54 protein-coding genes and 3 pseudogenes (1 of these 57 running past the window's edge) are annotated in these 55,346 nt (G+C 58.7%); 34 read left to right on the forward strand and 23 right to left on the reverse strand.

Going from position 1 to position 55,346, the window contains the following annotated elements; genetic code table 11:
- From GHO32_RS13695 to GHO32_RS26875, 5 genes and pseudogenes are all read right to left on the reverse strand, one after another.
- A pseudogene (locus GHO32_RS13695) lies at positions 1-595 on the reverse strand (hypothetical protein); the annotation flags it as partial.
- Positions 592-1,467 (reverse strand): endonuclease/exonuclease/phosphatase family protein, encoded by an 876-nt coding sequence (locus tag GHO32_RS13700; RefSeq protein WP_048372482.1) that lies wholly within the window; start codon positions 1,465-1,467, stop codon positions 592-594. The gene GHO32_RS13700 and the pseudogene GHO32_RS13695, both read right to left, overlap by 4 nt.
- A gap of 15 nt (positions 1,468-1,482) precedes the next feature.
- Positions 1,483-2,145, reverse strand: coding sequence for a thiol:disulfide interchange protein DsbA/DsbL (locus GHO32_RS13705; RefSeq protein ID WP_048372480.1), 663 nt, complete (start codon positions 2,143-2,145; stop codon positions 1,483-1,485).
- Between the two features lie 199 nt (positions 2,146-2,344).
- Complete coding sequence (locus tag GHO32_RS13710) at positions 2,345-2,965, reverse strand: cytochrome c (RefSeq protein ID WP_123750696.1); 621 nt, start codon at positions 2,963-2,965, stop codon at positions 2,345-2,347.
- Positions 2,966-2,990: 25 nt separating this feature from the next.
- Positions 2,991-3,251, reverse strand: a pseudogene (locus GHO32_RS26875) (cytochrome c5 family protein).
- Positions 3,252-3,458: 207 nt separating this feature from the next.
- On the opposite strand from GHO32_RS26875, the gene yihA reads away from it, so the two are divergent.
- Positions 3,459-4,103, forward strand: coding sequence for a ribosome biogenesis GTP-binding protein YihA/YsxC (gene yihA / locus GHO32_RS13715; RefSeq protein ID WP_153334465.1), 645 nt, complete (start codon positions 3,459-3,461; stop codon positions 4,101-4,103).
- A gap of 233 nt (positions 4,104-4,336) precedes the next feature.
- Here the strand turns inward: yihA and polA are convergent, their stop codons facing one another.
- Complete coding sequence (polA, locus tag GHO32_RS13720; protein WP_153334463.1) at positions 4,337-7,102, reverse strand: DNA polymerase I; 2,766 nt, start codon at positions 7,100-7,102, stop codon at positions 4,337-4,339.
- Between the two features lie 74 nt (positions 7,103-7,176).
- Here polA and GHO32_RS13725 point away from each other — a divergent pair, with 74 nt between their 5' ends.
- Positions 7,177-7,467, forward strand: a complete 291-nt coding sequence (locus tag GHO32_RS13725; protein WP_048372475.1) for a DUF2782 domain-containing protein — start codon at positions 7,177-7,179, stop codon at positions 7,465-7,467.
- Between the two features lie 55 nt (positions 7,468-7,522).
- On the forward strand, positions 7,523-8,473 hold the full coding sequence (locus tag GHO32_RS13730; RefSeq protein WP_153334461.1) for a homoserine kinase: 951 nt from the start codon (positions 7,523-7,525) through the stop codon (positions 8,471-8,473).
- A gap of 106 nt (positions 8,474-8,579) precedes the next feature.
- On the opposite strand, the gene znuA is transcribed toward GHO32_RS13730, so the two are convergent.
- Entirely contained in the window at positions 8,580-9,503 is a 924-nt protein-coding gene (znuA, locus tag GHO32_RS13735; protein ID WP_368668320.1) for a zinc ABC transporter substrate-binding protein ZnuA, read from the reverse strand.
- A gap of 66 nt (positions 9,504-9,569) precedes the next feature.
- Between znuA and GHO32_RS13740 the strand changes: the two genes are divergently transcribed.
- From GHO32_RS13740 to GHO32_RS13755, 4 genes are read left to right on the forward strand one after another with little or no spacing between them, the layout of a single operon-like run.
- Positions 9,570-10,052, forward strand: coding sequence for a Fur family transcriptional regulator (locus tag GHO32_RS13740; RefSeq protein ID WP_048372469.1), 483 nt, complete (start codon positions 9,570-9,572; stop codon positions 10,050-10,052).
- Positions 10,052-10,840, forward strand: a complete 789-nt coding sequence (gene znuC, locus GHO32_RS13745) for a zinc ABC transporter ATP-binding protein ZnuC (protein WP_048372467.1) — start codon at positions 10,052-10,054, stop codon at positions 10,838-10,840. The genes GHO32_RS13740 and znuC overlap by 1 nt, the downstream gene beginning before the upstream one ends.
- A complete protein-coding gene (gene znuB, locus GHO32_RS13750) occupies positions 10,833-11,621 on the forward strand; it encodes a zinc ABC transporter permease subunit ZnuB (RefSeq protein ID WP_153334459.1) in 789 nt (262 codons plus the stop codon). Before znuC ends, znuB begins: the two co-directional genes overlap by 8 nt.
- A gap of 37 nt (positions 11,622-11,658) precedes the next feature.
- Complete coding sequence (locus GHO32_RS13755) at positions 11,659-12,378, forward strand: PA5502 family lipoprotein (protein ID WP_153334457.1); 720 nt, start codon at positions 11,659-11,661, stop codon at positions 12,376-12,378.
- A gap of 59 nt (positions 12,379-12,437) precedes the next feature.
- Here GHO32_RS13755 and katE read toward each other — a convergent pair whose 3' ends face one another.
- Positions 12,438-14,630 carry a catalase HPII gene (katE, locus tag GHO32_RS13760; protein ID WP_368668326.1) on the reverse strand — a complete coding sequence of 731 codons (2,193 nt, stop codon included), beginning with the start codon at positions 14,628-14,630 and terminating at the stop codon, positions 12,438-12,440.
- Positions 14,631-14,831: 201 nt separating this feature from the next.
- Between katE and GHO32_RS13765 the strand changes: the two genes are divergently transcribed.
- The 3 genes from GHO32_RS13765 to GHO32_RS13775 all read left to right on the forward strand — a co-directional run bounded on the left by GHO32_RS13765 (position 14,832) and on the right by GHO32_RS13775 (position 17,361).
- A complete protein-coding gene (locus GHO32_RS13765; protein WP_048387105.1) occupies positions 14,832-15,839 on the forward strand; it encodes a methionine ABC transporter ATP-binding protein in 1,008 nt (335 codons plus the stop codon).
- Positions 15,839-16,513, forward strand: coding sequence for a methionine ABC transporter permease (locus GHO32_RS13770; RefSeq protein ID WP_123750702.1), 675 nt, complete (start codon positions 15,839-15,841; stop codon positions 16,511-16,513). Before GHO32_RS13765 ends, GHO32_RS13770 begins: the two co-directional genes overlap by 1 nt.
- Positions 16,514-16,590: 77 nt before the next feature.
- A complete protein-coding gene (locus tag GHO32_RS13775) occupies positions 16,591-17,361 on the forward strand; it encodes a MetQ/NlpA family ABC transporter substrate-binding protein (protein ID WP_123750703.1) in 771 nt (256 codons plus the stop codon).
- A 135-nt stretch (positions 17,362-17,496) separates the two neighbouring features.
- Here the strand turns inward: GHO32_RS13775 and GHO32_RS13780 are convergent, their stop codons facing one another.
- On the reverse strand, positions 17,497-18,132 hold the full coding sequence (locus tag GHO32_RS13780; RefSeq protein ID WP_153334454.1) for an SCO family protein: 636 nt from the start codon (positions 18,130-18,132) through the stop codon (positions 17,497-17,499).
- 266 nt (positions 18,133-18,398) lie between these two features.
- Here GHO32_RS13780 and GHO32_RS13785 point away from each other — a divergent pair, with 266 nt between their 5' ends.
- Complete coding sequence (locus tag GHO32_RS13785; RefSeq protein ID WP_153334453.1) at positions 18,399-19,034, forward strand: hypothetical protein; 636 nt, start codon at positions 18,399-18,401, stop codon at positions 19,032-19,034.
- Positions 19,035-19,101: 67 nt separating this feature from the next.
- Here the strand turns inward: GHO32_RS13785 and GHO32_RS13790 are convergent, their stop codons facing one another.
- From GHO32_RS13790 to GHO32_RS13800, 3 genes are all read right to left on the reverse strand, one after another.
- Positions 19,102-19,833, reverse strand: coding sequence for a carbonic anhydrase (locus tag GHO32_RS13790; protein WP_153334452.1), 732 nt, complete (start codon positions 19,831-19,833; stop codon positions 19,102-19,104).
- A gap of 65 nt (positions 19,834-19,898) precedes the next feature.
- Positions 19,899-20,393 (reverse strand): DUF523 domain-containing protein, encoded by a 495-nt coding sequence (locus tag GHO32_RS13795; RefSeq protein WP_153334451.1) that lies wholly within the window; start codon positions 20,391-20,393, stop codon positions 19,899-19,901.
- Positions 20,390-21,025: a 2OG-Fe(II) oxygenase gene (locus GHO32_RS13800; protein ID WP_153334450.1), complete on the reverse strand. Its 636-nt coding sequence runs from the start codon at positions 21,023-21,025 to the stop codon at positions 20,390-20,392. Before GHO32_RS13800 ends, GHO32_RS13795 begins: the two co-directional genes overlap by 4 nt.
- Positions 21,026-21,176: 151 nt before the next feature.
- Here GHO32_RS13800 and GHO32_RS13805 point away from each other — a divergent pair, with 151 nt between their 5' ends.
- The gene (locus GHO32_RS13805) at positions 21,177-21,929 is read left to right on the forward strand and encodes a hypothetical protein (protein ID WP_153334449.1); all 753 of its coding nucleotides are present in this window, start codon (positions 21,177-21,179) and stop codon (positions 21,927-21,929) included.
- A 7-nt stretch (positions 21,930-21,936) separates the two neighbouring features.
- On the opposite strand, the gene GHO32_RS13810 is transcribed toward GHO32_RS13805, so the two are convergent.
- Positions 21,937-22,290, reverse strand: a complete 354-nt coding sequence (locus GHO32_RS13810; RefSeq protein WP_048372442.1) for a YkgJ family cysteine cluster protein — start codon at positions 22,288-22,290, stop codon at positions 21,937-21,939.
- 147 nt (positions 22,291-22,437) lie between these two features.
- On the opposite strand from GHO32_RS13810, the gene GHO32_RS13815 reads away from it, so the two are divergent.
- On the forward strand, positions 22,438-23,739 hold the full coding sequence (locus GHO32_RS13815) for an FAD-binding oxidoreductase (RefSeq protein WP_153334447.1): 1,302 nt from the start codon (positions 22,438-22,440) through the stop codon (positions 23,737-23,739).
- Between the two features lie 79 nt (positions 23,740-23,818).
- Here the strand turns inward: GHO32_RS13815 and GHO32_RS13820 are convergent, their stop codons facing one another.
- A complete protein-coding gene (locus tag GHO32_RS13820) occupies positions 23,819-24,010 on the reverse strand; it encodes a DUF1127 domain-containing protein (protein ID WP_256665422.1) in 192 nt (63 codons plus the stop codon).
- A gap of 169 nt (positions 24,011-24,179) precedes the next feature.
- Here GHO32_RS13820 and GHO32_RS13825 point away from each other — a divergent pair, with 169 nt between their 5' ends.
- Positions 24,180-25,616, forward strand: a complete 1,437-nt coding sequence (locus GHO32_RS13825; protein ID WP_153334443.1) for a PLP-dependent aminotransferase family protein — start codon at positions 24,180-24,182, stop codon at positions 25,614-25,616.
- Positions 25,616-27,181: a phospholipase D family protein gene (locus GHO32_RS13830; protein ID WP_153334441.1), complete on the forward strand. Its 1,566-nt coding sequence runs from the start codon at positions 25,616-25,618 to the stop codon at positions 27,179-27,181. Before GHO32_RS13825 ends, GHO32_RS13830 begins: the two co-directional genes overlap by 1 nt.
- A 2-nt stretch (positions 27,182-27,183) precedes the next feature.
- On the opposite strand, the gene GHO32_RS13835 is transcribed toward GHO32_RS13830, so the two are convergent.
- Positions 27,184-28,329: an MFS transporter gene (locus GHO32_RS13835; RefSeq protein WP_153334439.1), complete on the reverse strand. Its 1,146-nt coding sequence runs from the start codon at positions 28,327-28,329 to the stop codon at positions 27,184-27,186.
- A 117-nt stretch (positions 28,330-28,446) separates the two neighbouring features.
- Positions 28,447-29,940, reverse strand: a complete 1,494-nt coding sequence (locus tag GHO32_RS13840) for an aldehyde dehydrogenase (RefSeq protein WP_048372429.1) — start codon at positions 29,938-29,940, stop codon at positions 28,447-28,449.
- 240 nt (positions 29,941-30,180) lie between these two features.
- Between GHO32_RS13840 and GHO32_RS13845 the strand changes: the two genes are divergently transcribed.
- Both GHO32_RS13845 and GHO32_RS13850 read left to right on the forward strand, forming a co-directional pair.
- The gene (locus GHO32_RS13845; protein WP_123750714.1) at positions 30,181-30,543 is read left to right on the forward strand and encodes a cupin domain-containing protein; all 363 of its coding nucleotides are present in this window, start codon (positions 30,181-30,183) and stop codon (positions 30,541-30,543) included.
- A 216-nt stretch (positions 30,544-30,759) separates the two neighbouring features.
- Positions 30,760-31,056 carry an I78 family peptidase inhibitor gene (locus tag GHO32_RS13850; protein WP_153334437.1) on the forward strand — a complete coding sequence of 99 codons (297 nt, stop codon included), beginning with the start codon at positions 30,760-30,762 and terminating at the stop codon, positions 31,054-31,056.
- 79 nt (positions 31,057-31,135) lie between these two features.
- Here the strand turns inward: GHO32_RS13850 and rpmG are convergent, their stop codons facing one another.
- Positions 31,136-31,291 carry a 50S ribosomal protein L33 gene (gene rpmG, locus GHO32_RS13855; protein ID WP_003437824.1) on the reverse strand — a complete coding sequence of 52 codons (156 nt, stop codon included), beginning with the start codon at positions 31,289-31,291 and terminating at the stop codon, positions 31,136-31,138.
- An 11-nt stretch (positions 31,292-31,302) separates the two neighbouring features.
- Positions 31,303-31,536, reverse strand: coding sequence for a 50S ribosomal protein L28 (rpmB, locus tag GHO32_RS13860; protein WP_019410280.1), 234 nt, complete (start codon positions 31,534-31,536; stop codon positions 31,303-31,305).
- A 460-nt stretch (positions 31,537-31,996) separates the two neighbouring features.
- Here rpmB and GHO32_RS13865 point away from each other — a divergent pair, with 460 nt between their 5' ends.
- Positions 31,997-33,583: an ABC transporter substrate-binding protein gene (locus tag GHO32_RS13865; RefSeq protein WP_153334427.1), complete on the forward strand. Its 1,587-nt coding sequence runs from the start codon at positions 31,997-31,999 to the stop codon at positions 33,581-33,583.
- Between the two features lie 3 nt (positions 33,584-33,586).
- Here GHO32_RS13865 and radC read toward each other — a convergent pair whose 3' ends face one another.
- Entirely contained in the window at positions 33,587-34,261 is a 675-nt protein-coding gene (radC, locus tag GHO32_RS13870; RefSeq protein WP_153334425.1) for a DNA repair protein RadC, read from the reverse strand.
- A gap of 122 nt (positions 34,262-34,383) precedes the next feature.
- Here radC and coaBC point away from each other — a divergent pair, with 122 nt between their 5' ends.
- The 8 genes and pseudogenes from coaBC (at position 34,384) to GHO32_RS13910 (ending at position 45,773) form a co-directional block, all read left to right on the forward strand.
- Positions 34,384-35,592, forward strand: coding sequence for a bifunctional phosphopantothenoylcysteine decarboxylase/phosphopantothenate--cysteine ligase CoaBC (gene coaBC, locus GHO32_RS13875; RefSeq protein WP_153334423.1), 1,209 nt, complete (start codon positions 34,384-34,386; stop codon positions 35,590-35,592).
- 5 nt (positions 35,593-35,597) lie between these two features.
- Complete coding sequence (gene dut / locus GHO32_RS13880) at positions 35,598-36,053, forward strand: dUTP diphosphatase (protein WP_153334421.1); 456 nt, start codon at positions 35,598-35,600, stop codon at positions 36,051-36,053.
- 69 nt (positions 36,054-36,122) lie between these two features.
- Positions 36,123-37,499 (forward strand): annotated as a pseudogene (locus tag GHO32_RS13885) (phosphomannomutase/phosphoglucomutase); the annotation flags it as partial.
- 26 nt (positions 37,500-37,525) lie between these two features.
- Complete coding sequence (gene argB, locus GHO32_RS13890; protein WP_048387078.1) at positions 37,526-38,434, forward strand: acetylglutamate kinase; 909 nt, start codon at positions 37,526-37,528, stop codon at positions 38,432-38,434.
- Positions 38,435-38,645: 211 nt separating this feature from the next.
- On the forward strand, positions 38,646-40,676 hold the full coding sequence (locus GHO32_RS13895) for a type VI secretion system tip protein VgrG (RefSeq protein WP_153334417.1): 2,031 nt from the start codon (positions 38,646-38,648) through the stop codon (positions 40,674-40,676).
- The gene (locus GHO32_RS13900; RefSeq protein ID WP_153334415.1) at positions 40,673-41,509 is read left to right on the forward strand and encodes a DUF4123 domain-containing protein; all 837 of its coding nucleotides are present in this window, start codon (positions 40,673-40,675) and stop codon (positions 41,507-41,509) included. Before GHO32_RS13895 ends, GHO32_RS13900 begins: the two co-directional genes overlap by 4 nt.
- Positions 41,506-44,841: a toxin VasX gene (locus GHO32_RS26880; RefSeq protein WP_256665423.1), complete on the forward strand. Its 3,336-nt coding sequence runs from the start codon at positions 41,506-41,508 to the stop codon at positions 44,839-44,841. Before GHO32_RS13900 ends, GHO32_RS26880 begins: the two co-directional genes overlap by 4 nt.
- Positions 44,838-45,773, forward strand: coding sequence for a hypothetical protein (locus GHO32_RS13910; RefSeq protein WP_368668321.1), 936 nt, complete (start codon positions 44,838-44,840; stop codon positions 45,771-45,773). The genes GHO32_RS26880 and GHO32_RS13910 overlap by 4 nt, the downstream gene beginning before the upstream one ends.
- Before the next feature lie 68 nt (positions 45,774-45,841).
- Here GHO32_RS13910 and pyrE read toward each other — a convergent pair whose 3' ends face one another.
- The gene (gene pyrE, locus GHO32_RS13915; RefSeq protein WP_153334413.1) at positions 45,842-46,483 is read right to left on the reverse strand and encodes an orotate phosphoribosyltransferase; all 642 of its coding nucleotides are present in this window, start codon (positions 46,481-46,483) and stop codon (positions 45,842-45,844) included.
- Between the two features lie 82 nt (positions 46,484-46,565).
- Between pyrE and GHO32_RS13920 the strand changes: the two genes are divergently transcribed.
- Entirely contained in the window at positions 46,566-47,345 is a 780-nt protein-coding gene (locus GHO32_RS13920) for an exodeoxyribonuclease III (RefSeq protein ID WP_048372400.1), read from the forward strand.
- A gap of 62 nt (positions 47,346-47,407) precedes the next feature.
- Here GHO32_RS13920 and GHO32_RS13925 read toward each other — a convergent pair whose 3' ends face one another.
- Complete coding sequence (locus GHO32_RS13925; RefSeq protein WP_153334411.1) at positions 47,408-48,346, reverse strand: GlxA family transcriptional regulator; 939 nt, start codon at positions 48,344-48,346, stop codon at positions 47,408-47,410.
- A 109-nt stretch (positions 48,347-48,455) separates the two neighbouring features.
- Between GHO32_RS13925 and GHO32_RS13930 the strand changes: the two genes are divergently transcribed.
- Positions 48,456-49,256: an SDR family oxidoreductase gene (locus GHO32_RS13930; RefSeq protein WP_153334409.1), complete on the forward strand. Its 801-nt coding sequence runs from the start codon at positions 48,456-48,458 to the stop codon at positions 49,254-49,256.
- A gap of 68 nt (positions 49,257-49,324) precedes the next feature.
- Here GHO32_RS13930 and GHO32_RS13935 read toward each other — a convergent pair whose 3' ends face one another.
- Both GHO32_RS13935 and rph read right to left on the reverse strand, forming a co-directional pair.
- On the reverse strand, positions 49,325-49,693 hold the full coding sequence (locus GHO32_RS13935) for a DUF4870 domain-containing protein (protein WP_048372394.1): 369 nt from the start codon (positions 49,691-49,693) through the stop codon (positions 49,325-49,327).
- Between the two features lie 35 nt (positions 49,694-49,728).
- On the reverse strand, positions 49,729-50,451 hold the full coding sequence (gene rph, locus GHO32_RS13940) for a ribonuclease PH (RefSeq protein WP_048389122.1): 723 nt from the start codon (positions 50,449-50,451) through the stop codon (positions 49,729-49,731).
- Positions 50,452-50,644: 193 nt separating this feature from the next.
- Between rph and GHO32_RS13945 the strand changes: the two genes are divergently transcribed.
- The 6 genes from GHO32_RS13945 to GHO32_RS13970 form a co-directional block, all read left to right on the forward strand.
- Entirely contained in the window at positions 50,645-51,508 is an 864-nt protein-coding gene (locus GHO32_RS13945) for a YicC/YloC family endoribonuclease (protein ID WP_153334407.1), read from the forward strand.
- 13 nt (positions 51,509-51,521) lie between these two features.
- Positions 51,522-52,142, forward strand: coding sequence for a guanylate kinase (gene gmk / locus GHO32_RS13950; RefSeq protein WP_048372389.1), 621 nt, complete (start codon positions 51,522-51,524; stop codon positions 52,140-52,142).
- A 168-nt stretch (positions 52,143-52,310) separates the two neighbouring features.
- Complete coding sequence (rpoZ, locus tag GHO32_RS13955; RefSeq protein WP_016782707.1) at positions 52,311-52,574, forward strand: DNA-directed RNA polymerase subunit omega; 264 nt, start codon at positions 52,311-52,313, stop codon at positions 52,572-52,574.
- A 60-nt stretch (positions 52,575-52,634) separates the two neighbouring features.
- Positions 52,635-54,740 (forward strand): bifunctional GTP diphosphokinase/guanosine-3',5'-bis pyrophosphate 3'-pyrophosphohydrolase, encoded by a 2,106-nt coding sequence (gene spoT / locus GHO32_RS13960; RefSeq protein ID WP_048372386.1) that lies wholly within the window; start codon positions 52,635-52,637, stop codon positions 54,738-54,740.
- A 24-nt stretch (positions 54,741-54,764) separates the two neighbouring features.
- Positions 54,765-55,145 carry a RidA family protein gene (locus tag GHO32_RS13965; RefSeq protein ID WP_019410296.1) on the forward strand — a complete coding sequence of 127 codons (381 nt, stop codon included), beginning with the start codon at positions 54,765-54,767 and terminating at the stop codon, positions 55,143-55,145.
- Positions 55,146-55,216: 71 nt separating this feature from the next.
- A protein-coding gene (locus tag GHO32_RS13970; protein WP_153334405.1) for a hypothetical protein crosses the window boundary here: on the forward strand, positions 55,217-55,346 show its 5' portion. It continues 620 nt past the right edge of the window; the window shows 130 of its 750 coding nt (coding positions 1-130); it begins with the start codon at positions 55,217-55,219; the stop codon falls past the right edge of the window.

Raw genomic sequence — 55,346 nt, forward strand, 5'->3', positions numbered from 1 at the left:
CGGGCGCGGGCGCGGGCGCGGGCATTGGAGCGGGTGCCGGACTCTCGGGCGGGTCGGCCTTGTCAGCTTCTTGAGTGCCGAACAAGCGCTGCAACAGGCCCGGCTTGGCCGGTTCAGCAGTGTGCTGCTGTGGCGCCAGCGCGCGGCCCTGCAAGGTGCTCAGTTCACTCAGCAGTAACGGGATTTCACGCGCCTGGGTGACCCGGTTGTCGAGTTGCTTGGCGAAGGCTTTTAGGGGTTTGCTGACGTCACGGGGCAAGGGCAGGGCTTGCAACTGGGTGACCAGAGCGTTGAGCGCGACGCTCATTTGGTCGATGCGGGTTTCACGGCGCTGCTCGGAGTCGAGCACGGCTTTTTCAAGGCGCGGGAGCAGTGCCGCCAACGGGGCGTCCATGTCATCGGTGCGCACGGCTTCGCGCATTTCTTTCATGCACTGGTCAACGGTGCGGTCGGTGCCTTCGGCCGCCAGCGTGCTGCGCACCAGGCCGCGGCGCAACAGGTCAAGGCGCGCGTTCCAGCGCCGTTCGAGTTTGTCTTGTTGCTCGACGCTCTTCAGGTATTTTTCTTTCCAGCGTGAGGCGTCATCGGCGCTCATGCCAGTGGCTCATGAGGCGGGCTCAGCACTGGCAACAAGTCGCCGCCCACAGAGCCGGGCAGACGGATATCAACCGCCACCGGCAAGTGGTCGGAAATAGGCTGGTCGAGCACCTGCACGCGCTCGAGGGTGAGGCTTGGGCTGAGCAAAATATGATCGAGGCAACGTTGCGGCCGCCAACTGGGGAAGGTGGCCTGCATTTGCGGCGCCAGCAAGCCGAGATCGCGCAGCGGCGAGGTGTCCAGCAAGTCACTGGCGTGTGTGTTCATGTCGCCCATCAGCACTTGGTGCTGGTAGCCGCTAATCAGTTCGCGAACGTACGCCAGCTGCCGGGTGCGGGTTTTGGTGCCCAGCGCCAGGTGCATCACGACGACGATCAGCGCATCGGGGCCATCCCCAAAGCGCACTAAAATGGCGCCACGCCCTGCGGGGCCTGGCAAAGGGTGATCTTCAATGGCAGAGGGGCGCAAACGGCTGAGCACGCCATTGCTGTGCTGCGCCAGGCGACCCAGGTTGCGATTGAGTTGTTGATACCAGTAGGGGAATTCGCCCTGTTGGGCCAGGTACTTGACCTGATTGATGTAGCCAGAGCGATGGCTGCCACCATCGGCTTCTTGCAGCGCGACCAGATCGAAGTCGCTCAACAGGTCGCCTATTTTCTCCAGGTTACCTGCCCGCCCTTTGTGTGGCAGCAGGTGCTGCCAGCTGCGGGTCAGGTAATGGCGGTAACTGTGGGTGCTGTTACCGACCTGGATATTGAAGCTGAGCAAACGCAAGCGTCGATCATCTGCCAGGCCACTGCCCGGCACATGATCTTCGTTGACCTGCGGTTCGTGCAGGCCAACGATTCGTTCGCTCTTCCAGCGCCGCACGGGAGAGGGCGCCGCTTAGTTTTTGGCCGCTTGTGGCGCCGCTTTCTCAGCTGCGCGCTCTTTGGCGATCAGTTGGTCTGCCACGTTCAGCGCTTGTTCCGGTCCGCCTGCGGTGCCGAGGTCGAAGCGGTACTTACCGTTGACGATCAGGGTAGGGACGCCAGAAACCTCGTACTTCTTGGCCAGTTCTTTAGCCTGGGCAATTTTGCCTTTGATGGCGAAAGAGTCGAAGGTTTGCAGGAATTTGTCTTTATCGACGCCTTGAGTGGCCACGAAATCAGCCATGTCGTTTTTGTCGGTCAGACGTTTGCCTTCCTTCTGGATGGCATTGAAGATCGCCGCGTGCACTTTGTTCTCTACGCCCATGGCGTCCAGGGTCAGGAACAGTTGGCCGTGTGCGTCCCATGGGCCGCCAAACATGGCCGGGATACGAACGAAATGTACGTCAGCCGGCAGCTTTGCCGCCCAAGGATTGATGGTCGGCTCAAATGCATAGCAGTGCGGGCAGCCATACCAGAACAGTTCAACCACTTCGATTTTGCCAGGCTCAGCAACCGGAACGGGATTCGCCAACTCAACGTAGGTCTTGCCGGCTTCAAGCGGGACATCGGCAGCTTGAGCAGTCATGCCAAACAGGGAGGCGCTGACGAGAACGGCGCTGAGAATCAGATTACGCATGCTTTACTCCTGGACAAATAAGGTCGCCTGACGTGGCCTGTTTTAAGACAGGTCTGTTCTGGCTTGAGTTCGGTAGTGTAGCGGCAGATAGCAGGAAAAAGGGCAGCCTGGGCTGCCCTGACACGCTTACATTCAAAGATTAAACGACCGTTAACGTCAATAAATGCATTGCGGGTTGGCTGCATCCTGCCTACACAAATCAGTGCAGACCTTGAATGTAGCTGGCCAACGCCTTGATGTCCTTGTTGCTCAGCTTGGCTGCAATAGCGCGCATGATCATCGAATCACCGTCGTTGGTACGATCGCCTTCGCGGAAGTCAGTGAGCTGTTTCTCGATGTAACTGGCGTGTTGGCCGCCCACATGGGGGAAGCCGGCAGGTGCGTTGCCCTGGCCGTCCGGTGCATGGCAGCCGGTGCAGGCGGGCAGGCCTTTTTGCAGGTCACCGCCACGGAACAGCTCCTCTCCGCGTGCAACCAGGGCCGGGTCAGCAGCGCCGACAGAACTTTTTTGGCTGGCGTAGTAGGCGGCGATGTCCGCGAGGTCCTGATCGTTCAGGTTATTCAACTGGCCGGTCATTTCAAGGACCTGGCGTTTGCCGTCCTTGATTTCATGCAGTTGCTTGAGCAGGTAGCGATCGCCTTGCCCGGCCAGTTTGGGGAAGTTGGGGGCCATGCTATTGCCGTCGGGGCCGTGACACGCGCCACAGACAGCGGTTTTTGCCTGACCAGCGGCGGCATCACCCACAAGGGCGGTGCTTGCGGCCTGGGCGATACCACTAACGCCCATGGTCAACAGCAGACTCACGAAAAATTTGTTCATCAGCTAATCCAACTACGGCTAAGGGTTAAGAGTTATGGCCGGGCTTACTCATTCATCCACTGGATGATTGGCTGGTAATCCTCGACACTGCAGTCCGTGCACACACCACGCGGCGGCATCGCCTTTTCACCCTGGGGCACGTGTTGCACCAACGTCTGCTTAACTTACCCTCGGCCTTTACACCCGGTTTCGGTGTTATGAATCGCTGACCTTCATGGCAGGCAATACAAACGCGGTTGTACACGGCTTCCGGATCCTGTGTAGCCTGAACGCTGTCAGGCGGCATCAAAACACCGGCAGCAGCCAATTCGTTTAAACGATTTTTTCAGGGTTGGGAGCGTGATGCGTTCTAATGCGCACCCTGGCTCTTGTTCTTCGTCCTACGCCGGGACAAAGCACACACAAAATCTGCGGCATTATATACTGGCGCCACTGAAACGGAAACGACACGCACGCCGCGTCCATTCCTGACGCCGCTCACATCGGAAATCCCATGCAACTCAAGAACCCCATTCTCGGTCTGTGCCAACAGGCTACCTTCATGCTCAGCGCTGCCAAGGTTGATCAATGCCCCGATGACGAAGGCTTTGAAGTCGCCTTTGCAGGGCGTTCCAACGCCGGCAAGTCCAGTGCGCTCAACACGTTGACCCACGCCAGCCTGGCGCGTACCTCGAAAACCCCGGGCCGTACGCAGCTGCTGAACTTCTTCAAGCTGGACGAAGACCGTCGCCTGGTCGACTTGCCGGGTTACGGCTACGCGAAAGTGCCCATCCCGTTGAAAATGCACTGGCAGCGTCACCTTGAGGCGTATTTCGGCAGCCGCGAGAGCCTCAAAGGCGTGGTCTTGATGATGGATGTTCGTCATCCAATGACCGATTTCGACCTGTTGATGCTCGACTGGACTGTCTCCAGCGGCATGCCGATGCATATTTTGCTGACCAAAGCCGACAAACTGACGTACGGCGCTGCTAAAAACACGCTGCTCAAAATTCAGTCAGACATCCGCAAGAAGTGGGGCGACAGCGTGACCATCCAGCTGTTCTCCTCGCCAAAGCGCATGGGCCTGGAAGAGGCGTACACCGTGCTGGCTAATTGGCTGGAACTGCCGAACAAAGGCGAAGAAGAAAGCGCCGAGTAAAAATGGCAGGCAAAAAAAACCCCGGACTTCGTATGGGGGAGGGAAGTTCGGGGTTCAAGTACTGGACCGCTAGGGGCGGGGTCCAGAATCTGCCAACACTTAACACAACATTAGGAGCATTGAAGGGCTTCACCAGCCATTCAAATAATCTGAGTTGTGTTAAGCAGGTTTAGTTCCTGTGGCTTAAAAACTAATTTTGATGCCAGGGCAAAACGCGAACGTTGTAGCCGCTTTTAGTGCGCCTCGTCCCAGTTATCGCCAACCCCCACTTCGACCACCAGCGGAACCGCCAGCGTGGCCGCTTCGCTCATGTGCAGGCGGATTTCATCGCGCACTTGGTCCACCAGGTCTTCACGCACTTCAAGCACCAGTTCGTCGTGTACCTGCAAGATCACGCGGGCATCGAGGCCGGAGGCTGTCAGCCAGTTATCCACAGCCACCATAGCTTTCTTGATGATGTCTGCCGCGGTGCCCTGCATCGGGGCGTTGATCGCGGTGCGCTCAGCGCCTTTGCGCAGCGCCGGGTTTTTCGCGTTGATCTCGGGCAGGTACAGGCGACGACCAAAAATCGTCTCGACATAGCCTTGCTCGGCCGCCTGGGTGCGCGTGCGCTCCATGTACTCCAGCACGCCCGGATAGCGCGCAAAGTAGCGGTCGATGTAGGCCTGCGACTGTTTGCGGTCAACGCCGATCTGCTTGGCCAGACCAAAGGCGCTCATACCGTAGATCAAACCGAAGTTGATCGCCTTGGCGCTGCGGCGCTGGTCGGTGGTGACATCGCTCAGATCGACGCCAAATACCTCGGCCGCCGTGGCACTGTGCACGTCCAGGTTGTTGCGGAAGGCGTGCAGCAGCCCCTCGTCCTTTGCCAGGTGGGCCATGATCCGCAGTTCGATCTGTGAATAGTCCGCTGCCAGCAGTTTGTAGCCTTTGGGTGCGACGAACGCCTGACGGATCCGGCGGCCTTCGGCCGTACGAATCGGGATGTTCTGCAGGTTCGGGTCGCTGGACGACAAACGCCCGGTGGCCGTTACCGCCTGGTGATACGAGGTGTGAATGCGCCCGGTACGCGGATTGATCTGCTCGGGCAGACGGTCGGTGTACGTGCTTTTCAGCTTGCTCATCGAGCGGTACTGCATCAGCACCTTGGGCAGCGGGAAGTCTTGCTCGGCAAGCTCTGCCAGCACCGCTTCGGCCGTCGATGGCTGGCCTTTGGCGGTTTTGCTGAGGATCGGCAGGCCGAGTTTTTCGTACAGGATCACGCCCAGTTGCTTGGGCGAACCGAGGTTGAATTCTTCACCGGCAATCTCGAACGCCTCACGTTCAAGCGCCACCATCTTGTCGCCCAGCTCAACGCTCTGCACGCCCAACAGCTTGGCGTCCACCAGCGCGCCTTGGCGCTCAATGCGGGCCAGAACCGGCACCAGCGGCATTTCAATGTCGGTCAGCACGCTGTTCAGGCTCGGGATCGCTTGCAGTTTTTCGTGCAGCACGTGGTGCAGGCGCAGGGTCACGTCAGCATCTTCTGCGGCATACGGCCCGGTCAGTTCCAGCGAGATCTGGTCAAATGTCAGCTGTTTGACGCCTTTGCCGGCAATGTCCTGAAAACTGGTCGTGGTGTGGCCCAGGTATTTCAGCGCCAGGCTGTCCATGTCATGGCGGGTGGCCGTGGAGTCGAGCACGTAGGACTCCAGCATGGTATCGAAGGCCACGCCTTGCACCGCGATGCCGTTGGCTTGATCACCGCCAATGGCGCAGTTGGCCAGGATGTTGATATCGAATTTGGCGTGCTGGCCGACCTTGGCCTTGTTCGGGTCTTCGAGCAGCGGCTTGAGCGCGCGCAGCACGGTATCGCGGTCCAGTTGATCCGGCACGCCCATGTAGGAGTGGGTCAATGGGATGTAGGCCGCTTCGCCCGGCTTGACCGCAAACGACACGCCCACCAGTTGCGCTTGCTGCGCGTCCAGCCCGGTGGTTTCGGTGTCAAAGGCAATCAACTGGGCGTCGTTGAGCTTTTTCAGCCACACGTCGAAACGGGCCTGATCGAGGATGGTTTCGTATTGCAGCTCTTCGGTCGGCGCCGCAGGGGCTTCGTGGGTGATCACTTGGCCCGCGCGCTTGGCATCGCGTTCGACTTCGGCGATCCAGCTTTTGAATTCCAGCTCGGTGTACAGCTCGATCAGCTTGTCGCAATCGGGCGCTTTGAGGTGCAGGTCGTCAAGGCCGATGTCCAGCGGCACGTCGATCTTGATCGTGGCCAGTTGGTACGACAAGAACGCCATTTCGCGGTGTTCTTCGAGTTTCGCGGGCAGGTTTTTCGCGCCGCGAATCGGCAGCGTCGGCACGATATCGAGCTGTTCGTACAGTTCGACCAGGCCGCCGTTTACGCCCACCAGCAGGCCCGACGCGGTTTTCGGGCCGATGCCCGGAACGCCAGGGATGTTGTCGGACGAATCGCCCATCAACGCCAGGTAGTCGATGATCTGCTCGGGCGAGACGCCGAACTTCTCTTTGACGCCCTCAACGTCCAGCGTGCTGCCGGTCATGGTGTTGACCAGGGTGATGTGGCCATCCACCAGTTGCGCCATGTCCTTATCGCCGGTGGAGATGACCACTGGTCGGTCTGCGGCGGCGCTGCTGCGGGCCAGGGTGCCGATCACGTCGTCCGCTTCAACGCCTTCGACGCACAGCAACGGGAAGCCCAGAGCGATCACGCTGGCGTGCAAGGGCTCGATCTGGACCCGCATGTCATCGGGCATGCTCGGGCGATTGGCCTTGTATTCGGCGTACATGTCATCGCGAAATGTCCCGCCCTTGGCATCGAAAACCACGGCAAACGGGCTGTCCGGGTACTGCTTGCGCAGACTCTTCAACATGTTTAGCACGCCCTTTACGGCGCCGGTCGGCAAGCCTTTGGACGTAGTCAGCGGCGGAAGCGCGTGGAAGGCGCGGTACAAATATGAAGAACCGTCCACCAGGACGAGGGGTGCTTGGCTCATGAGCAGGATCAACCTTTTCGGCGAGTCCGGCGCTAGAATGTCCGGACCAATGACGACAAAGGGACAAGGTTATCATGCGCACACTTAATCGCCTGTTGTTGACCGGCTTGTTTGCATTCTCACCGCTGGTAACCTTTGCGGCTGATAGTGCACCCACCGGTGACCCAGAAGTAACCATTCGCACGGAAGGCGATAAAACCATTCAGGAATACCGTCAAAACGGGTTCCTTTATGCCATCAAGGTGACCCCAAAAGGAGCGCCGCCGTACTTTTTGGTACGCGCTGATGGTACTGATGCCAACTTCATCCGTTCCGACCAGCCGGATATGCTGATTCCTTCGTGGAAAATCTTCGAATGGAAATAGCGTCTTAACTTTAATTGGCGCCGCCCACGCGGCGCCCGCACTGGCAATTTAAACCATGTCTGTATTCACCCCACTGACTCGCCCGGAGCTGGAGATTTTTCTTGCGCCTTATGAACTCGGCCGTTTGCTCGATTTCCAGGGGATTGCCGCGGGTAGCGAAAACACCAACTATTTCATCAGCCTGGAGCAGGGCGAATTTGTCCTGACCCTGGTTGAGCGTGGCCCGATCAAAGAGATGCCGTTCTTTATCGAGCTGCTGGACGTGCTCCACGACGCTGATCTGCCGGTGCCTTTTGCCCTGCGCACCAAAGACGGCGAGGCCTTGCGCGAGCTCAAAGGCAAGCCGGCACTGCTGCAACCGCGCCTGGCCGGCAAGCACATCCGCGAGGCTAACGCGCAACATTGCGCCCAAGTGGGCGAGCTGTTGGGTCATTTGCATGTGGCCACGCGTAACAACGTGCTGGAACGCAAAACCGACCGTGGCCTGGACTGGATGCTGGCGGAAGGGCCCGCATTGATGGCTGATTTGTCGCCAAGTGCGGCCGATTTGCTGCAAAAGGCGCTGGCTGAGATTACCGAACGCAAGGCGCAGATTTTGGCCTTGCCAAGGGCAAACCTGCATGGCGACCTGTTTCGCGATAACGCGATGTTCGAAGGGACGCACCTGACCGGCCTGATCGACTTTTACAACGCCTGCTCGGGGCCGATGCTCTACGACGTGGCGATTGCCCTGAACGACTGGTGTGCTGACGAAGACGGCCAACTCGACGCTCCGCGTGCCCGTGCACTGCTGGGTGCGTATGCCGCGCTGCGTCCGTTCACGGCCAGCGAAGCCGAATTGTGGCCGACGATGTTGCGTGTGGCCTGCGTGCGTTTTTGGTTGTCACGTTTGATTGCGGCCCACTCGTTTGCGGGGCAGGACGTGTTGATCCACGACCCGCAAGAGTTCGAGCGCCGTTTGGCCTTGCGCCAAACCGTGACCGTGCCGCTACCGTTCGCGTTGTAACCCGCTAACCCCCTGTAGGAGCGAGCTTGCCTCGCGATCTTTTGATCTTTAAAAGATCGCGAGGCAATCGAGCGTCGACCGGCTGCTCCTACAGGTCGGGGTTGGGTTACAGGCTGTTCAGGCAGCCTGCCAGGTCGTTGCCAAGTTTTTCCAGCAGTTGCTCATAACCTTGCGCGGTGGCCGGGGTAAAGCCGCCCAGCGGGTCCAGTTCGGCCAGTTTGACCGGCAAGCCAGCGGTCAGGGTGTCGGCCAGGCGCGGGCGCAGCGGCGGGTCACTGAAGACGCAGGTCTTGCCCACTTCTTGCAAACGCTGGCGCATGGCAGCGACGTGCTGGGCACCCGGCTGTACTTCAGACGCCACGCTGAACACACCGGTGTGCTTCAGGCCGTAAGCGCTTTCGAAGTAGTCGTAGCCTTCATGGAAAACAAAGAACGGTTTGTCCGCAATCGCGGCCATGCTCGTCTTCAAGCGTGCATCCAGCGCATCCAGACGCTCATTGAAGGCCTTGAGGTTGCTTTGGTATTGCGGCGCATGGGCCGGGTCTTTTTCGCTCAGGTCGGCGGTCATTTTGGCTGCAATCACCCGGGCGTTGTCCGGCGCCAGCCACAAGTGCGCGTCGAGGGTGCCAGGGCGGTGGTCGTGATCATGCTCCGCCGCATCACCTTCGTTATGGGAATGGCTGTCCTGGGAGAAATGGCGCAGCTTCAAACCCGGCAAATTTTGCACGGCCACTGAGGGCAGGGTGCGGGTTTGGATCACGCGGGGCATAAAGCCTTCCATGTCCGGGCCGATCCAGTACAGCAAGTCAGCCGACTGAACACGCCGTACGTCGGAGGGGCGCAATGCATAGTTATGCGGCGACGCATTGGGTGGCAACAGCACCTCGGGCTTGCCCACGCCGTCCTGCACTGCTGCGGCAATCAGCTGCAACGGCTTGATGCTGGTCAGTACATTGACCTCGGCCTGAGCCGGGTTAATCACCAACAAACTGGCAGACAAAGCAATAAAAATCGCAAAAATACGGGACACGATGGGCACTCATGGCGGCTGAAACGGGTAACATAATAACGTCTCTCTCGGAAATCGTCGCCGCCCATGTCTATTGCACCGCTTGCCAGCCGTCCCCACGACCACTCTCATTGCGTCCACAGCGCGCTCTCTGAAGCGGACGTTCTGTGCGCGCAAAAGGGCCTGCGCCTGACGGCGTTGCGTCGCCGGGTGCTGGAGCTGGTGTGGCAGAGCCACAAGCCGCTGGGCGCGTACGACATCCTGGCCGTGCTCAGCGAGCAAGACGGCCGCCGCGCTGCGCCGCCCACCGTGTATCGCGCGCTGGACTTCCTCCTGGAAAATGGCCTGGTGCACCGTATTTCGTCGCTCAACGCCTTTATCGGCTGCAGCCACCCCGAGCACGCGCACCAAGGCCAGTTCCTGATCTGCCGCACGTGCCACGCGGCCATCGAGCTTGAACAAAAAACCATCAGTGACGCGATTATCAGCAGCGCACGCGATGTCGGCTTTACTGTCGAAGGGCAAACCGTAGAAGTGCTCGGTTTGTGTTCGGGTTGCCGGGAGGCTTGATGAGCGCTGCGCTGATACGTCTTGAAGGGGTCTGCGTGACCTTTGCCGGGCAAAACGTGCTCGACATGATTGAGTTGAGCGTTGAGCCGGGCCAGATTGTGACCCTGATCGGCCCCAACGGCGCCGGTAAAACCACGCTGGTCAAAGCGGTGCTGGGCTTGCTCAAGCCCACCAGCGGCAGCGTCTGGCGCAAACCCAAATTGCGCATCGGCTACATGCCGCAAAAACTGCACGTTGACCCCACGTTGCCGCTCTCGGTGCTGCGCTTTTTGCGCCTGGTGCCGGGTGTGGACCGCGCCCAGGCCCTTGCCGCCCTCAAAGAAGTCGGCGCCGAAAAGGTCATCGACAGCCCGGTGCAAAGCGTCTCGGGGGGCGAAATGCAGCGTGTGCTGCTGGCCCGTGCGCTGCTGCGCAAACCCGAGTTGCTGGTGCTCGACGAGCCGGTGCAGGGCGTCGACGTCGCCGGGCAGGCCGAGCTTTACAGCTTGATCACCCGCCTGCGCGACCGTCATGGCTGCGGCGTGCTGATGGTGTCCCACGATTTGCATCTGGTCATGAGCACCACCGATCAGGTGGTGTGCCTCAACCGCCACGTGTGCTGCTCGGGCCACCCGGAGCAGGTGAGTGGCGACCCGGCCTTCGTTGAACTGTTCGGCAAAAACGCACAAAGCCTGGCGATTTATCACCACCATCACGACCACGCCCATGATCTGCATGGCTCGGTGGTCACTGAAGGCGCCGCCCCGGCGCATGCCCACGTTCATGGAGAAGGCTGCAAGCATGGCTGATTTTCTGCTTTACGCCCTGCTGGCAGGTTTGTCTTTGGCGGTGGTGGCGGGCCCTTTGGGCTCGTTTGTGGTGTGGCGCCGCATGGCCTATTTCGGCGATACCTTGTCCCACGCCGCCTTGTTGGGCGTGGCATTGGGCTTTTTGCTGGATGTTAGCCCGGCGATTGCCGTGACTGTTGGTTGCCTGTTGCTGGCGGTGTTGCTGGTGACGTTGCAGCAGCGTCAGCCACTGGCTTCCGACACGCTGCTCGGAATTCTCGCCCCCAGCACCTTGTCCCTTGGGCTGGTGGTACTAAGCTTCATGCATGAAGTGCGGATCGACCTGATGGCTTACCTGTTTGGTGACCTGCTGGCGATCAGTCCGACTGACTTGATGTGGATCATGGGCGGCAGCGGGGTGGTGCTGGCGTTGCTGGTGGCGCTGTGGCGGCCTTTACTGGCCATTACCGTGCACGAAGAGCTGGCGACGGTTGAGGGTTTACCCGTTGCAACGCTGCGCATGGCCCTGATGTTGTTGATTGCGGTGGTGATCGCGGTAGCGATGAAGATTGTCGGTGTGCTACTGATTACGTCGTTGTTGATTATCCCTGCTGCTGCCGCCCAACGGCATGCCCGCTCTCCGGAGCAAATGGCGTTTGGCGCGACGTTGCTGGGAATGCTGGCAGTGTGTGGTGGCCTGGCCCTGTCGTGGTTCAAAGACACGCCTGCCGGGCCTTCCATTGTGGTCTGTGCTGCCGCGCTGTTTTTGCTGAGTTTTGTTCTGCCCCGTCGAGGGGTGTAGACTTGCTCGTTTTTTGCGCACTTAGAGAGCCGCAGGAATGAAGCTGTTTAACTCACGTTATGTGCTCCTGGCCGCATTTTCCTTGCTGCTGGGCGCCTGCCAAAGCACGCCACCGGCCGTCAATCAGGTCGAGCAAGCGCGTGCCGGAGCCATCGCACAGCTGGAGCAAAACCTGGCCAGCAGCGAACTCGCGACCGCCGAAGACCAGTTGGCCGCCTTGCAGGCCCAAACCCCGGATGACCCGCAGTTGGTGCAGTACCAGCGCCAATTGGCTGAGGCTTACCTGCAACGCAGCCAGATCGTGCTGCAAAAAGGTGATGTCAACTCCGCTGCGACGGCCTTGAGCCGTGCACGGGCATTAATGCCTAAAGCCCCGGCCCTTACAGGTGGCGTCAACAGCGCCATCACCCAGGCGCGCAAGGCCGAGCTGGACAAAGCCGAAGCCGCGCTCAAGGCGGCGGAAGCGCGGCCAGCGGCCAAGGTCATTGACCCGGCGGCGCCGTTCACCACCGTTACCTTGAACATCACCGATATGGGCAAACTTCGTCATCAACTGGATTTGATCGCGCAAGACATTGTCAATTATCAGTGCGCCGTCAGCCTGCAGGTGCCACGCACCGCTGATTACCCGTGGCTGGCCACGCTGATCAGCAAGCGCGTGAAAAAGCTCGACCCCGGCTTTGACCTGAGCCTTGAGCGTCAGATCATCCGCCATGTGCCTGCGCAAGTAGTGCTAACGCCCAGCAAGCCCGAATAAAGAGCGTGGCTGTAGCCCAGGCGCTAATAGCGTTTGGGCAACAGCCAGGCGTCCACCCCTTAAGCCGGAATAGCCTTGGCTTTGGGCTCCCGTGCCCATACGCGATGCTGCGCAATGGCTGCAAAAAATGCCTTCAGATCCTGAGCGTCCTTGATCGCCAACAACCCATCATCCACCTGCAAATGCAGCACATCCAGCAGCTGTCTGGCGTCGCCGTGCACGGCGATGGGCTTGAGGTGCTTGTAGGCTTCCAGCAGGTAATGCAGCGCCACCCCGTCGCCACTCAGTGCCTTGACCGACTCTGCGCCTCCCGGCACAAACACGGCGTCAAAGGCCACTGACGGCAAACCTTCCATCGAGCCGTCCACGTTCAGCAGCGTGCCCTCTGCCGTTTTGACCGGAGCAGACGTAGGCCCGAGCAATTTGGCGTGGGCGCCTTGCGCGGTCAGTGCCTTTTTCAGCGCTTCAATGGCTTTGCCCTCGACACCGTTGGCGGCCAGCACGGCCACTTTGCGGGTTTTGATATTGCCCGGCAGCAAATTGGCCTGACTCAGCGCGGGCGAAGCGCTGACGCTGGTTTTGCGCGCAAGCACAGTGCCGGCCTTGGGGGCGGGCAACCCCAGGTTTTCAGCGACGCGCCGGGCCAGCTCAAGGTCGATGTTGGCCAGGATCTCATCCACCTGGCGTGCGCGGATGTGTTCGCGCTCAACCTTGCCCAATTCAAAGCTGTAGGCCGCGATGATGTGCTCTTGTTCATGCTTGCTCATGCTGTTGAAAAACAGCCGAGCCTGGGAAAAGTGATCGCTGAACGAGTCGCTGCGCTGACGTATTTTGTTGGCGTCGATGCGTTCCGGGTACGATTCAAAGCCACCGTCTTGCGCAGCGGGCGGGGTTTCTTTCGGCCAGCCGCCATCAATGGAGTTGGGCTCGTAAGACGCACGGCCTTTATTGATCGTGCTGCGGTGCTGAGCGTCGCGCTGGTTGTTGGAAAAAGGGCAGACAGGGCGGTTGATCGGAATCTCGTGGAAGTTCGGCCCGCCCAAGCGGCTGATTTGTGTGTCGGTGTACGAAAACAGGCGGCCTTGCAGCAGCGGGTCGTTAGAGAAGTCGATGCCCGGCACGATATGCCCAGGGCAGAACGCCACCTGCTCGGTCTCCGCAAAGAAGTTATCGGGGTTGCGGTTAAGCACCATCTTGCCCAGCGGTGTAATCGGCACCTGCTCTTCGGGGATCAGCTTGGTCGGGTCAAGAATGTCGAAGTCGAATGTATGTTCGTCTTCTTCAGCAATGATCTGTACGCCGAATTCCCATTCCGGATAATCGCCGGTTTCAATCGACTCCCACAGATCGCGCCGATGGTAATCGGTGTCTTTACCGGCGAGTTTTTGCGCTTCATCCCACACCAGAGAGCAAGTCCCTACGCTAGGGCGCCAGTGGAATTTAACAAAATGTGATTTCCCTTCGGCGTTGATGAAGCGGAAGGTGTGTACGCCAAAGCCTTGCATGCTGCGCAGGCTTTTCGGGATCGCCCGGTCGGACATCGCCCAGATGACCATGTGCGCAGACTCCGGCACCAGCGAGACAAAATCCCAAAAGGTGTCATGCGCCGAACCGCCGGTGGGCATTTCATTGTGGGGTTCGGGTTTGACCGCGTGCACGAAGTCAGGAAACTTGATCGCGTCCTGAATAAAGAACACCGGCATGTTGTTGCCGACCAGGTCGAAGTTGCCTTCATCGGTAAAGAACTTGACTGCAAACCCACGCACGTCACGCACGGTATCGCCCGAGCCGCGGGGGCCCTGGACGGTAGAAAAACGCACGAATACCGGCGTTTTTTTATCCGGATCTTGCAGAAAACCGGCTTTGGTCAGGGCGCTGTGGGCTTTATAGGTCTGGAAATAGCCGTGAGCACCGGTGCCACGCGCGTGGACGATGCGCTCCGGGATTCGCTCGTGGTCAAAATGCGTGATTTTTTCACGCATGATGAAATCTTCCAGCAGTGACGGGCCCCGCGCGCCAGCTTTGAGGGTGTTTTGGTTGTCCGCAATCTTCACGCCTTGATTGGTTCTGAGCGCCTGTTGGGTCGCATCGTCGCGGAAGGCTTCGAGGTTTTCCAATTTGACGTTCGTGTTGCCACGATCCAAGGTGTCGGTGCCGGCCATCTGGCTCTTGGGTGAAGACGGTTTTTTGCTACTCATCAGACTAAGCTCCTTGTTGATGAAAGCCCCACGGGTTGGGCTTCTTGGACATATATCCCGTTGCGGGATGTGAGGTGCTGTTAGTACTGACTGGCGCCTGTTGTGGTCGTTCCTTATTTCTGACCATCAGTCGTCTTATCGCCAAATCAAAGGTCTTCGCTCAAATAAATGCTAAGAACCTCTATAAGGACAGGCTAAAATGCGCGCCCGGCTAACCGCTGATCTTCTATTTACGCGCCCCACAAGGTTCGCTACGTGATTGAGTTTCATAACGTTCATAAAACTTACCGGGTCGCCGGTAAGGACATTCCCGCCCTGCACTCCACGAGTTTGCGTGTTGAGAGCGGTCAGGTATTTGGCCTGATTGGCCATTCCGGCGCGGGTAAAAGTACATTGCTGCGCCTGATCAACCGCCTCGAAACACCGAGCGGCGGGCAGATCATCGTCGACAACGAAGACGTGACCGCCATGGATGCCAATGGCCTGCGGCGTTTCCGTCAGCAAGTCGGGATGATCTTCCAGCACTTCAACCTGCTGGCGTCCAAGACCGTTGCTGACAACGTGGCGATGCCGCTGACGCTGGCGGGCGAATTGTCCCGCAGTGAAATCGACCAACGGGTGGCCGAGTTGCTGGCGCGGGTGGGTCTGTCAGACCACGCCAAGAAATACCCGGCGCAGCTGTCAGGCGGTCAAAAACAACGTGTGGGCATCGCCCGCGCCTTGTCCACCAAGCCAAAAGTCTTGCTGTGTGACGAAGCCACCAGCGCGCTCGACCCGCAAACCACGGCGTCGGTGCTGCAATTGCTGGCCGAAATTAACCGCGAGCTGAAGCTGACCATCGTGCTGATCACCCACGAGATGGATGTGATCCGCCGTGTGTGTGACGAAGTGGCGGTGATGGACGCTGGCGTGATCGTCGAGCAAGGCCCGGTGGCCGAGGTGTTCTTGCACCCCAAGCACCCGACCACCAAGCGATTTGTGCAGGAAGACGAGCAGATCGACGAAGGCGAGCAGCGCGATGATTTCGCCCATGTGCCGGGGCGCATTGTGCGCCTGACGTTCCAGGGCCAGGCCACCTACGCGCCGCTGCTGGGCACCATCGCCCGCGAAACGGGTGTGGACTACAGCATCCTGGCGGGCCGGATCGACCGCATCAAAGACACCCCCTACGGGCAACTGACCCTCGCCATCACCGGTGGCGACATGGACGCGGCTTTCGCCCGCTTTACTGCGGCTGACGTTCATATGGAGGTGCTGCGCTAATGGACTCTCTCCTGAGCTTTTTCACCAATATCGACTGGTTCGAAATCTGGCTGGCCACGGGCGATACCCTGATGATGCTCGGCGGTTCGCTGCTGTTCACCATCGTGCTGGGCCTGCCGCTGGGCGTGCTGCTGTTTCTGTGCAGCCCGCGCCAATTGTTTGAACAGAAAGCCGTGTACGCCATGCTGTCGCTGCTGGTGAACATTCTGCGTTCGTTGCCGTTCATCATCCTGCTGATCGTGATGATCCCGTTCACCGTATTGATTACCGGCACCTCGCTGGGCGTCGCGGGTGCGATTCCGCCTTTGGTGGTCGGTGCAACCCCGTTCTTCGCCCGTCTGGTGGAAACGGCCTTGCGTGAAGTTGACCGTGGCATCATCGAAGCCACCCAGTCGATGGGCGCCAGCACCCGTCAGATCATTACCAGCGCCTTGCTGCCAGAAGCCCGTCCGGGCATTTTTGCAGCGATTACCGTGACCGCGATTACGCTGGTGTCCTACACCGCCATGGCGGGTGTAGTGGGTGCGGGCGGTCTCGGAGATTTGGCGATTCGTTTCGGCTACCAACGTTTCCAGACAGACGTGATGATTGTCACGGTGGTGCTGTTGTTGATTCTGGTGCAGATCCTGCAAACCGTCGGCGATCGGCTGGTGGTGCACTTCTCGCGCAAGTAAGGCCTCGCATTAAACACATAAAAGCCAGCACTGTGCTGGCAGATACCTGGAGTCAGGTGTTCACAAGGAGCTGTTGAATGAAGAAGTTATTTGCTGCTGTGGCCGCTGTAGCGGCATTTTCTGCCCACGCAGGTGATCTGTCGGTGGCGGCGAGCCCGGTCCCTCACGCTGAGATCCTGGAATTCGTAAAGCCGGCTTTGGCTAAAGAGGGCGTGAACCTCAAGGTCAAGGTGTTCACTGACTACGTTCAACCCAACGTACAGGTGGCGGAAAAGCGTCTGGACGCCAACTTCTTCCAGCACCAGCCTTACCTGGATGAGTTCAACAAATCCAAAGGCACTAACCTCGTCAGCGTAGCGGCCGTGCACCTTGAGCCGCTGGGCGCTTACTCCAGCAAATACAAAAAGCTTGATGAGCTTAAAGACGGCGCCACCGTGGTGATCCCGAACGATGCCACCAACGGCGGCCGTGCGCTGTTGCTGCTGGACAAGGCGGGGTTGATCAAGCTCAAGGATTCGAAAAACATCCTGTCGACGGTCAAGGACATTACCGAGAACCCTAAAAACCTGAAGTTCCGTGAGCTGGAAGCAGCGACGATTCCACGTGTGCTGACCCAGGTTGATCTGGCGCTGATCAACACCAACTACGCGTTGGAAGCCAAGCTGAACCCGGAAAAAGACGCACTGGTCATTGAAGGCAGCGACTCGCCTTACGTGAACATCCTGGTTGCACGCCCGGACGACAAAGACTCTGAAGACATGAAAAAGCTGGTCGCTGCCCTGCACACGCCAGAAGTGAAAGCCTTCATTCTTGAGAAGTACAAAGGCGCCATTCTGCCGGCGTTCTAATATCGATGATCCGGGCAAACCCGATCCCCTTGTGGGAGCGGGCTTGCTCGCGATTCATACCATTGAATGCTGATGACACACCTTGGTGATCCCATCGCGAGCAAGCCCGCTCCCACCGATGTGTGTACTAATCCCTTACTTCCTCTCTGCCAGCCCCGGCAACTGGGCGACCATCTTTTGGGTGTTGAATGGCGCGCGGATAAAACCTCGCTGAGTGCCGTCCGGCCCGATCAGCGCCAGGTTACCGCTGTGATCCACGGTGTAGTTCGGCTTGCTGGTATCGGGCGGGATGAACGGGATGCTCACGGCGTTCGCCAATGTTTGCAGTTGCTCGGTTGAGCCCGGCGTCAGGCCGACAAATTGCGGGTCGAAGTAGCTCAGGTATTTTTTGAGCTGCTGTGGGGTATCCCGGTTCGGGTCGACACTCACCAGCACCACTTGCAGCTTGTCCTGTACCGCTTTTGGCAGTTCGCTTTTGATCTGGCGCAACTGGGAAAGCGTGGTCGGGCAGATGTCCGGGCAGTAGGTGTAGCCAAAAAACAGCAGGCTCCACTTGTCCTTCAGCTCATTGATGAGCACCGGCTGACCGTCCTGGTTTGTCAGGGTGATGGCCGGCAGGTGGCGACTTTGTGGCAGCAGGATAATCCCGGCCTCGGTCAGCGCCGTGTTGTTGCCCTGACTGCTGCGCGACATCAGGCTGTTGAAGATCAGCCCCATGATCAACGCCAGCAGCGCGACCAGGATAAAGACGTTTCTTTGGGTTTTAGTCATAGGTTCATCACAACGTAGTGGTCGATAAACAACGCGAGAAGACAGCGTACGTGAAGGCCGGAGTCGCAGCCTGTGGCGCATTGCCACGGTACAACACTGATCGGTTAAGATGCGCGCCCAAAATGAAAACCTGACCCCCGCGACAAATGGCACTCACTGCCCGATTAAAAAATGACCGACAATACGCCCCCTGAAAAAAAGGCCCTCTTTTGCAGTGAGCGTCTTTTAAAGCACTTCCCTGATTCAGCGCCCCCCTTGGAGTTCCCATGAACACCGCCGATATTCGCGCGCAGATCTCGCGTGCCCAAGAACTTGATGCCAAAAGTGGCCTGCTCACCCGGCATTTGGCGACCCGCCTTCCCCACCTGCATTCGGCCATTCAGCTACCTGAATCCGATCGGAACGCGGTAATGACCCGTTTTGTCAGCGCCTATATCCACCAGGTGCCGGACTTGCTCGATGCAGCCCATGCGGTCGCTCGCGAGGCGGGTATCGAATCACAAATCGAGCCTGTGCTGAAAATTGCCGAGCAGTTTTTTGTTCAGCCCCCGTCACTGCTGGACGGTCATGAAGGGCTAGAGGGTTTGCTCGACGAAGCGTACCTGGCGCACCGGTTGGTTGAAGAGGTCAACGATCTCTACATCAAGCACTTTCAGCAGCCGTTGATCCCGCTGGACATGACCGTGGCCAACGTGATTGCTCACCAATTGGTCGGCGAAGCGTTTGCCAACCAGCTCGATGAGGCCGTGCACCACGCGGTGGATGAACTGCTCAATGAAGAAAGCTTTGCGCTGGAGTCGGTTGAAGCCTATCGCGACAAGCTCACCAGCCCGGACACGGGGGCTGCGTGGAAGCGTTGGCCGTGCCTGTCCAAGCAGTTGGGCGTCGAACTGGCGTTGTAATTGCGAGCTGGCCTCGTGATCTTTTAACGGGCAAAAGATCGCGAGGCTCATGCCTGCAGTCTGGCGGTTAAAACCGGGCTTTAGGCGTTGCGCTCGGGATCGGGTTGGTCCCGTCCAGCGGGCGGAAGGTGCCGGTGTCGGCGTCGTAAGCCTTGATCGCGCTGGTCTCGATGTCATAGACCCAGCCATGAATGAACAAATGCCCGCTGGCCATGCGCGACGCCACGGACGGGTGGGTGCGCAAGTGTTGCAGTTGGGCGATCACGTTTTCTTCCGTCAGCACGTGCATGCTTTCGGCTTCGTTGGCGCAGTTGCAGTTGTCCTGCACCATGGTTTTCGCCACTTCAACGTGATGCAGCCAGGCTTTTACTGTCGGCATCTTTTTCAGCGAGGCCGGGTTGAGTACAGCACGCATCGCGCCGCAATCCGAATGCCCGCAAATGATGATGTGCTGCACGCCCAGTGCCAGCACCGCGTACTCAATGGCGGTGGAAACGCCACCGTTCATCTGGCCGTAAGGCGGTACGACGTTGCCCACGTTACGCGTCACGAACAGATCGCCCGGCGCGCTTTGGGTGATCAATTCCGGGACGATGCGCGAGTCGGCGCAGGCAATAAACATCGCGCGCGGGCTTTGTGCCGTGGCGAGTTTTTTGAAGAAGGCTTCCTGTTCAGGAAAGATCTCGTGATGGAAGTGTAAAAAACCATCCACGATGTGGTGCAAGGCCGCATCGGCACTTTCGGCGGGTGAAGTGTTAGCGGTAGAGGCAGCGGGTTGTGGTTTCTGCTTGTCGCTCATATAAATCCCCTGGGCAAAGTGGCACGGAATGTTACCTGAACTCATTTCCAATGTGGGAGCGGGCTTCAGTCAGGCTTTAAAGTTGCCAACGCGTGCGCAGCTTCGGCCAGTTCCAGCTCATTGAACACCTGAACCCCGGCAGCGCTGAGCAGGGCAGCGGTCACGCCCTGGCCTGCCACTTTGGTGCCGCTGAAGCTGCCGTCGTAGGTCAGTCGATTGCCACACGACGGGCTGTTGGCCTTGAGGATAGCAATGCGAATGCCATGCTGTTTGACCAACTCCAGCGCCTGTTGGGCGCCGGACACAAAGGCTGCCGTCACGTCCTCGCCGTCGGTGGTGATGACCGGCGCGCAGCCGCTGAGGACTTCAACCCCTTGCCCGCCCGGAATTTCGGCCGCTGCACGCGGGGTGGGCAAGCCACCGGCGACTTCCGGGCACAGCGCTATCACGCGGCCTTCGTCCTGCCATTTCGCCAACAGGTCATAGGGGCCGCTGGCGCCGCCGTCATAGCGCACGCGATGGCCCAGCAGGCAGCGACTGACCAGCACCTTGGCGCTCATAGCAGCACCTCGGTGGCGCGGCGTCGGAACCAGCCGGTCAATGACAGCCGGTCACGGGTGGCGGGCAGCACTTCATGGGGGATCTCGCCCGACAGAAACACCACCAGGCAGCCCCCGGTCGGCAACACGTCGTAATCGCCCCTGTCCTCAAGGTACATGCGCAAGTGCCCGCCGTGCTCAGGCAGCCAGGCCTGATTGAGGTAGAGCACCGCCGACACCATGCGCCGATCGTCGTCGCGAAAGCGGTCCAGGTGCTTGAGGTAAAACGCACCGGGCGGGTAGAGCGCGAAGTGACTTTCAAAGTCCTCCAGGCCCAAAAAAAGCCTGCGATTCATGGCGATTCGCAGGCTTTCCATTAACCCTAAATAGTTGTCGCAGGCTAGAGCCTCTCCCGGCTCCAGCCATTGAATATGGTCGCCGCGGATACCCTCGCGAACCTCTTGCGCCGGGCCCCGGCCAACCGCCGCCGGGGTCAATTCGCCTTCGGCTGCACGTTTATGGCACTCAGCCGCCAGTTCGAGGGTCAAAGCCTCGGGCATAAAAATATTTTGCTGTGACCATCCCTGCGCGTACAGGTCGTCGACGATGCGTAGCAACAGCGGGTGATCAGAGGGTATTTGCATGGCGCGCATAATATCGATACGCCCGAAAATCTGACAGCTCCGTCTAGCTGGCCACGCAGAAATATTTCATCTGGTCATTTAAAGCCGCTGGGGCGAGACGAATTCTCGACAAGTCCTACGCTGGCCCCGGACAATAGCGCCTAGCTGACAGGAGTCCTTCATGCGCCGCTTGTTTTTACTGTTAATGATGTGTTGTTCGTTACCCGCATGGGCAGACCACCTCGATGATCTATTCACCGTTGCCGGTTGGCCTGAGCAACGCGCGCATTTCACAGACGCCCTTAATGCCGCTCAAGAGCGCTACCGCAACAACTTGCCGCCAGCGGTTTACCAGGCGCTGGTCAACAACAGCAGCCAGCGTTTTGCCGCGCAGGCGATGGACCAGCGTGCCAAAGGGCAGATGCGTAAGAAGCTGCCGAATCCTGATCCAGCCCTGACTTTTTTCCAGTCAGAGCTGGGCCGTAAAATTGTTGCCGCTGAACTGCTGGCCACCCGCCGTGATCAGTTGGCCAAGCACGCGCAAGGCTTGCCGCGCGTTGAGGCCAGCGCCACGCGTCAGTTGCTGATTAACCATTTGTCCAACGCCTTACCGGCGAGCGAGGCGGGGGCTGAGGTCACGCTGGCCATTGCCGGTGTGGCGGCAGACAGCCTGAGTGCGATGATTCCTGGCCTGCTGGGCAGCACACAGGTACAAGGCGCGCTCAACGGCCAGCGCCAGCGGCTGATGGAGCAGATCGCGGGGGAGCTGGATAACACGTTGTTGTACGTGTACCGCGACTTGTCGGACCCGGAGCTGGAAGAGTTTGTGACGTTCGCAGAATCACCTGACGGCAAAACCTACTACCTGGCCGCATTGGCCGCGATCCGCGCCGGCTTGGCCGTGGGGCAAAGCACTTCAAGCCTGGCCCAATAACGGTGCGTTAAACCAGCACCTGCCGCGTACTGGCAATGTACTCATGCACGAGCTTTTCGGCGCTGGGGTGAATCATCTCCAGCGGGCGACGGCCATTAGGGCAGGGCAGCGTCGGCGTGGTGCCGAACAGACGGCAAATAAGCGGGCGTTCGTCATACACCGTGCAGCCGTTCGGCCCCAGGTGCACACAGTTCAGCTCATTCAGGGCGGCTTCTTGCTCGGCTGCGGTCTTGCGCGGCAAGCGGGCCATTTCTTCCGATGACGTGGTCACAGGCCCACAGCAGTCATGGCAACCCGGCACGCATTCAAACGACGGAATTTGCTGCCTGAGAAAGCGAATTTTATGACTGTTGCAGCTCATTTGTTGCCCATTGCACGTGAAAAGGCCGCAAAGTCTGCCTGAAAAGCAGCGGCCTAGACAGCACCGTACGGCCGGTCTTGCCCCTCTCGATTGGCACGGCTTATGCTCTGTAAAATTTTCCAAACATAAACAATCAGGATTACGCACATGAGCGCCCCCGTTCAGCGCAGCCAGCACACCGCCTCTTATTACGCTGCCAGCAGCTTGCCGCAGCCTGACCATCCGGTGTTGCAAGGTGATGTGGTGGCCGATGTGTGCGTGGTCGGCGGCGGGTTTTCCGGACTGAACACGGCGCTGGAACTGGCTGAGCGCGGCATGAGTGTGGTCCTGCTTGAAGCCCATAAAATCGGTTGGGGCGCCAGCGGGCGTAACGGCGGTCAACTGATTCGCGGCGTCGGCCACGGCCTGGACCAGTTTGAAGGGGTGATCGGCAAAGACGGCGTGCGGCAAATGAAGCTCATGGGGCTGGAGGCGGTAGAGATCGTCCGCCAGCGCGTCGAGCGATTTAATATCGCCTGCGACCTGACCTGGGGTTACTGCGACCTGGCCAACAAGCCCCGCGACCTCGAAGGCTTTGCCGAAGAAGCACAAGAACTCCGCGACTTGGGCTATCGCCACGAAACCCGCCTGCTGCAAGCCAACGAAGTGCACACCGTGGTGGGCTCGGATCGCTATGTGGGCGGGTTTATCGACATGGGTTCGGGTCACCTGCACCCGCTTAACCTGGCCTTGGGCGAGGCCGCTGCTGCGGCGCAGCTGGGCGTAAAACTGTTCGAACACTCGGCCGTCACCCGCATTGATTACGGCCCCGAAGTGCGCGTGCACACCGCGCAAGGTTCAGTCCGGGCCAAAACCCTGGTGCTGGGCTGCAACGCTTACCTTCAGGGTTTGAACCCGCACCTCAGCGGGAAAGTCCTGCCGGCCGGCAGCTACATCATTGCCACCGAGCCGTTGACCCAAGCGCAGGCCCACGCCTTGCTGCCGCAAAATATGGCGGTGTGCGATCAGCGCGTGGCGCTGGATTACTACCGGCTGTCGGCAGATCGCCGCTTGCTGTTCGGCGGTGCCTGCCATTACTCGGGCCGCGACCCGCAGGACATTGGCGCCTACATGCGGCCCAAGATGCTGGACGTATTCCCGCACCTTAAAGACGTGAAGATCGATTACCAGTGGGGCGGCATGATCGGCATTGGCGCCAACCGTTTGCCGCAAATTGGCCGCCTGCCGGATCAGCCCAATGTGTATTACGCCCAGGCGTACTCAGGCCACGGGGTGAACGCCACGCACCTGGCGGGCAAGTTGCTGGCCGAAGCCATCAGCGGCCAGCACAGCACCGGTTTTGATCTGTTCAATCAGGTCCCGCACATCACCTTCCCGGGCGGCAAATACCTGCGCTCGCCGTTGCTGGCGCTGGGCATGCTCTGGCATCGGCTCAAAGAACTCGCCTGATTGCTGTAGGAGCGAGCTTGTCTCGCGATCTTTTGATCTTTAAAAGCTCGCGAGGCAAGCTCGCTCCTACAAAGGTATATCAAGAGCGCCAAAACGGTTTGCGGCCTTCGTGTCTGGCCACTTCGGCGCTCAAGCCCACGTCTTGCAGTTGCTGCGCGTCCAGTTTGCGCAAGGCGCGGCGGGTGCGGGAGCGATGCCAGAACAGACTCCAGCGCCCCAGGTGCTTGGGCTGGCTGTTAGGTCTTGGGTGTCCATCGCTAAAGGCATTCATCGCGCAGCTCCTTTTGACTCCATTGCATTGAGTCAGCATGATGGCCCTGCGCCGAAAACCATGACAGATTCAGCATTCGGCTATTAATTGCATACAGATGCGGGCTTTTGAGCGCTGAATCCTTGGTTTTTACCTGATCTGTACTGGTCGTCCTTTCGAGAGTGCCGCCATGACCCTTTACATCAACCTCGCCGAGTTGCTGGGTACACGCATCAAGCAGGGCTTTTACCGACCGGGCGACCGCTTGCCGTCGGTGCGGGCCTTGAGCGTCGAGCACGGTGTCAGTCTGAGCACGGTGCAGCAGGCGTATCGCGTGCTGGAGGACCAGGCACTGGCGTCGCCGCGCCCCAAGTCGGGTTATTTCGTGCCGATGGAGCGCGAGTTGCCCGCTTTACCGGGCATGGGCAAACCGGCGCAGCGTCCGGTGGAGATTTCCCAGTGGGAGCAGGTGCTGGAGCTGGTGCGTTCGGTGCCGCAAAAAGACGTCATACAGCTGGGGCGCGGCATGCCGGACGTGTACACGCCGACCATCAAGCCGCTGCTGCGCAGCCTGGCGCAAATCAGCCGGCGCCTCGATCTGCCCGGCCTGTATTACGACAACGTCTACGGCGTGTTGGCCTTGCGTGAGCAAATCGCGCGCTTGCTGCTCGATTCAGGCTGCCAGTTAGGCGCTCAGGATCTGGTGATCACCACCGGCTGCCACGAAGCCCTGTCCTGCAGCATTCGGGCGGTGTGTGAGCCGGGCGATATTGTTGCGGTCGACTCGCCGAGCTTTCATGGCGCCATGCAAACCCTTAAGGGCCTGGGCATGAAAGCGCTGGAGATCCCCACCGACCCGCTCACCGGCATTAGCCTCGAAGCGCTGGAACTGGCGCTGGAGCAGTGGCCGATCAAGGCGATTCAGGTTACCCCCAGTTGCAACAACCCGCTGGGCTATATCATGCCCGAGGCCCGTAAGCGGGCGCTGGTGGCGTTGGCGCAGCGCTTTGATGTGGCGATTATCGAAGACGATGTGTACGGCGAACTGGCCTACACCTACCCGCGCCCGCGTACGGTGAAGTCGTTCGACGATGATGGCCGCGTGCTCTTGTGCAGTTCGTTTTCCAAGACCCTGGCCCCCGGCCTGCGCGTGGGCTGGGTCGCGCCGGGACGGTATCTGGAGCGGGTGCTGCACATGAAATACATCAACACGGGCTCAACGGCGCCACACCCGCAACTGGCCGTGGCCGAGTTCTTGAAAAACGGCCATTTCGAGCCCCATCTGCGCAAGATGCGTACGCAATACCAGCGTAATCGCGACTTGATGCTCGGTTGGGTCAGCTGCTATTTCCCGCCGGGCACCCGCGCCAGCCGACCTCAGGGCAGCTTTTTGCTCTGGTTGGAGCTGCCAGACGGTTTTGACAGTTTGCGCCTCAACCGCGCGCTGCTGGCACAAGGCGTACAGATTGCCGTGGGCAGTATTTTTTCGGCGTCCGGCAAGTACCGTCATTGTTTACGAATGAACTACGCTGCCAAACCAACGCTCCAGATCGAAGAAGCGGTGCGTAAAGTCGGTGAAGCTGCCAGCGCGCTGTTGGCGCAAGCCTCGAATCACGCCGAGCATTAATGGGGCACCACACGTTGAAATCACTGTGCATATTGCTGTTCGCGTTGTGGCTGGGAGGGTGTAGCACTGTGCAAGTCAACCGTGAGCCGAGTCAGGCATTACCGGCGTCGGGCTCGGCCTTTGGCCGGTCGATTCAGGATCAGGCGGCGGCGTATCAAGGCCGCTCGGGGTTTCGTTTATTGCCCAGGGGCAGTGAAGCGTTTTGGGCACGCGCCGAGCTGATCCGCAACGCGCAGACCAGCCTCGATTTGCAGTACTACATCGTCCATGACGGGCTCAGTACGCGCATGTTGATCGACGAATTGCTCAAGGCCGCGGATCGCGGGGTGCGCGTGCGCATCTTGCTGGATGACACTGCCAGCGATGGGCTGGACGACATTCTGGCGACCCTTGCGGCTCATCCCAACATTCAGATTCGCCTGTTCAACCCGCTGCAACTGGGCCGCAGTACCGGCGTGACCCGAGCCATGGGGCGGCTGTTCAACCTGTCGCGCCAGCACCGGCGCATGCACAACAAGCTGTGGCTGGCCGACAACAGCGTGGCGATTGTGGGCGGGCGCAATCTGGGCGATGAGTATTTCGATGCCGAACCGGATTTGAACTTCACCGACATCGACCTGCTCAGTGTGGGGCCGGTGGCCGAGCAGTTGGGGCACAGCTTTGACCAGTACTGGAACAGCGCGCTGAGCCAGCCGATTGGCGATTTTGTTTCTTCGCGGCTGTCCCATGTGGAGTTGACCAAGGCCCGTGGCGCGCTGGAGGCTTCGCTCAAACAGTCGAAAGCGGCGCATCAGGCGCTGTATCAGCAGCTCGCCGCTTACGAAACCGATCCGCAACTGGACGTGTGGCGCAGCGAGTTGATCTGGGCGTGGAACCAGGCGCTGTGGGATGCGCCGAGCAAGGTGCTGGCGGAGGGCGAGCCGGATCCGCATTTATTGCTGACCACCCAATTGGCCCCGGACCTTTCCGGGGTCAACAAAGAGCTGATTTTGATTTCGGCGTATTTTGTGCCCGGTGAGACGGGTTTGGTGTACCTCACCGGGCGCGCCGATGCCGGGGTTGATGTGCGCTTGTTGACCAACTCGCTGGAGGCCACGGACGTACCGATTGTGCACGGTGGCTATGCGCCCTATCGCAAGGCGTTGCTGGAACATGGGGTCAAGCTGTATGAGCTGCGCCGTCAGCCGGGGAGCACGGGTGGCAGCGGGTTGCACCTGTTCAAGCCAGGCTTGAGTTCTGATTCGAGTTTGCACAGCAAGGCGATGATCTTTGACCAGCGCAAGTCGTTTATCGGCTCGTTCAATTTCGACCCGCGCTCGGGCTTGTGGAACACCGAAGTCGGTGTGCTGGTGGACAGCCCGGAACTGGCCGCCCAGGCGCGCGACCTGGCCTTGCAAGGTATGTCGCACGCGTTGAGTTATGAACCGGTGCTGGAGAAAGGGCAGATCGTCTGGGTGACCGAAGACCATGGCCAGTTGCACAGCCTGACCCGCGAGCCGGGCAGTTGGTGGCGCCGGCTAAATGCGTGGTTCAGCAAGACGGTTGGGCTGGAGAAGATGTTGTAGTGCTAGGTGGCGGTTTGCTCCGCCCCGAATGCGCCTTGGCGCAGCACCAATATCACCAGGCCAAATGCCCCGGCGGCCATAAACAGCGGCAAGGCGTGGCCGCTGATCCATTGGCTGCCAGCGCCTGCGGCCAGCGGCCCGATCAGGCAGCCAATGCCCCACAACTGCGCCACGTGGGCGTTGGCCCGCACCAGGGCGTCGTCGCGGTAGCGTTCGCCAATCAAGATCAGCGACAAGGTAAACAAGCCGCCCGCGCTTGCGCCGAAAATCACCCACAGCGGCCAGATCAGCAAAGTGTTGAGCAGCAAAGGCACTGCCAGGCTCGACAGCATCAGCAGGACCGCACAACCGGTAAACAGCGAGCGCCGTGACACACGGTCAGCCAGCGCGCCAACCGGCAGTTGCAGCAGGGCATCGCCCACCACTACGGTGCTGACCATCGCCAGAGCGATGTCGGCAGTAAAGCCCTGGCGCAGGCAATAGATCGGCAGCAACGTCAGAATCATCGCCTCAAAGGCGGCAAACAGCGCCACGGCCCAGGCAATGGCTGGCAAGCCGCGACAGAACGCCAGCAAGTCCTTGAAGGTCACGCGGTACGCTTCGGTGACGGGCGCGCCGTCGCGGCCCAGCAACAGCAAGGGCGCCAGTGTCAGCAGGGCCACGCCGATCCAGAAGCCATAGTCGCCCTCTGAACCCACTACGCCCAGCAACAGCGGCCCGGACAGTTGGCTCAGGGCGTACGCGCAGCCATACAGGGCGACCAGGCGGCCGCGCCATTGCTCGACCACCAGTTGGTTGATCCAGCTTTCGCCCAAAATAAAAATGACCGTGAGTACTACCCCGATCAGCAGGCGCAGCACCAGCCACACCGGGTAGCTGGGCAGCAACGCCAGCACGCCGATGGACAGGGCGCCCGCCCATAAGCACAGACGCATCAGGGCCGGTGTGCCCACGCGTGCCGCGAGCTTGCTGGCCACGCTGGCGCCTACCAGCACGCCGATGGCCGGCATGGCCGCCATGACGCCAATGGCAAACCCGCCGTAGCCCCAGCTTTCGAGCCGGAACGACACCAGCGGCATGCTCACGCCCAGCGCCAAACCGACGCTGAGCACAGAGGCCAGCACGGCAAAATAGGTCGCCCAACGCATGTCTGTGCTCCAAAAAAGGTCAATGCAATGTGAGAGCGGGCTTGCTCGCGATGCCAGCGCAGCGAAGCGCCAGTATCGCGGGCAAGCCCGCTCCCACAGGGTGTTACACGTGTTGTGTTACAGCTTGATCCAGGTGGATTTCAGCTCGGTGTATTTGTCGAACGCGTGCAGCGACTTGTCGCGACCGTTACCCGACTGTTTGAAGCCGCCAAACGGCGCGGTCATGTCGCCGCCATCGTATTGGTTGACCCACACGCTGCCCGCGCGCAGGGCTTTGGCAGTCAGGTGCGCCTTGGAGATGTCCGCTGTCCATACCGCTGCGGCCAGGCCGTATGGCGTGTCGTTGGCAATCTGGATGGCTTCGGCGGCCGTGTCGAAAGCAATCACCGACAGGACGGGGCCGAAGATTTCTTCCTGGGCGATTTTCATCGCGTTGCTCACGCCGTCAAAAATGGTCGGCTCAACGTAGGTGCCGCCGGTTTCCTGAAGGATCTGCTTGCCGCCGGTGACCAGTTTGGCGCCTTCGCTGTGACCCGACTGGATGTACGACAGCACGGTGTTCATTTGCTGGGTGTCGACCAGCGCGCCCACGGTGGTCGATGGGTCCAGCGGGTTGCCCGGCTTCCACTCTTTGAGCGCTTCGATAACCAGCGGCAGGAAGGTGTCTTTGATCGAACGCTCGACCAGCAGGCGCGAGCCTGCGGTGCAGACTTCACCCTGGTTGAAGGCAATGGCGCTGGCCGCCGCCTTGGCCGCAGCGTGCAGGTCCGGGGCGTCGGCAAAGACGATGTTCGGGCTCTTGCCGCCGGCTTCTAGCCAAACGCGCTTCATGTTGGACTCGCCCGAGTAAATCAGCAGTTGCTTGGCGATTTTGGTCGAGCCGGTGAACACCAGGGTGTCGACGTCATTGTGCAAGGCCAGCGCCTTGCCAACGGTGTGGCCGTAGCCCGGCAGCACGTTCAGCACGCCAGCAGGAATACCGGCTTCAACGGCCAATGCCGCGATGCGGATGGCGGTCAGCGGGGATTTTTCGGACGGTTTGAGGATCACCGAGTTACCGGTCGACAGGGCCGGGCCGAGTTTCCAGCAGGCCATCATCAGCGGGAAGTTCCATGGCACGATGGCGCCAACCACGCCGACTGCTTCGCGGGTAACCAGGCCAAGTTGGTTGTGCGGGGTGGCGGCCACTTCGTCGTAAATCTTGTCGATGGCCTCACCGCTCCAGCTCAGGGCATTGGCAGCGCCTGGCACGTCGATGTTCAGCGAGTCGCTGATCGGTTTGCCCATGTCCAGAGTTTCAAGCAGGGCCAGCTCTTCGGCGTGTTGCTTGAGCAGGCCGGCAAAGCGGATCATCACGGCTTTACGTTTGGCTGGTGCCAGGCGCGACCAGGCACCCGATTCGAAGGTCGCGCGCGCGTTTTCGACAGCGCGTTGAGCGTCTGCGCTATCGCAGCTGGCGACCTTGCCCAGCAAGCGGCCATCGACCGGGCTGAGGCACTCGAACGTTTCTTTGGAGACCGCGTCGGTGTATTCACCGTTGATGAAGGCGCGACCTTCGATTTTCAGCTGTTGGGCACGTTGTTCCCAGTCACTACGCGTCAGGGTGGTCATTCGAGTGTCCTCCTCTTGATTGAAATACCTACGCCAGCGCGAGTGTAGCGTGGCGTGTCCGGAATGCTGGCCGATCATCCAGAATGATCGGCACGAGGCATGCGCCACCCTAAACCAGTGTCCTGGGGACTTTCAATATATTTGACAGAGAGGTCGTAAACAGCATGGCTTGTTCGTTTTAATAAACATAGACTTCAGGCTCTCACGCCTATCACGCTGTTATTTCGGGGGGATCAATCAATGAGCATTGAAAACGTCGTCGACTTCAACACCGCCAATACCCAAGCCGAGCGTTACACCCCGGCCCCCGAGAAGCTCTTGAAGGGCAACCCTGAGCAGATTTTGCATAACCATTACGCCAGTGACTGTGGGCAATTAAATGCCGGCATGTGGGAAAGCGACGTGGGCCAGTGGGAGGTCAATTTCACTGAGCATGAATATTGTGAAATTGTGCAGGGCGTTTCGGTATTGCGTGACCGAGAAGGTAACGCCAAGACCCTGCGGGCGGGTGATCGTTTTGTCATCCCGGCGGGGTTCAAAGGCACGTGGGAAGTGCTTGAGCCATGTCGGAAGTTTTACGTGGCGTTTGAGCAGGAGTCCTGATACGCCCTGTTTAGAGCCATCAAAAGCCCTGTCATTCACGGATGGCAGGGCTTTTTTATTGTTCGTCAACAGGTGCGTGGCGCACAGATCTTGAAACAGCTGGCCCCGGCCTGCCGGGTCAATCTGAGCCAGTCTCTAAAGGCGAAGGCGGCTCACGGAATGAGTACGCCGTGACGGGTGATTTCACCTTTCACACTTATTAGGTAAGGATTATTTATGACTGCTTTTACAACGTTAAAAGGTGTTCTGCTGGCAGGTGCTGTGGCTTTGGGGGCTGTGCCTTTAACCTCCGTGGCGAACGAAAACGGCAAGTGCAACACCAACCTGGCGATCAACTACCTGGTTCCACCTCAGGCGACACCTGAGGTCGTCGAATTTTTGCGCACCAGCTACGGCGCCAAAGATGTTCGCATCGAGCATCCGGGCAAAGGTTACACCAAAGAGTACAACGCATACCGCCTGCGCGTGCTGGTCGATGACCAGAACCGAGTGGGTAGCCAGATCTGCGGTTAAACCCGCATTGGCTGTTCTGTAGGCAACAAAAAAGGCCCGTATCGTGAGATAGGGGCCTTTTTTGTAGAAGAAAAACCAATTACTTGATTTTGGCTTCTTTGTAGATAACGTGCTTGCGAACCCGCGGATCGAATTTTTTGATTTCGATTTTGTCCGGAGTGGTGCGCTTGTTCTTATCTGTGGTGTAGAAATGGCCTGTACCAGCGCTCGACACCAAACGGATCAATTCACGCATGATTAGCTCCCTTAGATCTTGCCAGCGCGACGGATTTCGGCCAGCACGACAGTGATGCCACGCTTGTCGATGATACGCATGCCTTTAGCAGATACGCGCAGACGCACGAAACGTTTCTCTTCTTCAACCCAGAAGCGGTGATGCTGCAGGTTCGGCAGGAAACGACGACGGGTTTTGTTATTTGCGTGGGAAATGTTATTCCCAGTCACCGGACCCTTACCGGTAACTTGACAGACTCTCGACATGCCTCAGCCCTCTAAAACCACATGCCCAACCCGGCATGGGTTGGCCGCTTAATCTCTCAGTCATTTGGCGCCAGGCGCCGCGTTTCTTTAAGGGTCTTACCGGCTACACCTACAAACGAAGGAACCGGGCCCCTAGAAAAGAGCGCTGCTTTATACCAGAAAGACTAAAGCGCAACAACATGCAGTGTGATTTCTAGTGATTAATAAAGGCCGCATTCTAGCTGCAATCCACGGTAAAGCCTATGCCGGACGTGCGGCGACCGCTCGTCGCGAGATGAAAGGTTTCAGGTGAGGTACCGGCCCATCTCGATGCGGGCCCTGCGTCTGAAAATCAGAATCAGGAGGCACAGAGGGTATTCGATGCTATTAAAAAGTAGTCATTTGGCAATCAGAACACTAGGGTAGGCGTTTTCCAGACTGCACTTGCAGATGGGCCAACGACTTGCAAAGGAATCAGAATATGCGTCTCGCTGCTGCCCCCTTTTTGCTCACCCTGTGCCTGAGCCCGTTGGCTCAGGCAGCCACCTTGAGTGTGTGCACCGAGGCAAGCCCGGAAGGGTTCGATGTAGTGCAGTACAACTCGCTGACCACCACCAATGCCTCGGCAGACGTGCTGATGAACAGTCTGGTGAACTATGACGCCAAAGCGGCCAAGTTGGTGCCGGGCCTGGCGCAAAGCTGGTCAGTGTCACCTGACGGCCTTGTGTACGAGTTCAAGCTGCACCCCGGGGTCAAGTTCCACACCACGCCTTACTTCACCCCGACGCGTGAGCTGAACGCCGATGACGTGCGTTTCAGCTTCGAGCGCATGCTCGACCCGGCCAACCCGTGGCACAAGGTGGCGCAGAGCGGCTTCCCGCATGCGCAGTCGCTGCAATTGCCCGAACTGATCAAGAAGATTGAGACCCCGGATCCGCTGACGGTGCGCTTTACCCTCAGCCACCCGGACTCCACCTTCCTGCCGGCCTTGAGCATGGGCTTTGCGTCGATCTATTCGGCTGAATACGCCGACAAATTGCTCAAGGCGGGGACCCCTGAGCTGATGAACAGTCAGCCCATCGGGACGGGGCCGTTTGTGTTCAGCCGTTACCAGAAGGATGCCGTGGTGCGCTATAAGGCCAACCCGGACTATTTCGCCGGTAAACCTGCGGTTGACGCTCTGATTTTTGCCATCACCCCGGATGCCAATGTGCGGCTGCAAAAACTGCGGCGCAACGAGTGTCAGATCGCCCTTTCGCCAAAACCGCTGGATGTCGATGCGGCCCTCAAGGACACCAGCCTGGCCGTCGCGCAAACGCCTGCCTTTATGACCGCGTTCGTGGCCATCAACAGTCAGCACCCGCCGCTGGACAAGCCAGAAGTGCGGCAGGCCATCAATTTGGCGTTCGACAAGGACACGTACCTCAAGGCGGTGTTCGAAAACAGCGGGCAGGCGGCCAACGGCATTTACCCGCCTAACACTTGGGGTTACGCCAAAGACCTGCCGGGTTATGCCCATGACCCGCAAAAGGCCAAAGAGCTGTTGGCCAAAGCGGGCCTCAAGGACGGCTTTAAAACCACGATCTGGACGCGACCGACCAGCAGCGTGCTGAACCCTAACCCAAGCCTGGGGGCGCAGTTGTTGCAGGCGGATCTGGCGAAGATTGGCGTTCAGGCGGATATCCGTGTGATCGAGTGGGGCGAGCTGATTCGTCGCGCCAAGGCGGGCGAACACGATCTGCTGTTTATGGGCTGGGCGGGTGATAACGGTGACCCGGACAACTTCCTGACGCCGCAGTTTTCATGCGCGGCGGTGAAGTCCGGGACCAACTTTGCCCGCTATTGTGACAAAACCCTCGACACACTGATCAGCCAGGGTAAAACCATCAGCGATCAGAACAAGCGCAGCGCGCTGTATCAAAAGGCTCAGGCAGAGATTCAGCAGCAGGCTTTGTGGCTGCCGCTGGCACATCCAACGGCCTACGCATTAACCCGTAAAGACGTACAGGGTTATCAGGTAAGCCCGTTTGGACGTCAGGACTTTTCGACGGTTAGCGTGAAGCCTTAAGCGTCACATCCAGCCGTGCTCGGCCATCGACAGCGGCTCACCTTCACCGACGATGAAGTGATCCAGCACCCGCACTTCGATCAGATCCAGCGCCTCAGTGAGGCGCTGGGTCAGGGTGCGGTCGGCCTGGCTGGGCTCTGAATTGCCGGACGGGTGGTTATGACAAAAAATAACGGCCGCCGCGTTGTGCGCCAGGGCCCGTTTGACCACTTGGCGCGGGTAAACGCTGGCGCTGTCGATCGACCCTCTGAACAGCACCTCAAAGGCCAGCATGCGGTGTTTGGAGTCCATAAAAAGGCAGCCGAACACTTCGTGGGGCTCGTGGCGCAGCAAGGATTTCAGGTAGTCGCGAACCGCCTGCGGGCTCTCTAGGGCGGAGTCCCGGCGCAGACGCTCGGCCAAGTGGCGGCGGCCCATTTCCAGCACTGCCTGCAGTTGGGTGAACTTGGCGGGGCCGAGCCCGAGCTGGCGACTGAACGCCCCCAAATCCGCCTCCAGCAAGGCGCGCAAGCTGCCGAATTCGGTGAGTAAGTGCCGCGCCAAATCGACAGCACTTTTGCCCGAAACCCCGGTGCGCAGGAAGATTGCCAGCAGCTCGGCATCCGAAAGACTGGCCGATCCGTGCTCCAAAAGTTTCTCGCGCGGGCGCTCGGCCGCGGGCCAATTTCTGATACTCATGACACCTCCGTGTGTGGGTGCGCCGCTGTTCCGTAGCAAGCGCTGTGTTATCTTAGCCCATCATTTTTGCGTGGCATTTGGCCATTTTCCGCGCAGTCATCATCGAACTAGAAGGCAGGCCTATGCAGCGGCTGTATCGAAAACGCATTGTTTTGGGCGTCGGCGGCGGCATTGCTGCTTACAAGAGTGCAGAGCTGGTTCGCCGCCTGCTGGACCAGGGCGCAGAAGTGCGCGTGGTCATGACGCGCGGCGGCAGTGAGTTCATCACCCCGCTGACCATGCAGGCCTTGTCTGGACACCCCGTTCATCTGGATTTGCTCGACCCGGCGGCAGAAGCTGCCATGGGCCATATCGAGCTGGCCAAATGGGCCGACCTGGTGCTGATCGCCCCGGCCACTGCAGACTTGATCGCCCGTCTGGCCCAAGGCCTGGCCAATGATTTGCTGACCACGCTGGTGCTGGCCACGGACGCCACAGTGGCCATTGCTCCGGCCATGAACCAGGCCATGTGGCGCGACCCGGCCACCCAAGCCAACACTCAATTGCTCCAGAGCCGTGGCCTCAAGGTGTTTGGCCCTGCTTCCGGCAGCCAGGCCTGCGGCGACGTGGGTTTTGGTCGCATGCTCGAAGCCGATGACCTGGTGCACTGCGCGGCCGAGTGCTTCCAGCACCTGGCGTTGACTGGCAAGCACGTGTTGATCACGGCAGGCCCGACCCAGGAAAACATCGACCCGGTGCGCTACATCACCAACCACAGCTCCGGGAAAATGGGCTTTGCCCTGGCCGAAGCGGCGGTTGAGGCGGGCGCCCGCGTCACGCTGATCACCGGCCCCGTGCATTTGGCTACGCCTGATCGCGTCAGCCGCATTGACGTTGTCAGCGCCCGCGACATGCTCGCCGCGTGTGAGGCTGCGATCCCGTGTGACGTGTTTATCGCGTCGGCTGCGGTTGCGGATTACCGCCCGGAAGTCGTTGCCCCGCAAAAACTCAAGAAAGACCCTACGAAAGGCGACGGCCTGCTGCTGCAAATGGTGCGCAACCCAGACATTCTGGCCACCATTGCAACGCGCCCGGACCGCCCATTTAGTGTCGGCTTTGCCGCAGAGACCGAGCACCTGCTCGATTACGCCGCGCGCAAGCTGAAAGACAAAAATCTCGACCTGATTGTGGCCAACGATGTGGCTAACCCCAGCATCGGCTTCAACAGCGAAGAGAACGCCTGCAGCGTGATTGACCGCGACCTGCACGCCACCGTATTTGCCCAGACCAGCAAGGGCAAAATTGCCCGCCAGCTGATCACTTTTATCGCCGAACGTCTGAACCAGGTTTAACTCGAATGCACGCTTTGCAAGCCAAAATCCTTGATCCACGCATTGGTACCGAATTCCCGCTGCCGCAATACGCCACCCCTGGCTCCGCAGGCCTTGATCTGCGCGCCATGCTCAAAGAAGACACCGTGCTCGAACCGGGCCAAACCCTGCTGATCCCGACCGGCCTGTCGGTGTACATCGGCGATCCGGGCCTGGCTGCGTTGATCCTGCCGCGCTCGGGCCTGGGCCACAAACATGGCATCGTGCTGGGCAATCTGGTGGGTCTGATCGACTCCGATTATCAGGGCGAGCTGATGGTGTCGTGCTGGAACCGAGGTCAAACGGCCTTCACCATCACCATAGGCGAGCGTATCGCTCAACTGGTGCTGGTGCCGGTGGTACAGGCGCACTTTGAGTTGGTCGCGGAGTTCGACGAAAGCCAGCGTGGCGCTGGCGGTTTCGGGCATTCCGGCACTCTCTAACCCCTATTAGCGTTCCCCACACTCTTCAAGAATGGAGTCTTCCCTGTAATGAGCAGCCCTGCTTCGGTCGCCCCCAACTTCCCTGACACCATTTTTCGCGCCTATGACATTCGCGGTGTGGTGCCGCAAACATTGACCGCTGAAACCGCCTACTGGATTGGCCGCGCCATTGGCTCCCAGAGCCTGGCCGAAGGTGAACCCCATGTGTCGATCGGCCGTGACGGTCGTTTGTCTGGCCCGGCGCTGGTCGAGCGTTTGATCCAGGGCGTTGCTGACAGCGGTTGCCAGGTCAGCGATGTGGGCCTGGTGCCCACACCTGCGCTGTACTACGCGGCCAACGTGTTGGCGGGCAAGTCGGGCGTGATGCTCACCGGTAGCCATAACCCGTCGAACTACAACGGTTTCAAGATCGTGATCGCCGGTGACACCCTGGCCAACGAGCAGATTCAGGCGCTGCACACGCGCCTGAAAACCAACGACCTGACGTGGGGCGAAGGCAGCATCGAGCGCGTTGATATTTTGTCGCGCTACGCCGATGAAATTGTCAAAGACATCAAGCTGGCCAAGAAGCTCAAGGTCGTGGTCGATTGCGGTAACGGCGCTGCCGGTGTGATCGCGCCGCAACTGCTGGAGGCGCTGGGCTGTGAGGTGATCCCGCTGTTCTGCGAGGTGGACGGCAACTTCCCGAACCACCACCCGGATCCGGGCAAACCTGAAAACCTCGTAGACCTGATCGCCAAGGTAAAAGAAACCAGCGCCGACCTGGGCCTGGCTTTCGACGGCGACGGCGACCGCGTGGGCGTGGTGACCAACACCGGCACCATGGTGTTCCCGGACCGCTTGCTGATGCTGTTCGCCCAGGACGTGCTGGAGCGCAACCCGAACGCCGAGATCATCTTTGATGTGAAGTGCACGCGCCGCCTGACGCCGCTGATCAAGGAATACGGTGGCCGCCCACTGATGTGGAAGACCGGTCATTCGTTAATCAAGAAGAAGATGAAAGCGACCGGCGCCTTGCTGGCCGGTGAAATGAGCGGGCATATCTTTTTCAAAGAGCGCTGGTTCGGCTTTGATGACGGCATTTACAGCGCTGCGCGCCTGCTGGAGATCCTCAGCAAACAACAGCAGACCGCGGAAGAACTGTTTGAGACCTTCCCGAACGATATTTCTACGCCAGAAATTAATATCGATGTGACTGATGAGAGCAAATTCAGCATCATTGAAGCCCTGCATGACGCCCAATGGGGTGAAACCGCCGAGCTGACGTCGATTGACGGCGTGCGCGTCGACTATCCACAAGGCTGGGGCCTGGTTCGCGCGTCCAACACCACGCCGGTGCTGGTGCTGCGATTTGAGGCTGATACCGAGGCCGAACTGCAACGCATCAAGGATGTCTTCCACGCCCAACTCAAGCGTGTGGCACCTGATCTTCAACTACCGTTTTGATCGACTGAGTTTTACCGGAGCCCTGAATGACCCTCGAACGTGATGCCGCCTCTAACGTCGCCAAGGTTTTGTCCGAAGCGCTGCCTTACATTCGCCGCTATGTCGGCAAGACGCTGGTCATCAAGTACGGCGGCAACGCGATGGAAAACGATGACCTGAAAACCGGTTTTGCGCGTGACATCGTGCTCATGAAAGCGGTGGGTATCCACCCGGTCGTGGTCCACGGTGGCGGCCCGCAAATCGGTGATCTGCTCAAGCGTTTGTCCATCGAGAGTCATTTTATCGACGGCATGCGCGTGACCGACTCGCAAACCATGGACGTTGTTGAAATGGTCCTGGGCGGTCATGTGAACAAGGAAATCGTCAACCTGATCAACCGTCATGGCGGCAGCGCTATCGGTCTGACCGGCAAAGATGCCGGCTTGATCCAGGCCAAAAAGATGGTGGTGAAGCGCCAGACCCCGGAAATGACCACGCCTGAAATCATCGACTTCGGTCATGTGGGTGAAGTCACCGGGATCAACACCGATTTGCTCAACATGCTGACCAAGGGTGACTTCATCCCGGTCATCGCGCCGATTGGTGTGGGCCCGGACGGCGAGTCGTACAACATCAACGCTGACTTTGTGGCGGGCAAAGTGGCTGAGGCGCTGAAAGCTGAAAAGCTGATGCTGCTCACCAACATTGCCGGCTTGATGGACAAGGAAGGTCATGTGCTGACCGGCCTGACCACTGCGCAGGTCGACGGCTTGATTGAAGACGGCACCATCTACGGCGGCATGCTGCCGAAGATTCGCTGTGCGCTGGAGGCTGTGCAAGGTGGCGTGACCACCGCGCACATTGTCGACGGCCGTGTACCGAACGCCGTACTGCTGGAAATCTTCACCGACACCGGTGTGGGCACGTTGATCAGCAACAGCAAGCCTGCTGCTTAAGCCTCAACCCTCCCTCTGTAGGCGCGGGCTTGCCTCGCGATCTTTTGACCGTTTAAAAGATCGCGAGCAAGCCAGCTCCCACACAGATTTTCGGATCTCCGACAACGAAGGCCGTATTCCCTCGTAAGTAGAGACTCCTCCTACATCCTGCGCTGTGCCCATCCTTTAGCGTTCACTCCTTTGCGCTGACCTCACGTCAGAGGAGTCATGGATGCCCGCATTTGCTCGCGACAACTCGTTCAGGCTGAACATCAACCGTTGCCCTCATCCCGTTGAGGTGCTGGCTTTCAGCGGTGACGAAGCGCTCAACACGCCCTTTGCCTTTGACGTTGAGCTGGTGTGTGATCGCGCAGATCTAGACCTTGAAGTGCTGCTGCACACCCCGGCTTTTTTGGCCTTTGATGACCTTGGGCGCGGTATTCACGGGCAGATTTATCAGATCGTCCGGTGCAGCCCTGGCAAGCGCCTCACGCACTATCGCCTGACGCTGGTGCCGCGTTTGGCCTACCTGAAACACCGCACCAATCAGCGCATTTTCCAGAACCAGACTGTGCAGCAGATCATCGAAACCCTGCTCGAAGAGCACGGCATTCTCGGCAATGCCTACGGTTTCACGTTGCAATCGACCTACGAACCTCGCGAGTACTGTGTGCAGTACGCCGAGTCCGACCTGCACTTCATTCAGCGGCTGTGTTTTGAAGAGGGTATTCATTACCACTTCAAGCATTCGTCTGATGCCCACTACTTACAGTTCGGTGATGGACAGGCGGCTTTTACCTCGTTGCAACCGGCAACGCCTTACATACCCAGCGGCGGGATAGCGGCCGATTCGGCGGCGATCCAGGGGTTCGATCTGCGTTTGCAAACCCGAACCAACAGCACCGCGCGGCGTGATTATGACTTTAAAGCTGCCAGCCGCACGCTGGAGGCCAACAGCCATAGCGACCTCAAACACCGCCCGCTTGAGCATTACACCTACCCCGGTCGCTTTACTAGCGATGCTCAAGGCGAGCGCCAAAGCCAACGAGCGCTGGAACAGCATCAGAGCGATTATCGTCAGGCCAGCGGTCACAGTGATCAGCCGACCTTGAGCAGTGGTCACTTTTTAACCATCAGCGAGCACCCTGTTAGCGACTGGAATGTGCCGTGGCTACTGACCCATGTTCACCATGAAGGCAAGCAGCCGCAGGTGCTTGAAGAGCAAGGTGGCCGCTCAACGCTCTTGCATTCGCAGGGCTTAAGCCAAGGCTATCGCAACCACTTTGTGGCGATCCCTGAGGGCGTGACGTACCGCTCGCCCGTGGTGTTTTCCAAGCCGCGCATTCATGGCAGTCAGACCGCCCGGGTTACCGGCCCGGCAGGGCAGGAGATCCATTGCGACGTGTTCGGCAGGGTCAAGGTCAGCTTCCATTGGGACCGCAGCGGGGCGAGCGACGACACCAGCAGTTGCTGGTTGCGCGTCGCCTCCAGTTGGGCGGGCGACAGCTATGGCGCGGTGACAATCCCGCGGGTCGGCATGGAAGTACTGGTCAGCTACCTGGAGGGTGATGTCGATCAGCCGGTTATTTCAGGCTGCCTGGTGTCGAGCCTGACCCCGACGCCGCTCAAACTGCCTGCCGACAAAACCCAAAGCATCTTGCGCAGTCGCAGCACGCCGGGCGGTGGCGGCTACAACGAATTGCGCCTTGAAGACCGCCACGGCCAGGAGAAAATCTATCTGCATGCCCAGCGCGACATGCAGCAACACATTGAAAACGACAGCCGCTTGCAAATCGATGGCCAGCGCGAAGAAACCATCAGCGGCACCAGTGTGGTGGTGCTCAAGGGCGAAGACCAGCAAACCGTCAGCGGCGACCGCAAGGTTGAAGTGCAAGGGAATGACTTCCAGGCCGTCGCCCTGACCAGCCACACCCGCGTGGGGCTGGTCATGGCCGTTGAAGCCGGGGTGCACGCGCACTTCAAGGCCGGGGCCACGCTGGTGGTCGACGGCGGCCCGCTGCTGACCCTGATGGCGGGCGGGCAACACTTGCAACTCACTCCATTGGGGATTTACAGCAGCTCACCGATCTTGCCGGGCGGGGTGCCGATACCGGGCATGCCGGCAGTGCCGGCCGATCCGGATGGGGTCGAGGCTATGACGGCGCTGGCGCTTGAGTCGCAAAAACGCGCCTTTGCCAGTGCCAGTGCGAATCGGGCGCCCCTGTGCCTGGCCTGCGAATCCTTGCAGGAGGGGCAGGCATGACCCGCGCTTACCTGCTGCTCGACAGCCATCTGATCCCGAACATCTTTGCGCGTCTGTTTGAGTTGGCGAACATCACGGTTGCACATTCGCTTTACCTGACTACCCGCTATGCCGAGATGGCTTCTTTTGGGCCGGTGCTGGTTAGCGTCGAACCGGGCAGTGCGCTGGCCAACACCTTTATTGAGCAATGGCAGGGTCGGGCGGGTATTTGGCTGGAGTCTGACGCAGACGAAGCCCTTGTTTTAGAGCACCTGCGCAGCCTGATCCATGTCCGGCTTGCGGGCGATGTCACGGCTTTTTTCCGTTTCTACGACCCGTGCATTACCCGTCTGTGGCTGGCGGATCTGGCAGACGTCGAGCGGAATTTACTGATGGGCCCGGTTCGCGTCATCAGGCTGCCGGGTGGCGTGGTTATCCAGCAGAACAACCCGCATCAACCCTGCGCCCGCTACGCGACGACGCCTTGGCTGACGTTGAGTGCTCAGACGCTGGAGCATCTGTGCCAAGCCCGGCGCGAGCACTTTACACAGCGCCTTGTTGAGCATGGCCAGCGCTACTTTGCGGCGTGTTTGCAGGGTTTGGACGTGCCTGGGCAACAGGCATGGGCGCTGGGTTGTCAGCGCAATGCGGCGCGCCAGGGCTACAGCGCCGACGACGAAGTCATGGCCTGGGCAAGCCTGTATGCCGCCTTCGGTGATGAGTTTCCCGAAGGCCCGGAGCATGCGGTCTATCGCCAGGTGCTGAGCCAGCGAGCAGTAGCCCCCGAACAGCGTCTGGAGCAGTTACTGGACGAATTGATGACGCAAATGAAGCCTGCAGAGTGTGCGCTATGAACCTTGATAAACGTCTGGCCTCAATGGTCAACCTGTCTGAGGCCCGGCGCGCCGCCAGTGCCTGCGAACACGTTGACATCAACAGCACCGTTCAACAGTGCCCGGCCAGCCAGCCGCATTTATTTGTCGTGCCGGTGCGCTACGCCCTCAGCGAAGAACCCGCCAGCCATCCGGCGTGCCAGCCCGGTACACAGACCCAAAGCCACCCGATGGCTGCGCGCCTGTTGCGCGCAGGGTTTGTCTATGTGTGGCAAGGCCGCGGCCCGTTGCAGCGCTATGCAGTGGCTGAAAACAACCTGCTGCTCAGCCAGGGTCTGGATGAGGATGACACCGTCGTCCAGTCCGGCACCTTGAGTGGCTTGGCGCTGGCCAAGCAACAAGACGCCTGGCTGCTCTACAGCGAAATCCCCCTCAACCCGGCCGCCTGCGCCGACCTGCACGACCCTCAGCAGCGCGCCAAACGCATGCGCCGACTCGACCTGCGGCAAGTGAGCAATACGCTGCAAGCGCCTCATTGCGCGCCGTTGAGCGAATCGAAAAGCGTGATGGCCGAGTTGATTCCGAGCACCTATGACTTGGCGATGGCGATTGATTTCCAGCGTCATCAACCGGCTTTACGCGCGAGTGCCGACCAACTGGGCAAGAAGGTCATGGCAGCCCCGACACCCGACAACATCAAGGCTTACACCGATGCCATGCATTGGCTGCATGAGCGGGAAAAAGTGTCGGTGGGCTACCCGGCGGTGTCGGACGACGTCACGCCGCCGGGGGAATGGAGCGCTGAGCAGTGGGCTACGACTCGCACACAAGACCTGATGGAAGGGGCTCATGTGCAGGCCCGCGGGTTGTTCACGGTACTGGCCTGCCTTGACGATGACCTGGGCGTTTTGCGCGACATCAATCATGAGCAAGAACTGATCGAGTCGCGGCATGAACAGTGGCAGGCCGATAACAACCTGCGGCTGAGCATTGGCGGGTTTGTGCGGAGTTTGATTACGGAGGATCCCGACGAGGTGATCGGGATGCTGATTTACCGCTATCGGGAACAGGACATTGAACTGACGCGTGAGCAGGCGCAGATGTTGCTCAATGCGCGCACCCGATTGGAGCAACTGGCGAGACAACGTTACACCGCCAACATTCGACGCGGCACCACCCACACCAATGTAGAAGCAGATACCCGACTGGCAGAAATACACCTGCGTGAACAAGCGGCAGTAGCGCCAATCCGCGGGTTTATCCCACTTCAATTGCATGATGAAGTGCTGCAAGTAGTGCGCGATTACCAGGAAAGCAAAGTCAACAACTTGAGAAACAAACACACCTCCGACAAAGTCGAGCAATACATCGACCTGCCCGCCATGAACCAATGGCTCGACGAAACAGCCCCGAGACACTTTGATCACCTGAAAGAGCGACACGAAGCCCTTTATACCGACCGAGGCGCTTACCTGCCGCGACACCATAGCGGTACATGGTTCGTGGATTATCAAGACAGCGACCACCGCCAATGGCTGGACGAACTGGCTTTGGCCTGCCTTAGCGCGCAGTGCTTGCGCACAGTAGGCGCCGAGCAATATGCGGACTATGTGCGCAGTGCGGATGACGGGGCGCTGAGGCAGCTGTTTTCGGGGTGGAGCCCTGCACTCGACGCAGCGGTAGTTAGCGGTAGTCGTGCTGTTGAGTTGGTTACCGCGCTGAGTATTGAGAACCATGCTAATGCAGAACAAGCATTGATCAAAATACTGGGCCCAAAGGGAGTGAGTATTTTGTCGGACCTCAAAGGTCTGGCCAAAGATGCGACTGGTCCTTGGAACATTTTGATCAAGCGCTTAGGAGCTTCATTGCTTTTGCTTAGCAGTGGACCGGGCGCCCCTCTCAAAGGCCCATGGTTGATCGTCATGATTGCCGCTCGAGTCGGCAGCCAAGTGGGTCTACGGGTCATTAATGAAAAAGGACGGCAAGTGCTCCAACTGTTTGGCCGCAACGCTGAAGAGTTAACGCAATGGGCCAGCACTATCGGTAAAGCGATAGGCGCCGGTCGTGTCGCTGATATTGTCAACTCACCTGCCGTGCAAAAAAGCGGAGGTGTGATCGCCCTCGCGGCGTTGCTGCTTAATAGTTGGAATGCAAATAATTATTTGAGCCAGGCGAGTGTGCTGGAAGGGATGGATGAACAACGTCAATACGATACGGCCTCGGCAACGCTGTATGCCGGGGCGGCGTTGATGGCTGTAGTGGATGTTCAGGTTCGCAAGGGATTTTGGAGTCGTGGAAAAGGTCAGTTAAAAGTATTGATTTCTAATGGTTCTGCAATGACGTTTTTTGGAGGTGTAATTGGGTCCTTATCATTTGGGGCTGCCTTATCAGAATATATGTCCCTAAAGAAACAACTGGATAGTGCAGCAGGCCATATAGATCCATGGGTAAAATTGCAGCAAAAGGTTGTAGCTGGGCAAACAATTGTCACCGCTGCGCAAGCTTTTCTTGGATATAATTACGCTTTGAAAAGTCTTTCTCATTTGTTCGGGTTGGTAGTTTCAAATTCACGCTATTTGATGTTTATGGGGCCTGTTAATTATTTGTTGTTGGTGTTGGGTATGCTTTATCTGGTTGTATGGTATATGCGCCAAACGCCTATGCAGAACTTTCTTGACTATTGCTGTTGGTCTAAAAAGCGCGCCAGTGATATGTCGCCTATATTATCAGTTGGGCAAGGCGAAGAAATGGATCGCTTGTACAATATTCTCTATTCTCCACGAGTTAGTTTCGAGGGTGCTGTCCGCGCGCTGCCAACTCTTGATCGTCAAGGTTTCGCAAATGCAGAGGAAATTCACTCTCTAATCATAGATTTACCTGGCGCAGAGCCCTCTAGTGCTTATTTGGAGGTAGTGATGATTGGCGATCCGATCGATACTCCGGCATGGCGAGCAAAAATAAAAAACAATATCGCTTCCGAGAGAGTCGCACCACCAAGATCTTTGCAGGATATCGGTAGACATTGGATTAGGAATAGCAATTGCCAATGGATTCCTTATCAGGAGGGGCAGGGGCTTCGAATCAGTGGTTTGTTTAATGCCATCCCAAATTTATTGGGATCAAAGCCAAGCAAAGTATCGTTGCGTATACGCTACCAGACTCCCATAACTTCTATGCTCGGTTCTCAAAAATTTATCGGCGGTGAGAATGGCTTAGCATTCACATTTACACTAAGTGAAGGTTTGATTGCATTGCGCAACGACCCTACGCCTGTGTTGGATAAAGCTCAGAGCTATGCTTTAAGTGCCACATTAAATGGTCGTTTTTTGCAACCCAAGAGGAAGGGGGAGTGAGTGCTCTATCAGCAGGTGAAAGCCAAAAAACCTTGTTGTCGCAGGTGGATTGCCTGTCCCCGTTACCTATCCCTACTGGAGAGAAGCCAACAGATATTCTCAATAATATATGGCGTAAAAATGATGTTTATATGGATGTTGGAAGCTATGCTATTGGTTCGGTAGTAATGGTTTTATGGCCAAGTTTTTTGTTGTTTTTTGCGATGTCCTGTTATTTTCTTGGGACTTTGCCTGAATTGGGTTTATATATAGCTGTCGGCGGTTCTGTCATAGTGGGTATTCCGATTTTGATGTTGGTAAATGAACTTTTTCGACCCACTCCCATGCCCGCACGTTTCAATCGTCAGCGCCGTGAAGTTTGTATTCCTGTTGGTGCTGTTGATTATTGGATTGTTCCTTGGGAAACGGTCATAGCTAAAGCGACTGAACACCAATCAATTAGCCAAGCGGGTAGGCACACTTCGGGCATGCTGGAGGTGACATTTGAAAACCCGGATAAGTACGCATTAAGCAGCCTAAAGTTCTGTACTTTTTCCTTTGCTTGTGGGGGAGGGCGGTCTGCAATGGCAGTATGGGAGTGCATGCGCAGCTATATGGAAATAGGTCCCGAAGCAGTAGTTGATGAAACTGCAAGATTTCAACGGCCAAGAGGCGTATTAGCCACTTATATGAAAGTGATAGTCGATGCTGCCAATAAAAGAGGCTGGATTTTAGCATTGTTATGGGAAGGTTTTTTTGGGATATTTATCTTCAATATGTTGTTGGTTGAGGTGCTGGAGCGTCTTAAGTTAAATCCACCTCCAGACCTCACTTACCCCGACATCATCGAATGGTCCAAACCCCTCCCACCCGAGCAATGGGCCAAGCGCTCCCCGGAACTGGAACTCGCTATCGCCCAGCGCGAAGCTGAATTGGCCGCACAGGCTGGTTAATCCGCGCAAACAAAACGGGGGAGGCGCGACAGGTGTCGTGCCTCCCCCGTGGGGAACAGCGGGGCTGTTTAGATCCCGTACTGCGCCCGGTAAGCTTCAACGGCTGGCAGGTATTGCTTCAAGGTTTCGTCTTCAGCCAGAAATTGCAGCACTTGGGTCAACGATACGATGCTGACCACCGGGATGCCGAAGTCGCGCTCGACTTCCTGGATGGCCGACAGTTCGCCATTGCCGCGCTCCTGGCGGTTGAGGGCGATCAGTACGCCCGCCGCTTTGGCGCCCTGGGCGTCAATGATTTGCATGACTTCACGGATGGCGGTGCCGGCCGTGATCACGTCGTCAATGATCAGAATGTCGCCTTCAAGCGGCGAACCGACCAGGCTGCCGCCTTCGCCGTGGGCCTTGGCTTCTTTGCGGTTGAAACACCATGGCATGTCGCGATCATGGTGCTCGGCCAGAGCGACGGCGGTGGTCGCGGCCAAAGGGATACCTTTGTAAGCCGGGCCAAACAGCACGTCGAAAGCAATGCCGCTGTCAACGATGGCGGCGGCATAGAAGCGCCCCAGTTGAGCCAGCGCGGAGCCAGTGTTGAACAGGCCGGCATTGAAGAAGTAGGGGCTGGTGCGCCCGGACTTCAGGGTGAACTCACCGAAGCGCAAAACGCCGCGATCAATGGCAAAACGGATAAAGTCGCGCTGATACGCTTGCATGAAAATGGCCCCAGATACCACGGATTTAGCTAATTAGTAAGACGGCGTGTATCATACACGCACGTGATTTTTGGGGCCATTTATGCGGATCATCAGTGTGAACGTCAATGGTATTCAGGCGGCAGTCGAGCGTGGTTTGCTCAGTTGGCTGCAGGCTCAGAATGCCGACGTTATCTGCCTGCAGGACACCCGCGCCTCCGCCTTTGAACTGGACGATCCAGCCTACCAGCTGGATGGCTACTTTCTGTACGCGTGCGAAGCTGAAGTCCCTGCCCAAGGCGGTGTGGCTTTGTACTCGCGGTTGCAGCCGAAAGCAGTCATCACTGGGCTTGGCTTCGAGACGGCCGATCGCTACGGGCGCTACCTGCAAGCCGATTTCGATAAGGTCAGCATCGCGACCTTGCTGCTCCCTTCGGGGCAGAATGGCGATGAAGACTTGAACCAGAAGTTCAAGCTAATGGACGATTTTGCACGCTATCTGGATAAGCAGCGTCGCAAGCGTCGTGAGTACATTTACTGCGGCTCGTTGTACGTGGCGCAGCAGAAGCTCGACATTAAAAACTGGCGTGACAGCCAGCAGTCTCCTGGTTTCCTGGCGCCTGAACGGGCCTGGATGGATGAGATTGTCGGCAACATGGGCTATGTCGATGCCCTGCGTGAAGTCAGTCGTGAAGGCGATCAGTACAGCTGGTGGCCGGACAACGAACAGGCCGAGATGTTGAATCTGGGCTGGCGTTTCGACTACCAGTTGTTGACCCCGGGTTTGCGCCGCTTTGTTCGCAGCGCTCGCTTGCCGCGTCAGCCACGCTTCTCGCAACACGCGCCGTTGATCGTGGACTACGACTGGACACTCACTATCTAAGTGTTCTTTCGCTGTCATAAAAATGCCCGTATCCCACGATACGGGCATTTTTTTTGTGGCAGCTAAGCCTGCAAGTGCAGCGCCCGACGCAGCATTTGTGGTGGCTGGCCAAAGGCGCGGATAAAGGCTCGACGCATGCGCTCCGAGTCGCCAAAACCGCTCTCACGCGCCACGCTGTCGATGCTGTGGGCGCCGGACTCAAGCATCAAGCGGGCTGCCTCAAGACGCAGGTTCTCGATGGCCTTGGCCGGGGACTGGCCTGTTTCACTGCGAAACAAGCGGCTGAACTGGCGAGGGCTCAAGTGGGCGACCTCGGCCAATTGCTCGACCGACAGCTCTTCGCGCAGGTGCTCCTTGGCGTAGGTCAGCGCGGTTTGCACGCGGTCGGACTTTGGCTCTAGCTCCAATAACGCAGAAAACTGCGACTGCCCGCCAGCACGGCGATGGTAAACCACCAGCTTTCTGGCCACATCGCGCGCCACATCCGCGCCCAAATCCTGCTCCACCAAGGCCAGGGCCAAATCAATGCAGGCAGTCATGCCCGCGCTGGTCCACAGCTTGCCGTCTACCGTGAAAATGCGGTCTTCTTCCAGCTTTACCTTGGGAAACGCCTCGCGAAAGGTGCGGGCGTGAAACCAGTGCGTGGTGGCTTTGCGGCCATCCAGCAAACCTGCGGCTGCCAGCAGAAATGAGCCGGTGCAGGCGGAAGCCAGGCGGCGCGATGTGTTCAGGGTGTCCTGCAAAAAAGGGATCAGCGCCGGCGTGGGCTCTATCAATTGGTTATCGCCCAGCACCAGCACTGTGTCATAACTGCATTGCTTGAACGCCTGCGTCTCGACGCTAAAGCCCATGGAGCTGGGTACCAGGCCGCCTTGCTCAGAGATCAAATCCACGCGATAGAACGATTGCCCGCTGAGCAGGTTGGCAAATTCAAAGATGGTGCTGGTGGACAGGCAAAGCATCTGAAAGCCGGGCGACAGAAGAATACCGATGGTGACCATGAGCATGTCCTGAAAGGTGGGATATATGGCATTGCTGACATCACCATACGCTCATAACCTGAACCCCAACAAGGCCGACTCCTTACCCGGCCATTTTGGAGCAAGCGTGATGAGTGAACACAAAGGCTATGCCCTGGTTACGGGCGCTTCTTCGGGGATTGGTGCGGTGTATGCCGATCGTTTGGCGCAGCAGGGCTACGACCTGATTCTGGTGGCCCGCAACCAGCAGCGTCTGGAAGGTCTGGCGGCCCGGTTGACCGCGCACACCCGGCGCGATGTTCAGGTGGTGGTCGCTGACCTCAACCAGCCTGACGATTTGGCGCGTGTCGCCGCCCTTTTGCAAGACGACAAGCGCATCAGTCTGTTGGTCAACAACGCGGGCGTGGGAGCCGGGGGCACATTGCTGGAGTCTTCCGTTGAAGCAATGGACGCGATGATTTTGCTCAACGTGCTGGCGCTGACGCGTCTGGCAAAAGCCGCTGCCGGTAATTTCGTCGAACAGGGCCGTGGCACGATCATCAACATTGCTTCAGTCGTCGCCGTGGCGCCGACCTTGCTCAATGGCGTATATGGCGCAACCAAAGCCTACGTGCTGGCTTTCAGCGAATCGCTGCGCCACGAACTCAGTGATAAAGGGGTCAACGTGCACGTCGTGCTGCCGGGTGCGACGGCGACCGAGTTTTTTGAAGCGGCCGGCATGTCGGTAGATGCTTTGCCGAAGACGATGGTCATGACCACCGAGAAGCTGGTCGATGCGGCGTTGGCGGGCTTGGCCCAAGGTGAGGCTGTGACGGTACCGTCCTTGCCGGACAGTGCGGATTGGGCGGCCTTTGAGGCGGCGCGCCAAGCGCTGTTACCCAACCTCTCGCGCAGCGAACCCGCCGCTCGCTACGGCGTAATAACCGCCTGAAAAACCGGTAGGAGCGAGCTTGCCTTGCGATCTTTTGATCTAAAAAGATCGCGAGGCAAGTCTGTGGCTTACTTGATCGGCCGCCAGGTGAAAGGGTAGCGATAGGCCACCCCGTCATTGGCTTTGACCCCGGCAATCACCACCAGCACCACGGCGCCGATAAACAGCAGGCCGAGCAAGACGAAGCCAATCAGTACAAACATCAGCACGTAGCAAATGGCCGAAGCAATCGCCACGGTGATCTGAAAGTTCAGTGATTCTTTGCCCTGCTCGTCAATAAAGGGATCGCTCTCGCGCTTGAGCTGCCAAATGATCAGCGGCCCAATCAGGTTTCCAAACGGAAACCACATCCCCAGAAACGCCGCAAAGTGACAAAACATTGCCCATTGGCGAGCTTCGCGGCTCGGCTTGGGGTTTGAAAGGTCGAGCTCTGTCATGGCGTTCTCCTGTCGGTCATCAAGGGGGCTGGCACTCAGTCAGCCAGCGCCGCTTGTTGCAGTGCGAAGATGTCGGTCATGCCTTGTTGAGCCAATGCCAGCATGGCGTTCAGTTCGGCAGGCTGGAACGGCGCGCCTTCGGCAGTGCCCTGAACCTCAATAAAACCACCGGTGCTGGTCATCACGACGTTCAAGTCGGTTTCGGCTGCCGAGTCTTCAGGGTAGTCCAGATCCAGCACCGGCTCGCCCTGGTACATGCCCACCGATACAGCGGCGATCATTTGCTTGATCGGGTCGCCGCCTTTGAGGCCGCCACGCTTTTTGATCACTTTGAGGGCGTCAACCAGAGCCACCATGGAGCCGGTAATCGACGCGGTGCGGGTGCCGCCGTCGGCCTGGATCACGTCGCAGTCGACGTACAAGGTGATGTCGCCCAGTTTGGACATGTCCAGCGCCGCGCGCAGCGAACGGCCGATCAGGCGCTGGATTTCGAGGGTGCGACCGCCTTGTTTGCCACGGCTGGCTTCACGCTGGTTACGCTCGCCGGTGGCGCGCGGCAACATGCCGTATTCGGCAGTCAACCAGCCCTGGCCCTGACCTTTAAGGAAGCGCGGTACGCCGTTCTCGACGCTTACGGTGCAGATGACTTTGGTGTCACCGAACTCGACCAGTACAGAACCCTCTGCGTGTTTGGTGTAGTTGCGGGTGATGCGGATCGGGCGGAGCTGATCGGCAGCGCGACCACTTGGACGTTTCATGTGGGATACCTGTACGGGACGGAAAACTGCCGAGCATTATAAAGGCCGTGACCGATCCGGGCACATTTAAAACGCAAACCTGTGTTGTAGCGCCTTTACGACAGACGCCATTTGGGGCCATCCGCTGCACTGCGCTACAATCCGCCCCCTTAATAGCCCCCCGGCTTCACTCATCAGATCGCGAGGTACCTCCATGGTGCACAGCATGACCGCCTTTGCCCGCGTCGAAAGCGCCGGCACTCAGGGAACCCTGAGCTGGGAGCTGCGTTCGGTCAACAGCCGCTACCTGGAGCCGCACCTGCGCTTGCCAGAGTCTTTCCGCGAACTTGAAGGGGCGGTGCGTGAAGCGCTGCGCCAAGGTATTTCCCGGGGCAAGCTGGAGTGCACCTTGCGCTTCACCGAAGAAAGCACCGGCAAACCGCTGCAGGTTAACCGCGAGCGCGCCGCGCAACTGGTCGCCGCTGCCGAGACCATTGCCAGCCTGATCAAGCAGCCCGCGGCCCTTAACCCGCTGGAAGTGCTGGCCTGGCCCGGCGTGCTGGTGGCCGATGCTGCCGACCCGCAGGCCCTCAACAACCAGGCACTGGTGCTGTTCAAGCAAGGTTTGCAAGAACTCAAAAACGGCCGTGAGCGCGAAGGCGCCGAGCTGGCGCGTTTGATCAGTGACCGTTTGAGCGCCATTGAAAGCGACGTAGAAACCCTGCGTGAGCTGGTCCCGCAAATGCTCGCCACCCAGCGGCAGAAGGTGCTGGATCGCTTTGCCGACATGAAAGCCGAGCTGGACCCTCAGCGCCTTGAGCAAGAAATGGTTTTGCTCGCGCAAAAGAGTGACGTCGCAGAAGAGCTGGACCGTCTGAGCACCCACATTCTGGAAGTGCGGCGTGTGCTCAAGTCGGGCGGTGCTGCCGGCCGTCGGCTCGACTTCCTGATGCAAGAACTCAACCGGGAGGCCAACACCCTCGGTTCCAAGGCATTCGATCCGCGCAGCACCCAGGCTGCGGTCAACCTCAAAGTGTTGATCGAGCAAATGCGCGAACAAGTACAGAATATTGAGTAAGGCTTCCCCCGACATGACCCACAGCACTGGCACTCTCTACATTATTTCCGCGCCTTCAGGGGCCGGGAAAAGCAGCCTGGTCAAGGCCCTGATTGACATTGAGCCGCAGATCCGCGTCTCGGTGTCACACACCACCCGGGCCATGCGCCCCGGCGAAGAGAACGGCGTGCACTATCACTTCGTCGAGCGCGAAGAGTTCGTGAAGATGATCGAGCACGGTGATTTTCTTGAGCGTGCCGAAGTGTTTGGCAACCTGTATGGCACCTCGCAAAGCTACTTGCAGCAGACGCTGGATGAAGGTCATGACCTGATTCTGGAAATCGACTGGCAAGGTGCCGAGCAGGTTCGCAAACTGATGCCTCAGGCACGTTCGATCTTTATCCTGCCGCCGAGCCAGCAAGCTCTGCGTGATCGCCTGGACAATCGCGGGCAGGACAGTGCCGAGATTATCGACGGCCGTATGCGCGAAGCCGTGAGTGAAATGAGCCACTATGTCGACTACGACTACCTGATCATTAACGACGACTTTGCCGTGGCACTGGATGACTTGAAGGCCATTTTCCATGCCAGTCGTCTCCAGCAAAAGCGCCAACAGCAGCGCTACGGTAAATTGCTGGCCGAATTGCTCGGTTAATCAGCGCTTCCCAAAACCCCTGCAAGGGCTTTACATTGGCACTTACAGAGACGTTGGGCAGGGTGAGTGAAAAATCAGCGCTTCCCTAATGGCTGGTGATTTTTTAAACTGTCGAGTCCGCTCGCCCATCCGGGCAGCGCGCACATTGTATTTGCTACGAGGAAGACCATGGCCCGCGTAACCGTTGAAGACTGCCTAGAACACGTGGATAACCGCTTTGAGCTGGTCATGCTGTCTACCAAGCGTGCCCGTCAACTGGCCACCGGTGGTAAAGAGCCTCTGGTTCAGTGGGAAAACGACAAGCCTACCGTTGTTGCCCTGCGCGAAATCGCAGAAGGCCTGATGAGCTACGAGTTTATCGCCAACGCTGAAATCGTCGAAGACGAACCGCTGTTTGCAGCGTTCGAGGACGAGTCCAACGAGGCGAACTAAGCCTATGCCCGGTCGACGTAGTACGGCGAAGGGTTCACAGTTTTGGCAGGAGGCTCCCTCATGCCGAGCATAGACGCCCTCGCCGACAGCTTGTCGACCTACCTCAGTGCGGACCAGGTCAATCTGGTCCGACGAGCGTATTTCTACGCAGAACAAGCCCACGACGGCCAACGCCGACGTAGCGGCGAGCCTTATGTCACGCACCCGCTGGCAGTGGCAAACATCCTTGCCGACATGCATATGGACCATCAGAGCCTGATGGCGGCCATGCTGCATGACGTGATCGAAGACACCGGTATTGCCAAAGAAGCGCTGGTTGCGCAGTTCGGTGAAACCGTGGCCGAACTGGTCGATGGCGTCAGCAAGCTGACCCAGATGAACTTCGAAACCAAAGCCGAAGCCCAAGCTGAAAACTTCCAGAAAATGGCCATGGCCATGGCCCGCGACATTCGCGTGATTCTGGTCAAGCTGGCGGACCGCTTGCATAACATGCGCACCCTCGAAGTGTTGTCCGGCGAAAAACGCCGGCGGATTGCCAAGGAAACCCTGGAAATCTACGCGCCCATCGCCAACCGGCTGGGCATGCACAACATTCGTATCGAATTCGAAGACCTCGGTTTCAAAGCGATGTACCCGATGCGCTCGGCGCGCATTTATCAGGCGGTCAAGCGCGCCCGGGGCAATCGCAAAGAGATCGTCAACAAGATTGAAGAGTCCCTCAGCCACTGTCTGGCCGTCGACGGCATTCAGGGCGAAGTGAGCGGGCGGCAAAAGCACATCTACGGCATCTATAAAAAGATGCGCGGCAAGCGTCGGGCGTTCAACGAGATCATGGACGTGTACGCGTTCCGCATCATCGTCGACAAAGTGGACACCTGCTACCGCGTACTGGGCGCTGTACATAATTTGTACAAGCCGCTGCCGGGCCGCTTCAAGGACTACATCGCAATCCCTAAAGCCAACGGCTATCAGTCGCTGCATACCACGCTGTTTGGCATGCACGGCGTACCGATCGAAATTCAGATCCGTACCCGTGAAATGGAAGAGATGGCCAACAATGGCATCGCCGCGCACTGGCTGTACAAGTCCAGTGGCGACGAGCAGCACACCGGGACTCACGCCCGGGCGCGGCAATGGGTCAAGGGCGTGCTCGAAATGCAGCAGCGCGCCGGCAACTCCCTCGAGTTTATCGAAAGCGTAAAAATCGACCTGTTCCCGGACGAGGTCTACGTCTTTACGCCCAAAGGCCGGATCATGGAGCTGCCCAAAGGCTCCACGGCGGTCGACTTTGCCTACGCGGTACACACCGACGTCGGCAACAGCTGCATTGCCTGCCGGATCAACCGTCGTCTCGCGCCGCTGTCCGAGCCACTGCAAAGCGGCTCCACGGTCGAGATCGTCAGTGCGCCGGGCGCACGCCCGAACCCGGCCTGGCTCAACTTTGTGGTCACCGGCAAGGCGCGCACGCACATTCGCCACGCGCTGAAACTGCAACGCCGTTCCGAGTCCATCAGCCTCGGCGAGCGTTTGCTGAACAAAGTGCTTAACGGCTTTAACAGCGCGCTGGACAAGATCCCCGCCGAACGCGTTCAGGCCATGCTCCAGGAATATCGCCTGGAACACATCGAAGACCTGCTTGAAGACATTGGCCTGGGCAACCGCATGGCGTATGTCGTGGCCCGACGTTTGCTGGGCGAGGGCGAGCAACTACCGAGCCCCGAAGGCCCGCTGGCCATTCGCGGCACAGAAGGCCTGGTGCTCAGCTACGCCAAATGTTGTACGCCGATTCCGGGCGACCCGATTGTCGGCCACCTGTCGGCGGGCAAAGGCATGGTCGTGCACCTGGACAACTGCCGCAATATCAGTGAAATCCGTCATAACCCTGAAAAATGCGTCCAGCTATCATGGGCCAAGGACGTTACCGGCGAATTCAACGTCGAATTGCGCGTCGAGCTGGAACACCAGCGCGGCCTGATCGCCTTGCTGGCCAGCAGCGTCAACGCCGCCGACGGCAACATCGAAAAAATCAGCATGGACGAACGCGATGGTCGAATCAGCGTGGTCCAACTGGTAGTCAGCGTGCACGACCGTGTGCACCTGGCGCGCGTGATCAAAAAACTGCGCGCCCTTACCGGGGTCATCCGCATCACTCGTATGCGTGCGTAGCCACCTAATTACAAGGAGTCACCCATGTCCAAGACTGTAATCACCAGCGATAAGGCACCTGCAGCGATCGGTACTTACTCTCAGGCGATCAAAGCTGGCAATACCGTCTACATGTCCGGTCAAATCCCGCTGGACCCAAAAACCATGGAGCTGGTTGAAGGCTTTGAAGCCCAGACCGTTCAGGTGTTCGAAAACCTGAAGTCGGTTGCTGAAGCAGCGGGTGGCTCGTTCAAAGACATCGTCAAGCTGAACATCTTCCTGACCGACCTGAGCCACTTCGCCAAGGTCAACGAGATCATGGGCAAGTACTTCGAACAGCCGTACCCGGCACGTGCAGCCATCGGCGTTGCCGCGCTGCCAAAGGGTTCGCAAGTCGAGATGGACGCCATTCTGGTACTCGAGTAATACCCTCGGCGCAGCACATTCATGCTGCGCCAACCCCCTCGCTTCTCCCCCCGCTTTAAAAGGATTCCACTATGCGCAAAGCGCTAGCCTTGTCACTGCTCGCCGTATTATTGGGCGGCTGTGCCAGCGAACCTGCACCCCGCGATATCAGTGGCGTCTGGATTAACCAGGGCGCAATCGATGAAGCTGCCAAGGGCGGCA

This window comes from Pseudomonas sp. FSL R10-2189 (genome assembly GCF_009600325.1).
Classification (GTDB): Bacteria; Pseudomonadota; Gammaproteobacteria; order Pseudomonadales; family Pseudomonadaceae; genus Aquipseudomonas; species Aquipseudomonas helleri.

What these genes read in the sequence shown, in the direction of transcription:
- GHO32_RS13805 (WP_153334449.1), top strand. Translation starts at nt 21,177, where the DNA reads ATGCGCCGCTTGTTTTTACTGTTAATGATGTGTTGTTCGTTACCCGCA.
- GHO32_RS13780 (WP_153334454.1), bottom strand. Translation starts at nt 18,132, where the DNA reads ATGACTAAAACCCAAAGAAACGTCTTTATCCTGGTCGCGCTGCTGGCG.
- GHO32_RS13770 (WP_123750702.1), top strand. Translation starts at nt 15,839, where the DNA reads ATGGACTCTCTCCTGAGCTTTTTCACCAATATCGACTGGTTCGAAATC.
- GHO32_RS13775 (WP_123750703.1), top strand. Translation starts at nt 16,591, where the DNA reads ATGAAGAAGTTATTTGCTGCTGTGGCCGCTGTAGCGGCATTTTCTGCC.
- GHO32_RS13705 (WP_048372480.1), bottom strand. Translation starts at nt 2,145, where the DNA reads ATGCGTAATCTGATTCTCAGCGCCGTTCTCGTCAGCGCCTCCCTGTTT.
- coaBC (WP_153334423.1), top strand. Translation starts at nt 34,384, where the DNA reads ATGCAGCGGCTGTATCGAAAACGCATTGTTTTGGGCGTCGGCGGCGGC.
- GHO32_RS13965 (WP_019410296.1), top strand. Translation starts at nt 54,765, where the DNA reads ATGTCCAAGACTGTAATCACCAGCGATAAGGCACCTGCAGCGATCGGT.
- yihA (WP_153334465.1), top strand. Translation starts at nt 3,459, where the DNA reads ATGCAACTCAAGAACCCCATTCTCGGTCTGTGCCAACAGGCTACCTTC.
- GHO32_RS13785 (WP_153334453.1), top strand. Translation starts at nt 18,399, where the DNA reads ATGAACACCGCCGATATTCGCGCGCAGATCTCGCGTGCCCAAGAACTT.
- znuB (WP_153334459.1), top strand. Translation starts at nt 10,833, where the DNA reads ATGGCTGATTTTCTGCTTTACGCCCTGCTGGCAGGTTTGTCTTTGGCG.
- GHO32_RS13830 (WP_153334441.1), top strand. Translation starts at nt 25,616, where the DNA reads ATGGGGCACCACACGTTGAAATCACTGTGCATATTGCTGTTCGCGTTG.
- GHO32_RS13800 (WP_153334450.1), bottom strand. Translation starts at nt 21,025, where the DNA reads ATGCGCGCCATGCAAATACCCTCTGATCACCCGCTGTTGCTACGCATC.
- radC (WP_153334425.1), bottom strand. Translation starts at nt 34,261, where the DNA reads ATGAGTATCAGAAATTGGCCCGCGGCCGAGCGCCCGCGCGAGAAACTT.
- GHO32_RS13920 (WP_048372400.1), top strand. Translation starts at nt 46,566, where the DNA reads ATGCGGATCATCAGTGTGAACGTCAATGGTATTCAGGCGGCAGTCGAG.
- GHO32_RS13795 (WP_153334451.1), bottom strand. Translation starts at nt 20,393, where the DNA reads ATGAGCGCCAAGGTGCTGGTCAGTCGCTGCCTGCTGGGCCATCGCGTG.
- GHO32_RS13835 (WP_153334439.1), bottom strand. Translation starts at nt 28,329, where the DNA reads ATGCGTTGGGCGACCTATTTTGCCGTGCTGGCCTCTGTGCTCAGCGTC.
- GHO32_RS13840 (WP_048372429.1), bottom strand. Translation starts at nt 29,940, where the DNA reads ATGACCACCCTGACGCGTAGTGACTGGGAACAACGTGCCCAACAGCTG.
- GHO32_RS13925 (WP_153334411.1), bottom strand. Translation starts at nt 48,346, where the DNA reads ATGGTCACCATCGGTATTCTTCTGTCGCCCGGCTTTCAGATGCTTTGC.
- GHO32_RS13945 (WP_153334407.1), top strand. Translation starts at nt 50,645, where the DNA reads ATGGTGCACAGCATGACCGCCTTTGCCCGCGTCGAAAGCGCCGGCACT.
- GHO32_RS13725 (WP_048372475.1), top strand. Translation starts at nt 7,177, where the DNA reads ATGCGCACACTTAATCGCCTGTTGTTGACCGGCTTGTTTGCATTCTCA.
- spoT (WP_048372386.1), top strand. Translation starts at nt 52,635, where the DNA reads ATGCCGAGCATAGACGCCCTCGCCGACAGCTTGTCGACCTACCTCAGT.
- GHO32_RS13820 (WP_256665422.1), bottom strand. Translation starts at nt 24,010, where the DNA reads ATGAATGCCTTTAGCGATGGACACCCAAGACCTAACAGCCAGCCCAAG.
- GHO32_RS13825 (WP_153334443.1), top strand. Translation starts at nt 24,180, where the DNA reads ATGACCCTTTACATCAACCTCGCCGAGTTGCTGGGTACACGCATCAAG.
- GHO32_RS13895 (WP_153334417.1), top strand. Translation starts at nt 38,646, where the DNA reads ATGCCCGCATTTGCTCGCGACAACTCGTTCAGGCTGAACATCAACCGT.
- polA (WP_153334463.1), bottom strand. Translation starts at nt 7,102, where the DNA reads ATGAGCCAAGCACCCCTCGTCCTGGTGGACGGTTCTTCATATTTGTAC.
- GHO32_RS26880 (WP_256665423.1), top strand. Translation starts at nt 41,506, where the DNA reads ATGAACCTTGATAAACGTCTGGCCTCAATGGTCAACCTGTCTGAGGCC.
- GHO32_RS13935 (WP_048372394.1), bottom strand. Translation starts at nt 49,693, where the DNA reads ATGACAGAGCTCGACCTTTCAAACCCCAAGCCGAGCCGCGAAGCTCGC.
- pyrE (WP_153334413.1), bottom strand. Translation starts at nt 46,483, where the DNA reads ATGCAAGCGTATCAGCGCGACTTTATCCGTTTTGCCATTGATCGCGGC.
- GHO32_RS13815 (WP_153334447.1), top strand. Translation starts at nt 22,438, where the DNA reads ATGAGCGCCCCCGTTCAGCGCAGCCAGCACACCGCCTCTTATTACGCT.
- GHO32_RS13730 (WP_153334461.1), top strand. Translation starts at nt 7,523, where the DNA reads ATGTCTGTATTCACCCCACTGACTCGCCCGGAGCTGGAGATTTTTCTT.
- GHO32_RS13790 (WP_153334452.1), bottom strand. Translation starts at nt 19,833, where the DNA reads ATGAGCGACAAGCAGAAACCACAACCCGCTGCCTCTACCGCTAACACT.
- GHO32_RS13740 (WP_048372469.1), top strand. Translation starts at nt 9,570, where the DNA reads ATGTCTATTGCACCGCTTGCCAGCCGTCCCCACGACCACTCTCATTGC.
- rpmG (WP_003437824.1), bottom strand. Translation starts at nt 31,291, where the DNA reads ATGCGTGAATTGATCCGTTTGGTGTCGAGCGCTGGTACAGGCCATTTC.
- GHO32_RS13810 (WP_048372442.1), bottom strand. Translation starts at nt 22,290, where the DNA reads ATGAGCTGCAACAGTCATAAAATTCGCTTTCTCAGGCAGCAAATTCCG.
- GHO32_RS13755 (WP_153334457.1), top strand. Translation starts at nt 11,659, where the DNA reads ATGAAGCTGTTTAACTCACGTTATGTGCTCCTGGCCGCATTTTCCTTG.
- znuC (WP_048372467.1), top strand. Translation starts at nt 10,052, where the DNA reads ATGAGCGCTGCGCTGATACGTCTTGAAGGGGTCTGCGTGACCTTTGCC.
- GHO32_RS13850 (WP_153334437.1), top strand. Translation starts at nt 30,760, where the DNA reads ATGACTGCTTTTACAACGTTAAAAGGTGTTCTGCTGGCAGGTGCTGTG.
- GHO32_RS13845 (WP_123750714.1), top strand. Translation starts at nt 30,181, where the DNA reads ATGAGCATTGAAAACGTCGTCGACTTCAACACCGCCAATACCCAAGCC.
- GHO32_RS13710 (WP_123750696.1), bottom strand. Translation starts at nt 2,965, where the DNA reads ATGAACAAATTTTTCGTGAGTCTGCTGTTGACCATGGGCGTTAGTGGT.
- dut (WP_153334421.1), top strand. Translation starts at nt 35,598, where the DNA reads ATGCACGCTTTGCAAGCCAAAATCCTTGATCCACGCATTGGTACCGAA.
- rpoZ (WP_016782707.1), top strand. Translation starts at nt 52,311, where the DNA reads ATGGCCCGCGTAACCGTTGAAGACTGCCTAGAACACGTGGATAACCGC.
- rpmB (WP_019410280.1), bottom strand. Translation starts at nt 31,536, where the DNA reads ATGTCGAGAGTCTGTCAAGTTACCGGTAAGGGTCCGGTGACTGGGAAT.
- rph (WP_048389122.1), bottom strand. Translation starts at nt 50,451, where the DNA reads ATGAAACGTCCAAGTGGTCGCGCTGCCGATCAGCTCCGCCCGATCCGC.
- GHO32_RS13930 (WP_153334409.1), top strand. Translation starts at nt 48,456, where the DNA reads ATGAGTGAACACAAAGGCTATGCCCTGGTTACGGGCGCTTCTTCGGGG.
- argB (WP_048387078.1), top strand. Translation starts at nt 37,526, where the DNA reads ATGACCCTCGAACGTGATGCCGCCTCTAACGTCGCCAAGGTTTTGTCC.
- GHO32_RS13900 (WP_153334415.1), top strand. Translation starts at nt 40,673, where the DNA reads ATGACCCGCGCTTACCTGCTGCTCGACAGCCATCTGATCCCGAACATC.
- gmk (WP_048372389.1), top strand. Translation starts at nt 51,522, where the DNA reads ATGACCCACAGCACTGGCACTCTCTACATTATTTCCGCGCCTTCAGGG.
- GHO32_RS13865 (WP_153334427.1), top strand. Translation starts at nt 31,997, where the DNA reads ATGCGTCTCGCTGCTGCCCCCTTTTTGCTCACCCTGTGCCTGAGCCCG.